Below are 57,671 nucleotides of genomic sequence, written 5' to 3' on the forward strand. Positions count from 1 at the left end.
GAAATGGGAATATGTGCCATTAGGACCCTTCTTGGCTAAAAACTTCGCTTCATCGATGTCGCCTTGGATTGTGACATTAGATGCTCTTGAACCTTTCAAGGTTGAAAGTCCAAAACCTATAAAACCACTTTTACCATATTTACAGTCTAAAGGCAAAAAAGGCTATGATATTAATCTGGAAGTAGCTATTCGTCCAAAAAACGCTAAAGAAACAATTGTCAGCAAATCCAATTTCAAACATATGTATTGGAATATGGCGCAACAATTGGCACATCACACCGTTAACGGATGTCCTGTAAACGCTGGAGACATGATGGGAAGTGGCACCATTTCAGGGCCAACACCAGATTCTTATGGATCCATGTTAGAATTGACTTGGAGAGGAGAAAAACCTATCACTATGAAAGATGGTACGGAGCGTAAATTTATCAATGATTACGATACCGTGATTATGAGAGGCCATTGTGAAAAAGACGGTACCAGAATTGGTTTTGGTGAGGTTTCAACACAATTATTACCAATTTATAATCCGAAGAAAAAATAATTCACTCGTAATATAAAATGTGAAGCACGAAGCATAGGATCCATCTATCTTCGTGCTTTTTATTTGGAATAATATCAAAGCATTCTAAAAAACTTGATGGTTGAATTTGGCATGTGTTTTGAATCCCGTTAACTTTAACCTCATAACGACCAGAAATATGAAAACAAAATTACTCTTTATAGCCTTCATAGTACTATTAGCGTCATGCAGTAGTAAAAAGCAATTGGAAAAGGCGCTTTATTCTGGGAATTATAACCAAGTGATTCAAGATGCCTTACGAAAACTTGAAAACAACAAGGATAATGAACGTAAGCAAGATTTTGTTGTAATGTTACAAACAGCTTATGAAAAGGCTAATGAGCGCGATCTGAAAAGCATTAAACATCTTAAGAAAGATGGTAATCCTGAACATTACAATTCCATTTATAATCTTTATCTCAACCTGGATGCGCGTCAAGAAGCCATTAAACCTGTACTGCCTTTAAAAGTAAATGGCAAAACCATACAATTGGATTTTACAGATTATACCAATGACATTGTTGACGCTCGCCTAGCCCTTTCTGATTATTCATATAACCAAGGATTAGCGTTACTTAATTCACATTATAAAAACGATATTAAGGAAGCCTATAAAATCTTTAAATACATAGATCAGATCAATCCGAAATTTAGAGATGTCCGCAAATTAATGCAAGAGGCGCACCACCGAGGCACCGATTACGTTATTGTAACCATCGAAAACCAAACCAGGCAAATTATTCCGAGGCAACTGGAAGATGATTTGTTGAATTTTGATACTTATGGTTTAAACCAATTCTGGACGGTTTATCATGCCAATCCTGCTTCTGATATTGATTATGACTATGCAATGGCATTGCAACTAAAACAGATTAATATTTCTCCGGAGCGATTTCATGAAAAAGAATTTCTAAGAGAAAAAGAATTCGTGGATGGGTGGACTTACAAATTAGATCGGGCTGGCAATGTGATGAAGGACAGCTTAGGTAAGGATATTAAAATTGATAAAATTGTGAAAGCGAGAGCGAGATACATTGAATACCGACAATTAAAATCGACTCAAGTGCTCGCGGATGTGGTGTATGCCGATTTGAAAAACAACCGAACCTTGGATGTGTTTCCAATTAAAAGTGAATTTGTTTTTGAAAACCATTATGCCATTTATAGAGGTGATAAACGAGCATTAAATCAAGCAGATTTTGATTTACTTCGTTTTAAACAACTCCCATTCCCATCCGATGCCGATATGGTTTATGATACAGGAGAAGACTTGAAACTGCAGTTAAAGCAAATTATTAATTCCTATAAAATTCGGAACTAGCAATTGTCTAACAGCACATTACAATATCTATCTCAATTAAAAAATCTTCAGCCCGAAAACGACTGAAGATTTTTTTATAGTTCATAAATTGGATGTAATAACTATTTTCTTCCATTATAGCTGTCGCAAATCCAATGACTTCTTAAAATTGTTGCGCAGCCGATTCTTAAAAAACATTCCTAACAGATAAAATAAAACACCGACTGCAACACTAATGATTCCAAAAATTAAGGTACTCTTATTTTGGTGAGTGGATTGTGCGACTATGATGGTAATTACTCCAAGCAAAACAGTTAAAATAGGAAAAACGGATATCACAGGATTTGGTTTAAGATCTAACGTTACCAAGGTGCCTTTTTCTGACGTTCTAAGTTCGCCTTTCAAATAAGCCGTTTTCCTTTTAAAATTAGGGACGTTCCAGGTGATATAGGTCCATTTATCATAGGCTGCAAACTCATTTTCAGCTGTGAATTTTCCAACAAAGCTTAAGCCACTTTGCCCAAAGACCGCTTCAATATTTTGTCTTAAATGATCACCATTCAAGTTTGAAGCGTACTTTGTTTTGTCAATATTAAATAGTTTTTCAAACATTTTATATCATTCTGTTTTTCAATATACTATTTATTATCAACGTAGTTAAGCTTGCAAACCGACTAATTTTGGAAATGCAGTGAAACTTTAATTAATGTGTATCAAATATAAGTTTCAAGCTTCAAATTATTAATCGCACCATGACTATCATGTTTTACCACTACTCCATTTTTAACGACGAGTAATTGAGGCGATTCATGCATCACGTTAAATTGTTCCGCAATAGCATTTGAAATATTACGGTGATTCAACAAGTCCAAATAATACAAATCTGCTGCAGTTTCTTCTAGCTGATAGTCCTTTTTAAATTGGCTCATCACCATTCTACTAATTCCACAACGTGTGGAATGTTTAAAAATGAATTGTGGTTTTGTTTTGGAGCGTTCTTTTATTTCCTCCAGTTGTTCCATCGTATTCAAGTCAATCCAAGACAACTCGCCTGAGCTTTTAGCGGCATCTCCACCTTTATTCGCACTTGACGATGCATTAAATAATTTATCAAATAATCCCATTTTAATTTATTTTGTTTAATTCCGAAGGATCGGAATACATTAATTTCAAAGTTATATTTTATCACTAAATCAACGGAAGAACTTTCCAATTTTAGCTACCTTTATAATAATCAGTCGCAACTCATTATAAATCTTACAAACTGACTAAATGTCTTGCTATTACTGAGTTTAACTGACTTTTTGTCCCCCATTTCCAATTGGTAAGGTAATTGACTTATCCAGTATAATCACATACTAAATTAATCAAAAGTTGTGGTTAAACAGAGAAAAACAAGATACAACATAGTTATTAACCTATAAAAAAATTACCCGCTATTGGGGATACAATTATGAATTTTAACGATTATACCATAAAATCACAAGAGGCCATTCAGCAAGCGCAACAACTAGCGCAGAGTTTTGGCCACCAACAAATAGAAAATGAGCATATTTTTAAGGCTATTTTTGAAGTTGACGAAAACGTATTGCCATTCCTTCTTAAAAAATTGAATGTCAATATCAACCTATTACAACAAACCTTAGACAAGCAATTAGAAAGCTATCCTAAAGTTTCTGGAGGCGATATTATGCTGTCCAGAGAAGCCAACAAAGCACTTAATGAAGCTTCCATCATCGCAAAAAAAATGAAGGATGATTATGTGTCTATTGAACATTTGATATTAGCTGTTTTTAAATCGAACAGTAAAATTGCACAAATGCTCAAAGATCAAGGCGTCACTGAGAAAGCACTTACTGCAGGCATTGATGAATTGCGTCAAGGCGACCGTGTAACATCACAAAGCCAGGAAGACACTTATAATTCATTGAACAAATACGCCAAAAATCTTAATGAAATGGCGAAAAGCGGCAAGTTGGACCCTATTATTGGTCGTGACGAAGAGATCCGAAGAATTCTTCAGATTTTATCGCGCCGTACAAAAAACAACCCAATTCTTGTAGGAGAACCAGGAACCGGTAAAACTGCTATTGCTGAAGGATTGGCACACCGTATTATTGATGGCGACGTCCCTGAAAACTTGAAAGACAAACAGGTTTTTGCTTTAGATATGGGAGCCTTAATTGCCGGTGCTAAATATAAAGGCGAATTTGAGGAGCGTCTAAAAGCAGTCATCAAAGAAGTGACGTCTAGCGAAGGCGATATTGTTTTATTTATTGATGAAATCCACACTCTTGTTGGTGCTGGTGGTGGTCAAGGCGCAATGGACGCGGCGAACATCTTAAAACCTGCTTTAGCAAGAGGAGAACTTCGTGCTATAGGAGCGACCACGCTTGATGAGTATCAAAAATATTTTGAAAAGGACAAAGCTTTGGAGCGTCGTTTCCAAAAGGTAATGGTCGATGAGCCTGATACCGAAAGCGCCATTTCTATTCTGCGAGGAATTAAGGAAAAATATGAAACCCATCATAAAGTTCGCATTAAAGACGAAGCTATTATTGGTGCTGTAGAGTTATCGCAACGTTATATTACCAACAGATTCTTACCAGACAAGGCCATTGACCTCATGGACGAGGCAGCGTCTAAATTACGTATGGAAATCAATTCCAAACCAGAAGAATTGGATGTTTTGGATAGAAAGGTCATGCAGCTGGAAATTGAAATTGAGGCCATAAAGCGTGAGAAAGACGAAAACAAACTCAAAATATTACGTTCAGAATTAGCGAATCTTAAAGAAGAACGCAATGAGATCAATGCAAAATGGAAAAGCGAAAAAGAAGTTGTAGATAATATTCAAATCGCGAAATCCAGCATTGAAGAATTTAAAATGGAAGCTGAACGTGCGGAACGTGACGGCGACTATGGTAAAGTAGCTGAGATACGCTATGGAAAAATCAAGGAAGCCCAAGAGCAGCTTGAAAAACTTCAAAAAGAATTACAAGCTAATCAATCTGGAAGCTCCTTAATTAAAGAGGAAGTTACCTATGAAGATATTGCAGAAGTTGTAGCTAAATGGACCGGAATTCCAGTCACAAAAATGCTACAAAGTGATAGAGAAAAACTTCTAAAATTAGAAGAGCAATTGCACAAGCGTGTGGTTGGCCAGGAAGAAGCTATTACAGCGGTTAGTGATGCTGTTAGAAGAAGTCGCGCAGGACTGCAAAATCCGCAGAAACCGATTGGTACATTCTTATTTTTAGGAACTACCGGTGTTGGTAAAACGGAGTTGGCAAAAGCTTTGGCGGAATATCTTTTTGACGATGAAAACTCGATGACGCGTATTGACATGAGTGAATATCAGGAACGTCATAGTGTGAGCCGTTTGGTTGGTGCGCCTCCAGGATATGTAGGCTATGATGAAGGCGGACAGTTAACTGAAGCCGTTAGAAGAAAACCGTATTCTGTGGTATTGCTGGACGAAATTGAGAAAGCGCATCCTGATACCTTCAACATTTTATTGCAAGTATTAGATGAAGGTCGTTTGACAGATAATAAGGGTCGCGTTGCCGATTTTAAAAACACGATTATCATTATGACTTCCAATATGGGAAGTTCGATAATTCAAGAGCGTTTTGAAGCCATTAAAGATATCGAAACTGCTATAGAATCGGCCAAAGTTGATGTTTTAGGATTACTGAAACAAAGTGTACGTCCGGAGTTTTTAAACAGGATTGACGACATTATTATGTTTACGCCCTTATCCAAAGAAAATATTGTGGAGATTGTCGGCCTTCAATTAAAAGGATTGACTCGCATGCTTGCGCAACAAGGCATTACTTTTGACGCTACCAATGAGGCAACGGCCTATTTAGCAGAAAAAGGTTACAACCCTGAATATGGCGCTCGACCAGTAAAACGAGTTATTCAAAAAGAGGTACTGAACGAACTCAGTAAGGAACTTCTTTCTGGGAATATTACTTCAGACAGCATTGTTCTGTTAGACTCCTTCAATGACAAACTGGTGTTTAGAAATCAGAGTCAATTGGTTGATGAAGTAGAGTAACGCATCATGTTGACAGATACCTGTCGGCATAAAAAAGACTAATTAGATTTTTATAATTAGTGATTGGTTGGTTAGGAACAGCACAAGTCTTGAAAAAGATGCGTGCTGTTTTTTTTTGCGATGAAATTAAAGAATTGAGCCTTCCATGGTAATTTTGTAATTGCTATAGCGACAAATATCCAAGCAACCAAATAATTAAGAAATCGACCCTAGCTTACCTGTTATTGATATTGCAAAATCACCCTGTTTAAGCATTTTTATAATGTTAAACATATTATAAATGTAGCTAAATTCTGAATTAATCTTGTTCTTTTTGTAGTGGTGACACGTTATTATTAAACATCTATCTATTCTTTTAAGAACACACAATTATCACTAGAAACCTCATTAAAAGATAATTAAAAAATTAAAGAAAATTATTTGTTACCGTTCATCTAAAAAATTGAAATAAACTTAGAAAAAATAACCGTTTATCGTACTTTTACGACACTTAACCTAATAAATTGTTATGGACATCAATAAACATATTGAACATACGCTGCTAAATCCGAGCACAACCGAAAGACAAATCATCGACCTTTGTAATGATGCTGAAAAATTTAAGTTTCACGCGGTTTGCGTTAGTAGTTGTTATGTTTCATTGGCCCAACAATTACTTGCGGAATCTGCAGTAAAAATTGTATCAGTCGTTGGATTTCCTTTAGGATCTATGTCGACAGAAGCCAAGGTTTTTGAGGCTAAAAATGCAATTAAAGATGGTGCCGATGAAATCGATATGGTTATTAATATCGGTCTATTGAGAAGCAAAAACTATGTGGCCGTATTTAAAGACCTTTCTGATGTTAAGTTGGCTATTGGTGATGTTCCGCTAAAAGTTATTCTTGAGATCAGTGATCTTTCTAAAAATGAAATCGTAAAAGCGTGTGAAATTTGTGTAGACGCAAAAGTAGATTTTATCAAGACCTCAACAGGTTTTTCTAAAAGCGGCGCCACACTTACTGCAGTTAAGATTATCAAAAAGATTGTTAAAGATAAAGCCCGAATCAAAGCTTCAGGTGGCATTAAAGATTTGGAAACCGCAATCAAATATATCGAAGCTGGCGCTGACAGAATCGGTACCTCTTCTGGCGTTGCAATGATGACAGGCAAAACTGTTAAAGCCTAAAATTAATTTATATCTTTAGGGTTTTAACACACCCCATGAGTATACATATTGCTGCTAAAAAAGGAGAAATTGCAGAAACAATTCTTCTCCCAGGAGATCCATTACGAGCAAAATGGATTGCCACTGAATATTTTGAATCACCTAAACTCTTTAATGATGTAAGGGGCATGTACGGTTATACCGGCACTTATAAAGGTAAACCCATCTCTACAATGGGCACAGGAATGGGCGTACCCAGCATTAGCCTTTATGCTCATGAACTGATTACTGAATATGGTGTCAAAAACTTAATACGAGTTGGCAGCGCAGGATCATACCAAAAAGACATCAAAATAAGGGATATCGTATTGGCCATGGCGGCTTCTTCTACCTCAGGCGTAAACAAATTACGATTTGGTGGTGCTGATTATGCGCCGACGGCCAATTTTGCACTCTTTAATAAAGCTATGGAGGTTGCAAAAACCAAGAACATCACCATAAAAGCTGGCAATGTCTTAACCAGTGATGAGTTTTATAATGATGATGAAGAAGCTTATAAAAAATGGTCTGAATTTGGAGTGCTATGTGTAGAAATGGAAACCTCCGGACTTTATACAGTGGCTGCCAAGCACAGAGTGAATGCTTTAAGCATTTTGACCATTTCCGATTCTTTGGTCACGGGTGAACACACAACTGCTGAGGAAAGAGAAAGTACTTTTAAAGAAATGATTGAAATTGCACTCGAATTAGCGTAAATTAACACTCTGATACCTTCTCTTATGTTTCGATCTTTTATAATTGTTTGCTTTACACTGTTCTCTTTAAATAGTTTTTCCCAATCGAAAAGCGCCACAGAAACCACGACCTACTATTTTATTCGTCATGCCGAAAAAGACCGCAGTGACACTTCTGAGAAAGATCCACACTTAACCGAAGTAGGTCATCAAAGAGCTCAAAATTGGAGTTCAATCTTTCAACACATTTCTTTTGACGCTGTCTATTCAACCAATTACCATCGCACCAAAGAAACAGGTCAACCCACTGCAGAAAAAAACAATCTTGAAATCACCATTTACAATACGAATACTTATTTTGATGAGGATTTCAAATCAGCTACAAAAGGCAAGACAGTCCTCGTGGTAGGCCATAGCAATACCATTCCGGAATTTGTTAACGCTGTGATTGGTTCAGAGAAATACGAACATATAGATGACGGCAACAATGGCAACCTCTATATTGTGACTTTAATTGGTGAGACAGTAAATGATATCGTGCTCACAATTAATTAAGCGGCTCTACAACTACATTTTGGAGCTCTATTTTTGAAAGAAGTTCAAGTTCATCCTTGTTAAACATCAAACCTATATCTTCAAAATTGAAATCCAACTGCGTTGATTTGTAATTGTTATAATCCACAAAACGCAAGCCATTCACTACCCTATCGTTATAAGCTTCTCTAAAACGATAGCCCATTCCCTCAAGTTCCTCATAAGAATAGGCCAGATAATCTACGTGATAAGAAGTCTTGTCAATCCAATATAAAAACTCATCCTCATAATCTTCACCCCCGCCGTCTTCAGAAAAAGTGACCTTTATTTTATGATAGTCTTTACCTTTTATGGCTTCCGTTCCCAAATATTCTTTATGCACAGCCTTCCCATCTAAACCATAAGGAAGTACTGAAAAATAATGTACAGAATTGACTGAAGCGCTATATAGTGACACCAGTGAATCCGATAGTTCTACTTTCACATCACGTTGATAGCGTTCAAATCCGTCGTTGTTCAGCACATCCTTAATCTGAGATACTGAATCTTTTAAATAACGTTCCAATTGAAATTTGCCGCCTTTTCGATGTGCCTTGTAATGGATGTCCCTAAAATCAAAACTAATATTGGAATACTTAAAAACATCGCCTCCAGCAACTTCTATGGATTTTGCAATGATCTCTTCAGCAGATTCAGTTGCAATGTTTTCCTTTTTCTCTTGCTTACAATTGAAAAGCGTTAACAGTAGGGTTAAAAAGAGAGCGTTTCGTAACATATTATTTTTTTTTATATGAATTAGCAAATTTAAAGATTACAGATGGGTCTTCTTTAAAAGTTATCGTAAATGTTTTACCTTTGGCTTCCTATGCAGAAAAACATTAACATACAAAATAGAAAAGCCCGGTTCCACTATGAACTGATGGATAAATATATAGCTGGCATCGTTTTAACGGGTACAGAAATAAAATCTATTAGAAGCGGTAAAGCTTCGATTGCTGAAAGTTTTTGTGAATTTAATGAAAAAGGTGAGCTTTTTGTCATCAACATGAACATTGAAGAGTATGCATTTGGAAATTACTACAACCACAGGCCAAAAGCTGAGCGCAAACTTCTGTTGAATAAAAGGGAGCTCAAATCCTTACATAAGGATGTTCAAACGAAAGGGTTTGCAATTATTCCACTACGCTTATTTATTAATGATAGAGGATTTGCTAAAGTAGAAATCGCTTTAGGAAAAGGTAAAAAACTCTACGATAAGCGAGATACCATTAGAGATCGTGAGAATAAAATCAACCTGGACAGGATTAAAAAAATCTACAAATAAGTAGTTTCCTTAAACAACAATGGGAATCAATAATTTAAGATTGTTATAACAAGCAAGCGTCCTTTTTATAGTTAAGTTTGAAAGACCTATGAATTGCGATTCCATAAGAATCAACGTAATGAGGCAATTAAAACTAACTAAATGACCAAAAATCTACTCACGCTTTTTTTTGTTTTTCTCAGTTTTCAAGCGTTTTCACAACTCAAAGGACGCATTACCGATCAAAATAACAGCCCACTACCTTTTGTGAATGTTTATATCGAAAACTCCTTTACAGGAACCACCAGTAATGATGAAGGCTATTATGAACTCAACCTCAGCAAACCTGACACTTACACCATTGTCTTCCAGTTTTTAGGCTATAAAACAGTTAAAAAAGAAGTCGAGATAACGCAATTTCCCTATCAATTAAATGCTACACTTAGTGAAGAGCAAATTTCACTAAATGAAGTGGTGATTAACGCTGATGAAAATCCGGCAGATATCATCATGAAAAAAGCCATCGCTTCTCGGAAAGCAAATCTGGAAAAGATAAATGCCTTTAAAGCAGATTTTTATTCCCGCGGATTGATTCGGATAAAAAATGCGCCTGAAAAGTTTTTTGGACAAGAAATGGACGATTTTCTAATAGGATTGGATTCGACAAGAAGTGGTATTTTATATTTATCTGAAACCATCTCAGAAATTGAATACCTACGCCCAAATAAACTCAAGGAAAAAATTATCGCTTCAAAAGTTAGTGGAGACAATAACGGTTTCAGTTTTAACACAGCGAGTGATGTCGATTTCAATTTTTATAACAACACTGTTGAATTGGGAAATCAAATCATTTCGCCAATTGCGGATTATGCTTTTAATTATTACAAGTATAAATTGGAAGGTGTTTTTTATGATGATAAAGGCAACCTCATCAACAAAATTAAGGTGATTCCGAGACGTGAAAACGATCGTATTTTTTCAGGAACCATCTATATTGTGGACAACCAATGGACTATTTATGCTTTGGAACTCGACATTACAGGGATTCAGGCACAAATTCCGCCAGCGGAAGTGATCACCATCACACAAAATTTCTCTTACTCTGATAAAGATCAACTTTGGGTCATCATTTCTCAGGGCATTGATTTTAGTTATTCCATGTTCGGTTTTAAAGGCGATGGACGCTACACAGCGGTTTATAGCAATTATAACTTCACTCCAGAACTCACAAAAAAATCATTCGGTAAGGAGATTTTATCATTTGCGAATGAAGCCAATAAAAAGGATTCCACCTATTGGAAAAGCATTCGGCCTGTGCCTTTAACTGACGAAGAAATCAGTGATTATTTAATAAAAGACAGTATTCAGACGGTTAGAGAATCAAAACCCTATCTCGATTCTATCGATGCCAAGAACAATCACTTTAAACTCCGAAACATAGTATTCGGTTATAGTCATCGCAATTCTTTTGAAGATTGGTCTATGGGCTATAGTTCACCGCTCTCCGATTTTCAGTTCAATACCGTTCAGGGTTATAATTCAAAATTAAATTTTTATTATCGAAAAAATGAAGACGAGTTCCGTCGGTACTTTTCTGCTAATGCAACCTTTCAATATGGCGTATCGGATGAGCGTTTAAGAGCTACAGCATCTTTCAGATACAAATTCAACAACATTAGTAAACCGTTTTTGACTCTTTCAGGCGGTGTACAAACACAACAATTTAATGAAGCGCAACCGATTTCACCACTGGTAAATTCAGTAAGTTCCTTGTTTTTTGAGAACAATTATCTGAAGCTCTATGACAAGAGTTTTGCAGAAGTGGGCTACTCTCAAGAAATATCGAATGGCATTAACTTGTACAGCAACTTGGCTTATGAGCGACGCAAAGCCTTGGTAAACACTACAGATCAAGTGTTTCTCAATGATCAGAACGACATTTACTCGAGTAACAATCCTCGAAACCCGAACGCTTTTGGTATTCCTGCTTTTGACACGCACCATATTCTAAAATTTAACCTCAATGCGCGTTTCAATTTTGGACAGGACTATTTGAGTTATCCGGACAGTAAGGTTAATATTCCAAATAGCAGTTACCCAACACTTTTTGTAGGGTATGAAAAGGGATTTTCTGCTTCAGAAAATCAGTATAATTTCGATCAGGTTAAAGTCCGATTGACGCAACGTTTTAATATAGGAAACAAAGGCGATTTTAAATACAACGTTAAGGCTGGGACATTTTTTAACGCAGATGACATCGGTTTCATGGATTATTACCATCCTAATGGAAATCAAACCCACATTGGAACATCAAGCACTTATTTAAACGTGTTCAACAATTTGCCGTATTACGCCCTGAGCACCAACAATTCTTATTTAGAAATGCACGCCGAACATGATTTCAAAGGTTTAATTTTAAGCAGGGTGCCATTGATCAACAAATTGAATTACAACCTAGTAATTGGCGCACATGCATTTTCAACAGAACATCAAAAACCGTATCAGGAGTTTTCTATTGGTATTGACAACATCGGTTTTAAGAAATTCAGATTTTTAAGAGTTGATTATGTGCGTTCTTATCAAAACGGGTATCAAGGTGACGCTGTGATATTTGGGTTGAAGTTTCTAAATATTATTGAATAATTTGGCAACCTCGAGTTTATTCCAAGAGTGTATCGATTGAAAAATGTCACCCACCTTGTCACTTCGAGTGTTTTTCAAGACCCTCAGGGATTGGAAAATGTATCGAGAAGCTAACAAAGAAATAATCAAAATCTACATGAACACGGTTCTCGATACATTTTAAACAGCTTTCATTCTGAAGCTATTTAAAACACTCGAACTGACCTCGATACACTTTAAACAGCTTTCATTCTGAAGCTATTCAAAACACTCGAACTGACATGATTTGATTTATTTTAAATGAAGGGCTTAATTTTTATCTTCCAATAGTGGCACAAATCGGAACTCACCAAATTCATGTTTCTCAAAATCTTTTGGTCCTTTTCTGATAAACAAAGTCATGGTTTGCACCTGATCTCCAACAGGAATTACCAATCGGCCACCAATTTTCAACTGACTCATCAAAGGTTTTGGAACAAATGGCGCTCCTGCCGTTACAATAATACTATCATATGGAGCCTCTTCCTTCAATCCTTTATAACCATCACCAAAAATGAGTTTTTTAGGACGATAGCCAAGTTTCGGCAAGAATTTACTCGTGATTTTAAACAACTCCAATTGACGTTCAATACTATAGACCTTCGCGCCCAACTCGCATAAAACTGCGGTTTGGTAGCCACTTCCTGTGCCTATTTCAAGAACATTATCTCCAGGTTTAATCTGCATTAGTTCCGTTTGAAAGGCTACAGTATAAGGTTGCGAGATAGTTTGATCAGCCGCAATAGGGAATGCTTTATCTTGATACGCATGATCCAAAAAGCTAGAATCCATAAATAGATGTCTTGGAATTTTACCGATTGCTTTAAGCACTTTTTCATCAGTAATTCCCTTATCCTTTACAATGCCAACAAGTTGCTGGCGCAAGCCTTTATGTTTAAATGTATCTTTCAAAGCGGTTGTGTTTGCTGGCTAAATTAACCCAAACAAAAGGAAGTTACAAGGATTTTTAGGAGATGTTTATCACCAAATCGTTCCGTTAATGGCGGAATACTTCCGTATATTATTTCTTTTTTCTGCCTTAAAAAAAGCTATTTTTGTATAAAACGTACAACCTATGTTAAAAGCAGGAGTTCTTGGTGCTGGTCATCTTGGAAAAATTCACTTACGCCTTCTAAATCAATCAGAAAAATATGATTTAGTTGGATTTTATGATGCTGATGAAACCAATGCCAAAAAGATTGAGGCAGAATTGGGATACAAATATTTTAATACCATTGAAGGCCTTATAGACGCTGTAGATGTTGTGGATATTGTGACCCCAACTTTATCTCATTATGACTGTGCTAAATTGGCCATTTCTAAAGGCAAGCACATTTTTATTGAAAAACCGATTACCAATACTGTTGAAGAAGCAGAAACCATCCGCACACTTGTGGCCGAAAACAATGTAAAAGGTCAAGTGGGACATGTGGAACGTTTCAATCCGGCCTTTACAGCAGTGAAACATCAAATTCACAATCCGATGTTTATCGAAACCCATCGATTGGCAGAATTTAATCCACGCGGAACCGATGTTCCTGTGGTGTTAGATTTAATGATCCATGATATCGATATTATATTGAGTGTCGTAAAATCGAAAGTCAAAAACATATCCGCAAGTGGTGTGTCTGTTATAAGTGACACGCCTGATATCGCCAACGCACGTATTGAATTTGAAAATGGCTGTGTTGCTAATTTAACGGCGAGTAGAATCTCTTTAAAAAACATGCGTAAGACACGTTTCTTCCAAAAGGACGCTTACATTTCTGTAGACTTTTTAGAGAAAAAGTGTGAAGTGGTTAAGATGAAAGATGCGCCAGCTAATCCTGGGGATTTCGATATGATCCTCCAAAATGCTGAAGGTGTGAAGAAACAAATCTATTTTGACAACCCTGATGTTGCTGATAATAATGCAATTTTGGACGAATTAGAAACCTTTGCAGACGCTATAAACAATAACACAAAACCAGTAGTTACTCTTCACGATGGCACCGAAGCGTTACGTGTAGCAACCATGATTATTGAACAATTTTAAGTTCAGAGCGTACTTGCTAAGCGCAATTCCGAATAATAAACTAACAAACAAGACTCCCTTTTTCAAGGGAATTAAAATAAAATTTTAATGAAAAATATAGCAGTAATTGGCGCAGGAACCATGGGCAATGGTATTGCGCACACCTTTGCACAAAGTGGATTTAACGTTCAACTGATTGACATCAGTGACGCGTCACTTAAAAGAGGAATTGACACCATCACGAACAATTTAGACCGTATGGTTGCCAAAGAAAAGATTAGTGAAACTCAAAAGAACGATACTTTAAGCAATATCACCACGTTTACTGATATGACTGAAGGTGTTAAAAACGCAGATTTAGTTGTAGAAGCAGCCACTGAAAATAGTGAGTTGAAACTTAAAATATTCAAACAATTGGACGAGGTTTGTTCAGCAGACACCATTTTGGCCACGAACACCTCCTCTATTTCAATTACGCAAATTGCGGCGGCAACTTCACGACCTAAACAGGTAATAGGAATGCACTTTATGAACCCTGTGCCAATTATGAAATTGGTAGAAATCATTCGTGGGTATAACACGAGCGATCAAGTGACCAAAACTATTATGGACCTTTCTAAAAAATTAGGAAAAGACCCTGTTGAAGTCAATGATTATCCAGGTTTCGTAGCTAACAGAATCCTTATGCCAATGCTTAATGAGTCTATTGAAACATTATATAATGGTGTTGCTGGTGTTACAGAAATTGATACCGTTATGAAATTAGGAATGGCGCATCCAATGGGTCCGTTACAATTGGCAGATTTTATCGGATTGGACGTTTGTCTTTCTATTTTGAATGTGATGTATGACGGCTTCAAAAACCCTAAATACGCACCTTGCCCACTATTGGTCAATATGGTTCGTGCAGGAAAATTAGGCGTAAAATCTGGTGAAGGTTTTTATGACTATTCTGAAAGTAGAAAAGCTGAAAACGTATCGAAACAATTTTTATAGTCGGAAATTTTCAGTGCTCTCCTTATGCGATTATTTTGCTGAGCACTAAATAACAACGACTAAAAACTATCTAATGGCAAATATCATCCCCTTTAAAGCAGTACGACCAACGCGAGACAAAGTGAGTTTAGTGGCGGCGCGTTCCTATCAAAGTTACACATTAGAGCAACGTGAGTCGCGCTTAAGGGATAATCCGTTTTCGTTTTTACACATTGTCAATCCAGGTTATAAATTTGACAAACAGATTTCTGGTGAAGCCCGATATAATTTGGTGAGAAATCGGTTTTTAGAATTTAAAGAAGATTCCATATTTATTCAAGACGAACAACCTTGTTATTATATTTATCAAATTACTGATAGAGATCAACAGGTATTTAATGGCATTGTGGCGGCGGCAAGTGCTCTCGATTATGAAAATGACGTGATTAGGAGACATGAAGACACTATTGAATTCCGTGAAGTTGTTTTTAAGGATTACCTTAAAACGGTCGGATTTAATGCTGAACCCGTGCTCCTCACCTATCCGGATAATGACGTTATAGCACAGATTATTGCAGAGGTTCAAAAGGAGCGTTCTGAATATGAATTTACAACAACATATAGAGACACGCACTTGCTTTGGAAGGTTGATGATGCATCTCAAATTCAAAAGATAGCACATGAATTTCAGCAAATGAAGACGGTTTATATTGCTGATGGGCATCATAGATCCTCGTCATCCTATTTGCTTTATAAAGATTTAAAGGATCAAAATCCACAGCATACCGGGAATGAACCCTATAACTATTTTATGAGTTATTTGATTCCTGAATCCGATTTGAAAATTCATGAATTCAACCGGGTAATCAAAGACCTGAACGGATTGACGAAAGAGGAATTCCTGATTCAATTGGATATGACGTATCGCATTGAAAACAGAGGTCAAACGCCTTATCATCCAACTAAAAAACACCATTTTAGCATGTATTTGGAAGGTGAATTCTATTCGCTATATTTGAGAAAAACGAGTTATAATTTTAAAACCTCGATAGATGCTTTGGATGCTCAAATTTTATATAAAACCATTCTAGATCCTATTTTAGAAATAAAAGATTTGAGAAACGACGATCGCATTGGTTATATCAACGGAAAGAAAGATATAGTATCCATGAAATCAGCTATCGATAATGGAAATTACAGGGTTGGTTTTGGTATGGTTCCTGTGTTCATTGAGGAAATGAAAACGATTGCTGATGACGGTTTTAAAATGCCACCTAAAAGCACGTTTATCGAACCAAAACTGAGATGTGGCGTCACGATTTATGAATTTTAAATTAAAACCTGTTTGTAGAGAAATACCAATTTCACTACAAACACAAATTTATTGAAATGAGTATACAAGAGAATCTTCAACATATAAAAGCATCACTACCGGAACATGTCACCTTAGTGGCGGTATCAAAAACTAAACCGGTTAATGAAATCATGGAAGCTTATGATGCTGGGCAACGCATTTTTGGAGAGAACAAAATCCAGGAAATGGTCGATAAAGAAGCCCAAATGCCAAAAGACATTCAATGGCATATGATTGGCCATGTACAGCGCAATAAAGTGAAATATATGGCGGAATTTGTCAGCCTCATCCATGGGGTTGATAATTTTAAACTTTTAAGGGAGATCAACAAACAAGCGAAAAAACACAATAGAACAATCAAGTGTTTGCTTCAGATTAAAATTGCAGATGAGGACACTAAATTTGGTATGACATCTCAAGAAGCGCAGCAGATTTTACAATCTGATGAATTTTCAGAATTGAAAAACATATCAATTGAAGGCGTTATGGGAATGGCAACATTTACGGATGATGAACAGCAAATTAAAAACGAATTTGATAGATTAAAATCCATTTTTGAAGCGCTTAAAAATCTGGATATTGAAGGCAGCAACTTCAACACTGTAAGTATGGGCATGAGTGGTGATTACCAAACTGCAATTGCGTGTGGCAGCACCATGGTTAGGGTCGGAAGTAGTATCTTTGGAGAACGCAATTATGATTAATCTGGTTGATTTATCAAAAAACAGACCACTCATTTAGCCACTGACAAGCATTATAAACATTAATAAAAGTATCATTCTTTTGTCATATTTCATTAGAAAAACAAAACGAAGATCACATAAAACATCACGCTCATTTACGCAATATTAGACATAGAAACCACTGGCGGTAAATTCAATGAAGAAGGAATCACTGAAATCGCTATATACAAATTTGACGGCCACACCGTGGTAGATCAATTTATCAGCTTGGTGAATCCGGAACGGGAAATCCAACCTTTTGTAGTTAATTTAACGGGGATTAACAGTAATATGCTTCGCACAGCTCCTAAGTTTTATGAAGTAGCGAAACGCATTGTTGAAATCACGGAAGACTGCATAATTGTTGCCCATAATTCCGAATTTGACTATCGCATTCTACGTACGGAGTTCAGCAGACTCGGATTTGATTTTGAGCGTAAAACGCTTTGTACAGTTGAGCTTTCAAAACAAATTATGCCGGAGCAGGAATCCTATAGTTTGGGTAAACTTACCAGGGCCTTAGGAATCCCAGTAAGTGATAGACACCGTGCTTCTGGAGATGCATTAGCGACTGTAAAACTATTTAAAATTTTACTGGCTAAAGATCTCAGCAAGCAAATTATTCAAGATGCCGTAAAAGCGGAACCTAAATACAAACTGTCCACCAATCATAAGCACATAATTGACGATATACCGTCCATAACTGGTGTGTATTACCTTCATGACACTTATGGTAAAATCATATTTATAGGTAAGAGCAAGAATATTAAAAACCGAGTAAATCAGCATTTTACGAGTTCAAGTCCGAAATCAAAAAAACTGCAGAAACAAGTGGCCGCCGTCACTTATGAAGCTACCGGGAGTGAATTAGTAGCATTACTTAAGGAAAGTGCTGAAATTAAAAGAAACAAACCTTCTTTTAATCGCTCCTTGAGAAAAAATTCGTTTACTCATGCCCTATATAGTTTTGTAGATGCTAATGGTTATATTAATTTGAAAGTTGAAGCCGCAGATGGCAGAAAGAAAGCCATTACTACATTTACCAATTATCAAAGTGGGAAGCAATTTTTACTGAACATGATTGAAAAATTTAACCTCTGCCCTAAGTTGGTGGGGTTAGATGCTACAAAAAAAGCGTGCTACAAATATGCAAATAACGAATGTGAAGGCGCTTGTATTGAAGAAGAATCGGCAGAAGCATATAACCTTAGAGTTCAGGAAGTCATAACCGCGAACAGTTTTGACAATCAAAATTTCATTCTAATTGATAAAGGTCGTGCGGTTGATGAACATAGTGTGCTTCTTATTGAAAATGGTATTTTTAAAGGTCTTGGTTATTACGACCTCAATTATCAAATTACCAATAGGAAAGTTCTGGAATCCATTATTACACCAATGGAAAACAATAGAGATACCTTGCACATTATTCAAAGTTTTCTCAGAAAAAATAAACAGATTAAACGCATCAACCTAACTGAATGAAACACCTCTGCCTTGCCTCGTTCCTCCTACTTACCTCATTTGCCTTTTCACAATCAACGTTTAATGCTGACACCTATTCTGTTAGTAGAAATGATATTGCTACCAACACCTATACAAATGATTCTACTGCCGCTGCATTAGTAATTTATGAATATGGCAATAGTTACATTGATCGGGATACTTACACTCTTAAAACGGAGATTAAGAAAAAAGTAAAAATTTTAAATAGAAATGGCTTTGACAGGGCCACAGAAACTATATATCTCTACAATAACTCTAAGGGCAAAGAAAAGGTGTCTAAAATTTTTGCGACCACTTATAATTTAGAAAAAGGTGCGATTACAAAAACAGAACTCAAGCGTAATGAGATTTTTGAAGAACACTATAATGATCAATACACATTGGTGAAATTTACCCTGCCTAATATTAAAGAAGGATCAGTAGTGACTTATAGTTATCAGTTGGAAACTCCGTTTATTTACAAATATCATCCGTGGGAATTTCAGGACGATATTCCGAAACTATACAGTGAATACAACACTAGTATACCTGGTAATTATGACTACCATATTAAGTTAGTAGGCACTCAAAAATTAGACAAATCAGAATCTAAAATCGTTAAGAACTGTCTTAGCGCGTTCAATGGATCCACTGCAGATTGTGCGAATACAATTTATGTAATGACCAATATTCCTGCTTTTATAGAGGAAGATTACATGACTGCCAAAACAAATTATCTTTCAAGATTAGAGTATGAACTTAAAGTGCTTAGAGGTTTTGATGGCCATGTAGATAACATCACAAAATCGTGGAAAGATGCCGATAACGAGCTCAGATCAGATCCAAACATAGGAAGGCAATTACGAAAGAGCACATCATTAAAAGAAGAGGTAGCTAACCTTTTAACAGACACTCAAAACAGCTTCACCGTTGCAAAAGAGCTCTATACATATGTGCAAAACAACTACACATGGAATGGCGATCATAAAATATTCTCGGATGTTTCGATCAAAAATTTAATAAAAATGAAATCCGGAAACGTATCAGACATTAATATTCTACTCCACAACCTGCTCGACGAATATGGCATTGATGTCAAACCTGTCTTGTTGTCAACAAGGGAGAACGGGCTGCCTACGCAGCTGTTTCCTATAATTTCTGAGTTTAATTATCTTATCGTTCAAGCCAATATTAATGGCGAAACCTATTTATTGGACGCTACTGACCCCTATTTAGGATTTGGAGAATTGCCTTTTAAATGTTTGAACCATTATGGGCGTCTCTTAGATTTTGACCATGGCAGTTCATGGGTTCCTATTGAAGCCAGCATCCCGTCTAGCACCCATTATCAAGTAGACCTTAAAGTATTAGGCGAAACGGTAAAAGGAGACGTAAAAGCGCGGTATATAGGCTATGATGCACTGAGCAGAAAGAAAGCATTCTTTGCAAATAAGAATGACTATATCAATCATAACGCTGATCGTCAATCTGAAATTACGGTAACAAACCATGACGTACAAGTCTCAGATAAAAATTCAGAAAAGTTTCACGAAACCTTTGATATCACCTTGAATGATAGCAATATCACTCAAGATATGGTCTATCTAAATCCATTTATTTTTAAATTTTTTACAGAAAATCCGTTTAAACTGCAACAACGCACATATCCAATAGATTTTGGTCATAAAAAATCATACCTATACAGTGTTCAAATAGATTTTGGAGACACCTACGACATTGTTGAAGTACCAAAACCAATCCAAGCCAAACTGCCAAATGATGGTGGAGATATCATCTTAAACACTACGGTAAACGCACAAAAATTAATGTTGTTCTTTAAGTTTAGTCTAAAAAACAGCTTATATGATCCTGAGCATTATGAATTGTTTAAACAATACCTAAACAAGGTATTGGAGGTGCAGCAAAATTCATTAGTCGTATTAAGGAAGAAATAGGCATTCTTTTAGTATTTTTGAAGCTATGCGTGATAAAAATCAAAAACGAGATTGGAGGTTTAGACTTCATGAAATTATCTATGAAGCTGATACGCCAACGGGTAAGCTATTTGATGTCGTTTTACTTATAACGATCATCGCAAGTATTCTATTTGTAATGTTAGAAAGCGTCAAGGAGTTTGATGCCCAGTACCACTCTTTTTTGAACATTGCAGAATGGATTGTTACCATCATTTTTACAATAGAATACATTCTTAGAATAATATCCGTAAAAAAGCCATGGAGCTATATTTTCAGCTTATATGGAATTATAGATTTTCTATCCACAATTCCAAAGTACCTATCCTTAATTTTTATGGGTACGCAAGTATTGATAGCGCTTCGTGCACTGCGACTTCTTAGAGTCTTCCGGATTTTAAAATTGGCAAGATATGTTGGCGCATCCAACTTATTGGCCAATTCCTTAAAAGCGAGTCGCGCAAAAATTCTAGTGTTTCTATTTACGGTTTTAATTGTGAGCGTCATATTTGGTACGATCATGTATTTTGTTGAAGGCGATCAAAGTGGCTTTACCAGCATCCCAGTGAGTGTGTATTGGAGTATTGTTACCTTAACAACGGTAGGTTTTGGAGATATAGCACCTGTAACACCTATCGGGCAATTTATAGCCTCCATGATTATGATTTTAGGTTATGGTATTATTGCTGTTCCTACAGGCATTGTATCGGCAGAATATGCCGCGCAACACAGAGGCCAACTACCTCACATTCCTCAATCAGATCCACAAGTTGATATGAACACTGAGGCCTGCCCTAATTGCTCTGCTGAAAGACATAAGGATAAGGCTAAGTACTGTTACAATTGCGGCCATATCTTAAATGACCGTGTTTAAAATCTAATGAAAAGTAAATTTCTGTGAATCAAAAATATCTCATCAGTATTATTGGGCCTACGGCTATTGGTAAAACCAGTTTAAGTATTGCCGTTGCAAACCACTTTAAAACTGAAATTATCTCTGTCGATTCACGACAATTTTATAAGGAGATGCAGATTGGTACTGCAGCACCAAGCATTGCGGAACTAAATGCAGCGCCGCATCATTTTATTCACCATAAATCTATTTTGGAAGATTATAATGTTGGAGCCTTCGAAAAAGATGCACTCAAGAAATTGGAGGAACTTTTCGAGAACCATACTTATGTAGTTATGGTTGGTGGCTCCGGACTTTATATTGATGCCGTTACGAAAGGACTGGATGAATTCCCTCAAGTAGATCCTGCAATCCGTGAAGAATTAAACGCAGAACTTGACTCACTGGGTTTGGAACATCTACAAAACATGCTCAAAACTTTAGATCCAAAATCGTTCGAAACTATTGCCATAGATAATCCGCATCGGGTTATTAGGGCACTAGAAATTTCTATAGGCAGTGGTCAACCCTATTCTTCATTTTTGAATAAAGACAAGGCGAAACGCAGTTTTAAGACGATTACCATTGGCCTGACAGCAGAACGACCGATCATTTATGACCGGATTAATAGACGTGTTGACATTATGATGGAAGAAGGATTGTTGGAAGAAGTAAAAAATCTTCATCACCTACAACATCTAAACGCACTTAATACGGTTGGCTATAGTGAATTGTTTAAATATCTGGATGGCGAATGGACTTTAGAGTTTGCAGTGTCTGAAATCAAAAAAAACTCCAGAAGGTTCGCGAAACGGCAATTGACTTGGTTCAAAAAGAAAGAAAATACACACTGGTTTGATTACCAAACTTCGTTAGATAAAGTCCTAGAAACCATTGCAGTTGAAACAAATTAGCGCTTCCATTTTGTAGAGCAGAAAAATTAATAATTCAAATTAAATTTGAAAACTCCTGTTTTTCAATTAATTAATCCTATCTTTGTCGCTTAATTAACATTAATATTTATTATGAATAAAGGTACCGTAAAATTCTTCAATGACGCTAAAGGTTTTGGTTTTATTACTGAAGAAGGAAACAACAACGAACATTTTGTACACATTTCTGGTTTAATCGACGAAGTTCGTGAAGGTGATGCTGTGGAATTTGATTTGACAGAAGGAAAAAAAGGTTTGAACGCAGTAAACGTAAGAGTTATATAATCGCTTCAATTTTTTAAAACAAAAAAAGCCTATCTCAACGATAGGCTTTTTTGCTTGCTCTTATTTTTCTTAATCATTTCGATTGACAACCAATCGGAATCCCTCACCATGAATGTTCAGTATTTCAACAGTCTCATCTGGTTTCAAATACTTTCTTAGTTTGGCAATATAAACGTCCATACTTCTAGATGTAAAATAGTTATCATCTCTCCATATTTTTGTCAATGCCAATTCACGCGGCATCAAATCATTTTCATGTAATGCCAATAGACGCAACAGTTCGTTCTCTTTTGGAGATAACTTAACTGGTGTCTCATCTTTATATTTAAGGAAACGTAACTTAGAGTTCAAATCGAAATTACCAATCTTGAACTCAAATTGTTTACTGTCTGCAACCGTATCTGTAGCTTTACGCTGCATAATGGCCTTAATTTTCATAAGGAGCACTTCACTATCAAAAGGTTTATTAAGATAATCATCCGCACCTACCTTATATCCTTTCAGGACATCCTCCTTCATTGCTTTTGCTGTTAAGAAGATGATGGGAACATCACTATTTTTCTCCCTAATTTCTTTAGCTAAGGTAAATCCATCTTTATACGGCATCATCACATCCAGGATGCAAAGGTCATAATCATCCTTCTTGAATTTCTCAAATCCTTCCATTCCATTCTTAGCATGAACCACATCATAATCGTTCATATTAAGGTAATCTTTTAGGACGGTTCCAAAATTTGGATCATCTTCTACTAATAAAATCTTTTTGTTTTGTTCTTCCATAATTTATGATATTAATGGTAGTTTAATTATAAAAGTGCTACCTTTTCCTTTTTCACTTTCAACGCTAATATGTCCTTGGTGGTCTTCAACCATACGCTTTACATAGGCTAATCCTAATCCATGACCTTTTACGTTGTGTACGTTTCCGGTATGTTCTCTATAAAACTTTTCAAAAACTCGTTTCTGAACTTGTTTTGACATTCCGTTGCCTTGATCGGCTATTCTTACTATTATATTATTTCCTACATTTTCTGTAGTGACATCAATTTTTGGTGGTTCGTCTGAATACTTTATTGCATTGTCTAAAATATTGACCAACACGTTGGTAAAATGAGTCTCATTTGCTAATACTGACGATTTTTCAGCTTTCAAATCTGACTTCACATACCCTTGTCTGTCCTCAACAATCAATTCCACATGACTTATTGCATCTTCAATTAAGTCGTGAAGCTTCACTCTATCTTTACTAATGTTGAGTTCGTTTCGTTCCAGTTTAGATATTCGCAATACATTTTCAACTTGAGCATGCATGCGTTTATTTTCATCCTTTATCATTTGCAAATAACGCGCTGTCTTTTCCTTGTCATCAATCATTTTAGGATTTTTCATAGCATCCAACGCCAAATTGATGGTGGCAATTGGTGTTTTGAACTCATGCGTCATGTTGTTTATAAAATCCGTCTTAATTTGGGATATCTGACGCTGTTTTATAATTTGATAAATGGCATTTGTATAAGCTAAAATGATAATGAGCGTAAATATGATAGACAAAACGGTCATTGTTAAAATGGACGACCATAAAAATTTTCTGCGTTCAGGGAAATTAACATACAACCTAAAATTACTTTCGTTGTCGTTATTCAAGAACATCGGCACACCATACGTTGTAGCCGGATCCAAGTCAAAATTACTTGATTGCACCTTTGTGGCTAAGTCCTTATCATATATTGCAAACTCAAAATCGATCTCAATCCCATTCTCATTTAATTGTCTGGAGAGATATAGACCGATATCTTCTGTAGAAACTCTTTTGTAAATAGGATAATTGTTGAATAAATCGCGATAGCTGACCTCAAACATCTTCTTATCGAGCTCATCCATCCTCTTGTATTCAGTTATAGTTTTTTCAGGAGCTATGCTGATATTATTCTCAAAAGTGTTCTTTTTAAACACTTTAATCTCCTTCTGGTTGGTAATACGGCTGATATTTAAACTATCTAAACCTCCAATGTCAAAGAACAGTGATGGGACCTTAAAACTCTCTTCCAGAATACCGTTTTGATAGATGGTTGTTTCATTGGAAACATCATCATAACTGTATAAAAGAATGCCTCTAATATTAGAGGTATCGGGGCTTTTGCCACTATTAAGCATTTCTTGATACTTATCACTATACAACTTAAATTCCCTGTCTTCAATAAGTTTAGAAACATTACTTAAAGAGCGTTTAACGTTTAATGTAAACTGCTTTTCTTCGTTTTTTAGGGTGTTGTCAATAAAATAAATCTGTACGAAAATGATGCCTATGAGTGACAAACTCATCAGAACAACCAACAAAATGAATAGCTTTTTGCCCATCATTCAAATTTAACATTTTAACATTTAGGAGTAACTTGGTTTAACCTTACCTTAACACATTAAGAAGATTTAATTTTCGGCAATGGTTTTATTAAGATATTGATGAATTATATGCACTTGATCTTTTGTCTGATCTATATCATGATTGGTGATCACAAAATCTGAGTTATTTACTTTCACTTCATCAGACAGCTGATTGTTAACAATCGCCATGATTTTATCCTCAGTTGTGTTGTCTCTTTCCCTTACACGGGCGATTCTTTTGTCTAAATCAGCAACCACTGTAATGATAAAATCATAATGTGAAGCCATGTCATTTTCAAAAATAATAGCCGCTTCTTTCATCACATAAGGCGAATCCTGTTCTGAGGCCCATTGTGTAAAATCTTCCCCTACTTTAGGGTGAACAATAGCGTTCATCTGCTTTAAAAGATCAGCATCTTCAAATATTTTAGAAGCTAAAAACGTCCTATTAAGTTTATTATTAACATATGCTTCTTCCCCGAACAAAGCAATGAGTTCATTTTTGATGGCTTCAGAGGTATTCATCAGCTGCTTCGCCCTTTCATCAGCAATGTATAAGGGAACACCTAAATCCTGAAACATCTTGGCAACTGTTGTTTTACCACTTCCAATTCCGCCTGTTAGTCCAATTATTTTCATAAGTTATTGCATTAAAATAAATTCAACTTTATGCTGTTTTAACCGGGCACTTTTAACAATGCCTGGCACTTTTACTAATTTGGGAATTAAAAATGATTTCTCAGTATTGTCAATATCTTTAAAATTACATTCAATCCTAAAATCGGAAGGTTTGACCGTTTTATAATTGTTAAGACTCACATTATAAGCCACCGGAATGGTTTTAGGGAAATAATTAATATTAGTATCTGCCGGCAGATTGATAATTGTAACAGGGACATTAAAAGTGCCTTCCGTAAATTTCTCAACATCACCTTTAATGCTGATATTTTTATGAGATATTTTGAGCTGTTTTAAAGGCTCGGTCATTTCAATTTGTACTGATTTCTCAATATTTGAATTGATGTTTTTTAATTCCAACCGTTTAGTCGTGACTTCATCAATTTTAGCGATTAATTTTTTTGAACCGATAATTCTAACGGAATCCGGCACCATCTGAATCTTAGATGACATATCATATCCTGAAGCGTAACCAATAGACACATTAGGTTTTACAGGCACCTTTTTAACCGCTAAGGATTGATAAGGAAACCGCAACGTATCAGGCTGAATGGAAATAACATCAACCGAATTTTTAAACCTTGCATTTATTTTGGCCGCATTTTGCCTTGCGCTCCATAAGTAGGTTTTATTTTTTAATGATACGTCCGATTTGAAATCGATCTCAAATTTCGGTTTGTAAAAAGAATATTTAAGCAAGTTAAATCCGTAAGCTTCAACCCCAACTTTCACCTTCTTAGTACTATCAATTTCTACATGATGTTGCTCCGGTACATTTTTGTAAACTATTTCAAACACAATGGTTTCTGTATAGCTTTTAGATAGTTTTGTTAAGGCCCAAAAACAAAATGAAAGCACAAAAAACATCCCGAAAAGGTTTAATTTTCGACTCTTTAATGATTGGGAAAGCTTTGCTTTTAGTTTATTGAACATTTTTAAAAAACAATTTAGGGAATCTTTCTTCTGGGTTTTCTTTTAAAAGTTTGATGGCAACTGTCGATTTCAAAAACCCATATCCATAACCGAAAAACTGAACAATAATTGCGATAACGGATAACACGGCTATAACTACATTTTTTGAACTGATAAGCGCTAGAATAAAAGCGACCATAAAATACAGTATATAAATGTACAACAACCATTCCACATCAAACGCTAACAGCAACAGACTCACTATTAATCCCAATGAGAACATCGTAGGCAACCAGAATATGAAGCGCTCAGATTTTCGGTGCCACAGATTCAATATCGGTCTTACCAAGCCGAATTTATGGACTTGCTGATAAAACTTTGACCATGAAATACGTCTTTTATGGTATACATAAGCGCCCTTAATGAGTTGGGTTTTAAAACCCATATTGGTAAGCCGCAGTGAAAGGTCAGGATCTTCTCCCGGATGAATTGTTCCAAAACCTCCTGATGCTTCAAATGCTTTTTTTGAAATTCCCATATTAAAACTCCTCGGCTGAAACTTCTCCGAGTCCTTTCCTCCACGTATTCCTCCAGTAGTAATAAAAGAGGTCATTGCAAAATTGATGGCCTTCTGTAGCTTCGAAAACGATTCATGTGCCGCATCTGGACCACCAAAACAATCTGTAAAGTTCTCTCTCAATTTTTTATGGACAACCTCAAGGTAATCTTCAGGCAGCAACACATCAGAATCTAGAATAATAAAGTAATTACCTTCCGCACGGGACATTCCGTAATTTCTAGAATCTCCTGGACCAGAATTTTCCTTAACATAATAGCTTATATTCAACTGATCAAATTGGGCAATGACCGATTCTGACGGAATTGTTGAACCGTCCTCAACAATACAGATATGATAATTAAAATCACCTTTGAGTTTCGTAAAGCTTTCTAAAAGCTCACGAATCTCATCAGGTCTGTTGTAAACGGGGATGATAAATGAAAAATGCAATGTTTCCATAAAATACAAAGGTAACGAATCGAAAAATAAATGCGACCTCCCAAAGGCCATTCAAATTTAAAATTATAGCAGCCTATATTGGCAAAAAAAGACCCTTTCAAGCTATTGAAAGGGTCTTTATATAGGTAATTAAACCACTTTTTAAATTATTCTCTAACAAATGCTTCCATAACCTCATTACTAACGCCCATATTGCTAAATCCTCCATCATTGTAAAGGTTTTGCAAGGTTACACGTTTTGTAAGGTCACTAAATAAAGTCACTGTATAATTCGCACAATCTAATGCTGTTGCATTTCCTAAAGGTGACATTTTCTCAGCATATGCAATGAAACCATCAAACCCTTTAACCCCTTGACCTGCTGTTGTAGGTGTTGGCGATTGGGAAATGGTGTTAACTCTTACTTTTTTATCTTTCCCGAAGAAATAACCGAAGCTACGCGCAATACTTTCTAAGTATGCTTTGTTATCAGCCATATCATTATAGTCAGGGAATACACGTTGTGCCGCCATATATGACAATGCAACAATACTACCCCACTCATTCATTGCATCAGCTTTATAAAGCGTTTGCATAACCTTATGAAAAGACATTGCAGAAACATCTGTTCCTTTTTGTGTCCAGTCATAATTTTGGTCAGTATAGTGCTTACCTTTTCTAACGTTAACAGACATCCCGATAGAATGCAATACGAAATCCAATTTTCCGCCCAAAATCTCGGTAGCCTTGGCAACTAAATTTTCTAAATCTTCTATAGACGTGGCATCTGCAGGAATGATTTGTGAACCAGTCTTTTTTGCCAATTCATCAATTTGCCCCATTCTCATTGCAATAGGTGCGTTTGTTAAGACAAAAGTTCCGCCTTCTTCGTGAACGCGTTCTGCAGTTTTCCAAGCAATTGAATTCTCATCTAAAGCTCCAAAAATAATTCCTCGTTTTCCTTTTAATAAGTTGTATGCCATGTTTATAATTGTTTTTTATTTAATGCTAAGCAATTGATAAGTCAAAGTTAATAAAACTTTGAACTTATTGCTCCCTTTTGAATTGTAATTCTTCAATAAAATGATGTGTTCCGCGCCTTAAGTCGCCCTAAAAACAAGACTTCCGATCATATTTTTAATTCAATAATTGTTTTGCATGCTCAATAGCAGAGCTGGACATGTTAAGACCACCTAACATTTGAGCAATCTCTACAACACGTTCATCTGGCGTTAAGCGTTTTAACTGAGTTTGAGTCACGTCATCGACATCTTCCTTAAAGACTTTAAAATGCGTATCCCCTTTAGCTGCAATTTGAGGTAAATGCGTAATGGTGAATACCTGCATAGTAGTGCTCATTTGCTGCATGATAGACGCCATTTTATTCGAAATTTCACCAGAAACACCAGTGTCTATCTCATCAAACATAATTGTTGGTAGTTGGGTGTAATTGGTTAAAATAGATTTTATCGCCAACATAATTCGAGATAACTCCCCTCCTGATGCTGCTTTTTTAAGTTCATTAAATTGTCCGCCTTTATTAGCAGAAAACAAGAACTGCAATTCATCTTTACCATTACTTAAAAAAGTTTCCGACAACTTCAAATCAACATTAAAACGTGCATTAGGCATTCCTAAAGTATCTAAAAGCACTTCTAATTGTTTGATCAAACCAGGAATGGCCTTTTCTCTATTTTTATGAATTTGAGAAGCGTAAGTATTCAGTTGTTTTTCAACCGCCAATAATTCACGCTCTTTTTCTTCAATTACAGCATCTAAGTTTTCCGTAACCGATACCTTTTCTTTAAGTTCATTTTTAATTGTAATCAATTCCGAAACCCCAGCTACAGCATGTTTTTGCAACAGATTGTTGATGACTTGCAATTTGGCATTGACTGTATGTAATCGGTTGGGATCAGCTTCTAAGGCTTCTTGAAGTGTCTCTATTTCAGCAAAAATATCATCCAACTCTATTAAACTGCTGCCAATTCGCTCAGCAACCTGCTTGTAATCTGCAGCATAAGGTGCCAATTTGGACAATTGATTTTTAATTTCCGTTAGTTGTGTCACCACGCCGATTTCAGGATTGCCCAGCAACTCATGACTTGCGGTAAGACGCTCTCCTATTTCCTCAATATTGTTAAGCGTTTCATATTCTTCTTCCAAAGCTTCCAATTCGCCTTCCACCAAATTGGCTTCTTCCAATTCTTTAAGAAGGAACAAATTGTAATCCAACTCCTTCGCGGCTTCAATTTTTTGATTTTGAAACTTCTTTAATTCTGATTTTACTTTTTTGAAGGTCTGTAATTCAACAGCATAATCGTGAAGCAAACCCGAATTATCAGCTAAGGCATCAATGACTTGAAATTGAAAATCATCATTAGTTAATTGTAAGGTTTGGTGTTGTGAATGAATATCCAACAACTGTGCCCCCAACACTTGTAGACTATCGAGGTTTACTGGTGTATCATTAACAAAAGCTCTTGACTTTCCTGAAGGTAAAATTTCTCTTCGGATGATGGTTTGCGGCTCATAATCTAAATCTTCTGTTTTAAAAAGCGATTTCAGATTGTAATTTGCAATATCAAAAGTGGCTTCAATAACACACTTTTCTGAGGGATTTTTAACACTACTCAAATCGGCACGTTTTCCCAATATCAGAGATAAACCGCCTAAAAGAATAGATTTACCGGCACCCGTTTCTCCCGTTATAATAGTTAAACCGTTATTGAAATTGACCTGAAGGCTATCAATTAACGCATAATTTTTTATAGAAAGTGCTGTAAGCATTGTTAGGGTTTTGAAGTTTGAGGTTTAAGATTTTCGCTAATAGAAAATAAATGTTCAACGATAACCTAGGCGAATTAAAATCTAATATTAGAATTTAATTTCACGCCATTTTGAAGCATGTGTAGGTGCTACTTTATTGAGGACATCTTTAATATCTGTAATATTTACTTTTGGTCCGTCGCTGAAAATATCGAGGATTTCATTGGCCTTGGCGTCAAAAAACACACGCATCAAAAATGAATTTGGTCGCCTGCTGTTCATCACTGATAAATCATCAAAAACATCGGCAATAGTTTCTTTGGCTTTTTTATTATTGTCCGCCATTACATCCAAACCGTTACGGTGGTAATTGTACATAACCGTTCTGAATTCCTTAAATGTAGGAGACAACACGTTATCGATTAGCGCAAACCGAGATTGCTGTCCGTCCTCCAATTTCCAACCTTTAAAATTCCCTTGTTGGGAATAATTGGTAATGGTTTGTGCTTGTTTAAAATATGGATCGCCACCATTCAATTCAAAAGTATCTGCATCCAATCCTAAAATCATAAAGACATGGTATGCCAAAACAGACACTAAATTCGATTCAAATTGTGTAGGATTGTACACTAAATTTTGGAACTCTAAATACTGAAATGTAAAATTCCTATCATTAAAATTATAGACTGGAGTGTTATAAGTAGAGTTAAAAACAGGTCTTGAAGATTGCACCTGAATGGTTGCCTGAAAAGAATCGCTGTTGTAATCCAGCACATTAATTACCATACTACAATCAATACGCTCTTGAGGACCAAACGTTTTATTAGTCCATTGCGTGTTATTGATGAACTCCGTTAATTGACGCTCTAATGTTTTAAAAACCTGCACATTTTCATTACCGGTTTGTTGTGCATTGACGACCAAATTACAATTCAACTCTTGCGAAAACATGAGAGAAGTGCAGCCCAAAAAGAATAAAAAGATGAATTTACGCATGGATTTGCTTTATAATTTGATTCATTAAATCTGCAGCGACGTCCTCTTTAGATTTTAAGTCGTGCTCAATGATGTCTTGTGCGTCAGTTATAAAAGTAACTTTGTTAGTAGCTCCTCCAAAACCGGCGCCGTCATCATTTAACGAATTTAATACAATTAAATTTAAATTCTTGGCTTTTAATTTTCCTTTTGCATTCTCCAATTCATTATTAGTTTCTAAGGCAAAACCAACTAAAAATTGATGCGATTTAACTTCACCTAATGATTTGAGAATATCTTGTGTTTTTTCTAATTCAATACTGAAGGATGGATCTTTCTTCTTAATTTTTATATCAGAAACATGTTTTGGTCTATAGTCTGCCACTGCTGCCGAAAGAATAGCAATGTCTACTGATTCAAAATGATCATGAACGGCAGCATACATTTGTGCAGCGCTCACCACTTTAATGACTTTTATAAGACTGTGAGAAACGGTCTCGTGTGATGGTCCCGAAACTAAAATCACCTCAGCACCACAATTGGCGGCCGCTTTAGCAATTTCAAATCCCATTTTCCCGCTCGAATGATTCCCAATAAACCGAACAGGATCAATAGCTTCATAAGTTGGTCCGGCGGTAATAAGAACCTTTTTACCTCTAAGAGGCAACTGACCTAAAATATCCTGTTCAATAAATGAAACAATATCTTCAGGTTCCGCCATTCTACCCTCACCTACTAACCCACTGGCCAATTCGCCACTGGTTGCTGGAATCATAATGTTACCAAAACTTTTTAAAGTTTCGAAGGATGACAATGTGCTTTGATGCTTATACATGTCCAAGTCCATTGCAGGCGCAAAATAAACTGGACATTTAGCTGAGAGATAGGTTGCCATCAACATATTATCACACACACCGTTGGCCATTTTTGCCATCGTATTTGCGGTTGCTGGAGCGATTATAAAAAGATCGGCCCATAACCCCAATTCGACGTGGTTATTCCATGTGGCGTTTTCATCATCGTCATTGACAAATGATGAATACACAGGGTTTTTAGATAAAGTTGAAAGCGTTAAAGGTGTAATGAAGTCTTTAGAAGCAGGCGTCATCACGACCTTTACGTGTGCGCCTGCTTTTATGAATAACCTGACTAGGCTTGCTGTCTTATAAGCAGCAATACCGGCAGTAACGCCTAGGAGTATATGTTTGCCGCTTAAAATTGACATCTTAATTATGCTTCTGTAATATCGTCGTCAGTGTTTCTGAAATAAATTTTATCATCTAACCATTCCTGAACTGCAAGAGCGTGAGGTTTTGGTAATTTCTCATAAAATTTAGACACTTCAATTTGCTCTTTGTTCTCAAAGATTTCTTCAAGACTATCGTTATAAGTCGCAAATTCTTCAAGCTTATCAACAAGTTCTCTACGGATGTCCGTATTGATTTGTTCCGCTCTTCTTGAGATGACAGAGATGGCCTCATAGATATTTCCTGTTGGCGCATCAATTTCATTACGGTTGTAAGTAATAGAACTTACTGGAGCATTGGTCTTTTTTAAATCCATCGTGTATATAAAATTAACTTTTTGTACTATAGGTTTCGATTGCTGCTTGCAATTCTTTATTCATTCTTTCAACCTCCGCAGTATACTGAGATTGTGGGTATGCCTTATTAAAAGCATTATAATATTTTACTGCCGTATTTAAACGGTCTTGTCTTTTACGCTCAATACTATTGATTCCTAGTTTGAACGCAGAATCAAATCTGTAATACATAGCATCTTCTCTAAAGCTTGTCCCAGGATATTCTATTAGAAAATTATCGAACGCTTTTATAGAAGCTTCATAGTCTGCAGACTCAAAATTGGCGATTTTATTGTAAAGCTTTGCAATTTCAAAAGCCTTTTTCTCCAATTTATAATCCAACTCTTTAATTAAGGCATTTGCTTCAGGCAAATACTGAGAATCAGGATAATTATTTATAAACATCTGCAACTTCTCAATAGCTACTTTTGTTTCTTTTTGCTCTTTACTATAAACAGGTGAGAGTTTATAAAAACTCTTAGCCCCTAAAAACGACGCCTCTTCAGCCTTTTCACTTTTAGGATATTGATCTGCAAAACGTTCAAATTGATAGCCCGCCAAGTAGTAATCCTTCATATTATAAAATGAATTGGAGTACATGTACATCAATTTTTCTGCTTGAGGCTTACCTCTATATTGTGGTACAATTTGAGCGAACAATCTATTGGCTTTACCATATTTCTCCGCCTCATATAGGTCTGTACCCATTTTAAATTTTGTAGCAATATCCTCAGATTTCAAAGCCTTTTGATATTCACTACAAGAGGAGAGTACTACTGCGATCAATAAAGTATAACAAATGTTTTTCATCCAATAAATGTTCTTCTTTGTGTTTTTAAAATGTAATACCTGATTAAATATGGTCATAAATTAAAGATATGTTTAATGGTACTCCTACATTTTAAACAGAATGCAAAAGTACACATTTATAACGTATTATAAAACAAAAAATTTTAAGCTAAAATAAGTGTTGAATTCAAGCGAGATGGACGTTTAAGTAATATTTAACGTTTCTTCTCCTAATTAAGAAGCGCAACACTTTTTTTGATTTTCGATTTCAAACCTTCTGTAGCTTCAACCAATGGTAATCTTACAGTAGCTTTTGCTAATCCAAGCGCCTCAAAAACAGCTTTTATACCAGCAGGATTGTTTTCTTCAAATATTTGAGCCGTAACATCCATTAACTTAAAATGAATTGGGTACGCTTCTTTTGCTTTTCCTTCCAATCCAAGACGAATCATGTGTGAGAATTCTTTTGGTAATGCTTGACCAATCACAGAAATCACTCCTGCTCCACCAGCTAGCACAACACCCAAAGCCAAATCATCATCTCCAGAGATAATCAAAAAGTCATCGGGTTTGTTTTTGAGAAGTTGTAAATATTGCCCCACATTATTGCCAGCTTCTTTTATCCCTATAATGTTCTTAAAGTCCTTAGCCAGTCGCAATGTGGTTTCAGGTAACATATTTGACGCGGTTCGTCCTGGAACATTGTAAAGAATAATTGGAATTGGTGAAATTTCAGAAATTGCCTTAAAATGTTGGTAAACCCCTTCTTGTGTAGGCTTCGTATAATATGGCGATACTGATAAAAGCGCATCAATCCCCTCTAAATCCGTAGTCTTTATTTCTTCAATAATTTCCGCGGTATTGTTACCTCCAATCCCTAGAACCAACGGCAACCTTCCATTATTTGCCTTCTTTATAGTAGCTGTGACATCCTTCTTTTCCTGTTTAGAGAGTGTAACACTTTCTGCAGTAGTTCCACAAATGACCAAATACTCAGTGCCGTTGTCAACATTGTAATTTACAATGCCTGCAAGAGCTTCATGGTCAATACTCAAATCAGATTTGAACGGTGTAATCAATGCCACACCTGTTCCAAGGAATTTTGTCATTATATTTTATTTAATATGGTTAAGTACTTTTGAAGTTCGGTTTTAAATACAGCAAACTGATCTGTCTGAACATCCAATATGAAATCGTACAAACGATCATCTACATCCGAAAGTCCAATTTTGAAATTTGCTTTTGAAAGTGCTGATGCCATTTTCAATTCTAAGGCATCATTTTTATAAAAACTTACAAGGGCATCAAATTCTGTATCCAAAAAGGCTTGAAGTTCTACATGCTTGACTGTGCCATTCCAACCAAAATCTTTTTTGCTGAAATAATTACCCCACAATTTATCGGCCTTCTTTTCGTCTTCAACAAAAATTATAATGGTGATTTTTGGAAGTTTCACTCCCAATTCATTGAAGAATTTTTTAAATCCTTCAGCATCAGAAAATTCACGAGCATCGAGGATTACACCAACAGATTCTAATTTTTTATTACTAATTGCAACATTTTTAGAGCTTAATAGTCTGTTTGTGATTTTTTGAATGGATTTTTCCCTAAATGCCTTTAAAATCATTTACTTTTGTTTTGACAAAGGTACTAAACACGCCACATTTATCAATTAACATTTTACAAGTTATTCAATGAAATTTAAATTTATTTTTTTGGTTTTGGGACTGCTTTTAGGCATCTCTTGTAAAACACCTTCATCTGTTTACAAAATTGAAGGCAAAAACTTGATCATCACTGATAGCTTACAGAATAACGCCAGCATTGAAAGTTTCATTAAGCCTTACAGAGAACATATAAATAACGATTTGGATAGCATTTTAGGTTATTCAGTGGACACCTACTCTAAAGCTGACGGGCACTTAAACACCGCTATTGGTAATTTAATGGCAGATGTTGTCTACCAACAAGCAGATCCTGTGTTATTTGCAAGAACTGGTGCACATATTGATTTTGTACTACTGAACCATGGCGGCATCCGTTCTATCATATCAAAAGGACCAATTACTAAAAGAACAGCCTTTGAAGTGATGCCTTTTGAAAACTCCATCGTAGTTTCAAAATTACCAGGGGCACATGTTCAAGAACTTTTAGAATATCTATCGAAAGCCAAACGAGCGCATCCAATATCAAAATTAAAAATACTATTGAACAAAGATGGTAAAGTGGTTGAAAGCTCTATAAATGGAACTCCAATCGACTTCAATAAAACGTACTATATTGCCACTAATGATTACTTAATAAATGGCGGCGACGGCATGGACTTTTTTAAAGGCAGCGAAGAGGTTATTGTTTTAGACTATAAAATAAGAAATGCATTAATTGATTATTTTATGAAAACTGACACGATAAATCCTGTCGCAGATGACCGATTTATTCAATTAAAAGATTAACTCCCCATTCTATAATTATATTTTTTATTAAAGTTATGAAAAGAAGAACATTCATTCAGCAAACAACAGCAGCAACAGCATTGGTAGGACTGGGAGGATTGGGTCTACAATCATTTGCAAGCAGCCCTAAGAAAATTACAATTTTGCACACCAATGATGTCCATAGCCATATTGACGCTTTTGGACCTGAAAATGGCCGAAATCCTAATCAAGGTGGCGTTGCACGAAGAGCTACTTTAATTGAAAGCATTAGAAGGGAGAATCCTAATACCTTGCTATTGGATGCAGGTGATATTTTTCAAGGCACGCCCTATTTCAACTATTATGGTGGCGAACTTGAATTTAAGTTGATGAGCATGCTAAAGTATGATGCTGCGACCATCGGAAATCACGATTTTGATAATGGCTTGGAAGGTTTATTTGCGCAGTTGCCGCACGCAAAATTCGATTTTGTAAGTGCCAATTATGATTTTTCAAACACCATAATGGACACCCATTCAAAACCGTACAAAATATTTGTAAAGGATGGGATTAAAATTGGTGTTTTTGGTTTGGGCATAGAGCTTGCAGGTTTAGTTGACAAGCAAATGTATAAGGAAACTGTTTACCTCGATCCAATTGAAATTGCCCAAGACATGTCGCGCATATTAAAGGAAAACGAAAAATGTGATTTAGTAATTTGCCTATCGCATTTAGGATATAATTACAGAAACAACGTTCAAAAACCTAGTGATCTTTCTGTTGCAGCAAAAACGAAAGATATTGATTTATTCATAGGCGGACATACACACACTTTCCTTAAAAAACCTACCATTGTAAAAAACAGTGTGGGTAAAGATGTGTTGGTAAATCAAGCGGGCTGTTTTGGTCTTAACCTCGGTAAAATAGACTTCTATTTTGATAGTGACAAAAACAAATCGGCAGATGGTGTTTCAATTTTAGTCTAACCTTACGCTGTAAGTTGCTTTGACTTTCGAATAGATTCTGTTCTATCATTTGTAAGAACTCCCTTCGTATACTCTTGATGATTGTAGGTGTAAATACATAAGAGAAAGAGACCAAGACCTTGAAGTACTTTCTGAAAGCCTTCAAATACCCAGAATTGCACATACATTGTTGTTGTAAAATCCAAGACATCAGCAAATGCAAAACAACACACTACAGTCAAAAATATAATGGCCTGGGAGGTTTCCTTGCTTAGGTAAATTGCAAATGCGAGAAACGCCATTATCAACAACATGATTCCTTTACTTACGGCTAAGGTCATGACGACACTGTCATTAAAATAATCCTTTACGTTTGCAAACATTGCATACATCAAATAAGTATTGATAATCGCAACTACTACAAGATACCACGTTACAACACCTTCAAATTTAACATGTTTTAATCTTCCCAGCATTATGAAGATCATCAACGCATAGGCACCTAAAAATGAAGATTCAGACAACTTTTCTGACAAGCTAAAATCAGGAAATAAATTAAATGCAATTCCACAAAAATAAAGCATGAATATAGCAAAGAAGACGGTCTCCATAAATTTTAATTTATAGAAATAGGAGGTCAACAAAACTGGAATTAACGCCAACGTTATTGCATTTGATATGGAATAAAACTGAAAATAGGATGAAATCAGGTTGAGGACAACAATTAGAGTCAACACAGTGAATATTGCCCAATTGGGCAATAAGGCATGCCATCTGTTCATGATAAAGTGGGTTAAGTAGGTTTAACAAATATAACAAAATTTCCGGATTTCAACGTAATTTTATTGCGTTTCATCGATTTTATTGTTAAAATATTAGTTAAAATCTATTTCGTAAACTTCAAATAACCACTGTGACTCTATAAGGATCAACCTGTTACCTGTCCTCGCGACAAACTAATTTGCATACTCTAAAGTGAGGACCGAATATCTCTAGTGACTTTTTAAAGACAATTAATTATTCCATCTGACTTCTCCTTTAAAAACAGGACAAGTCGAAATTAATCAACTTAGGAAATTGACTGAATGACATAAAAAGAGATTGTAATAGAATACAGACTTAAAAGAGATATAATTCCTTTATAAAAGACTTTAATAAAGCAAATCCTGATATAACCTCTTGTCTTCTGGAGTCTGATAGTTAAGTCTAGATTGTAAAAAGAAAAACAGGAAGCCCAACAAAATAAATAGAGAGTAGATTACATTAAGCACATTAATGTTGGTTATATAAAAATACGCCAACTGTATAACTTCAGCAAACACGATAAATACAGACCCTATCAATAAGTTAATGGATTTTTTGTCATCCTTATCAATATAATTGATCAATGCGACAGTCATTAATATCATGATGACGGAATTATAAACAAACTCCATGAAATATTGGGTATACGAAAGTCGGTCAAGCGTTGTATCGGTAACAATAAACACGAAAAACACGTCCAACACGGCCATTATAAGAATATGAAATGGGAACTTTTTAATGATGTGCATGAGATTCATTGAACGTAATATCTGTATCGTAAGGAATACGTAAGACAGAATGTATAATGAATTGGCACTGTAATAAATATAATCAATGCCAGTCCGAAGAAAGCCTGGAGCCACACAACTTATAAAATTTATAATTTCGGCAATTCCAAAAGTGGTTAAAAATGCTAAAAAGTAGAATCGCCTATTCTTAACCTCATAACAATATAGAGTAGTTAAAAATATGATCAATAAAACTCTCATTCCGGCAGCTTCCACTTCAAATTGAAAGATTTGAAATGCAAGAAACAATACAGATATCATAATGAGAACACCTGTTAAAATTTTTCTTATAACCATAAAAAATCATTCATTTCTCTGATAATTAAACACAAACATAAACAATTTTCACATATAAACCGAAAAAATAAACACTTTATCGATAAAATATCATAAATTGTAAGAAACTTAGCCTATCATCTCCAAAAACTGATATTCTGAAATCAGCGGAATATTTAACTGTTCTGCCTTGGTTTTCTTACTTGGCCCCATATTATCTCCCGCAATGATATAACTGGTTTTTGAGGAAATTGATCCTGATACCTTCCCGCCATTATTTTCAATAAGTTTTTTTAATTCGTCTCGAGAAACAGATTCAAAAACACCTGAAACCACAAATATTTTGTGTTCTAACTTATTGGTCTGATTTGCCAATTGTTCCGAAGAAATCTCCAATTGCACCCCGAAATTCCTTAAACGCTCAACAATAATGACATTCTTTTCCGTAGCGAAGAAATCAACCACACTTTCTGCAATTCGAATTCCGATTTCATCAACCGTTACCAAATCCAGTACCGTTGCTTGCCTCAAATTATCGATGGTTTTATAATGTTTCGCTAGTTTTTTAGCGACCGTTTCTCCTACATATCTAATTCCTAATGCATACAACACGCGTTCAAAAGGAATATCCTTAGAAGCCGCAATACCTTTAATTAAATTATCTGCACTTTTTTCGGCCATGCGTTCTAGCGGAATCACCTGTTCCTTGGTCAGCGTATATAAATCAGAATAGTTATTAATAAGATTCTCCTTTACCAATAAGGCTACGGTTTCTCCGCCAAGTCCCTCAATGTCCATCGCCTTTCTAGAAATAAAATGCTGAATGCGCCCCACAATTTGAGGTTGGCAACCATTATAATTCGGACAATAATGCTGTGCTTCACCCTCGTTCCTCACCAATTCCGTACCGCATTCAGGGCAATTTGAAATGTATTGTGTAGGTTGTGAAGTATCCGGCCGCATCGACAAGTCGACTGCAATGATCTTTGGAATGATCTCACCTCCTTTTTCCACAAAAACAATATCCCCTACTCTGATATCTAATTTTTCTATTTGATCGGCGTTATGAAGTGATGCTCGTTTTACCGTAGTTCCCGCCAATTCCACAGGCTCCAAGTTCGCCACAGGAGTAATTGCTCCCGTACGTCCAACCTGATAGGTAATTTCATTTAGTCGCGTGGACACCTGTTCAGCCTTAAACTTGTAAGCAATGGCCCAACGTGGTGCTTTTGCAGTATACCCTAATTCGTCCTGCTGATGCAAGTCATTCACCTTTACCACAACACCGTCGGTTTCATATGGAAGCTCATGCCTGTGATCATTCCAATACTCAATAAACTCTAAAACCTCTTCAATTGAATTTGCCAAAACAGCAGCACCGGGCACTTTAAATCCCCAAGCTCGCGCCTTTTCCAAGCCTTCAAACTGCGTGCTAATATTTAAATTATTGCCTGTAATGTTATAAAGTAAACATTCCAAAGGTCGTTTAGCCACCTCAGCACTATCCTGCAGTTTCAAACTTCCAGAAGCTGTATTTCTCGGATTTCTGTAAGGTTCCTCGCCGATTTCAATGCGCTCTTCGTTCATTTTATGAAACCCTTCAAACGGCAATACAATTTCCCCTCTAATGTCAAATTTTGGTGGATAATCGCCTTTTAAACGCAATGGCACCGAACGAATGGTCTTAATATTTGCCGTAACATCATCACCTTGCACACCATCACCTCGCGTAACCGCTTTTAGCAACGTCCCGTTTTCATAGGTCAGACTAATTGAAGCACCATCATATTTTAATTCGCACACAAACTGTACGTTCCCGTCAATTACCTTTTTAACACGTGTTTCCCAATCCAACAAATCCTCCTTTGAATAGGAATTATCTAAAGAATACATGCGATGTTCATGAACAACAGTATTAAAATTTTTAGTGATTTCTCCACCTACGCGTTTGGTTGGCGAGTTTTCATCAGCAAACTCAGGGTGCGCCTCCTCCAACGCTTGCAATTCTTTTAATTTTAAATCAAAATCATAATCGCTGATTGTAGGCTGATCTAAAACATAGTAATTGTAATTATGTTGATTAAGTTCGTCTCTAAGCTGTAAAATTTGCTGTTGAATATCCATTAAGTGACTTGTAAAATAGTTGACTTTTGTGTGAAATTTTAAGGCCTCTAAGATACTAAAATGCTGTACAAGGCAATGATGGGCAATGAAGTTTTATCAGAATTCTAGAAAGGCCTCATTCATCGACGATTTACACCACTACCCATAAATTTTCAACTTTTAACTTGCGCCTTTTGATAAAACGATCCAATCATTCAAACTTCAATTACATATTAATTAATCACACCTTAACTGTATCTATTTAAAAATTGCGAACTTTGGATGGTCATCTGAATTAAAATGGCTTATCATCCTAAAAATCACAAGAACACTATGCAACTCGAAATCTGCGCCTCCAATTATCAATCTGCCATTACAGCTCAAAAATCTGGTGCACATCGCATCGAATTATGCTCAGAACTAGCCGTTGGAGGTGTTACTCCTTCTTATGGATTGATCAAACACGTCATGCAAGAACTTTCGATTCCCGTTTTTGTACTGATTAGACCTCGAAGCGGTAATTTCACCTATTCTGATGCAGAATTTGAAATTATGAAACAGGATATTCAAATGTGCAAAGAATTAGGTTGTCAAGGCATAGTTTCAGGGATTTTAAATCTGGACAACTCCATTGATACTGCACGCACACAAGAACTTGTAGAACTTGCACAGCCGATGGCATTCACTTTTCATCGTGCATTTGACTGGACACCAAACCCTTTTGAAGCTTTAAACACATTAATCGATCTAAAAGTTGACCGGATTTTAACTTCAGGCCAATGCAATTCTGCTGAAAACGGCATTTTAATATTGAATCAATTGCATAAGATGGCAGAGGGTAAATTGATCATTCTTCCGGGATCTGGAATTAATAGGAATAATATTTTAATTTTTAAAGGCGCCGGATTTACAGAAGTGCATTGTTCCGCCGTACTTTTGCCTGAAGCACAAACTGCCGCACCTGTCCCAATGAACACACCAAAATTTTTGAGTGACGGACAAGAAATGGCTTCCAACCCTGAAATGATTGCAGCAATGCTCAAACTCATCAATGATTAATCGCCTACTTTTAGTCTTCTTTCTCTCGCTATGCTTCGGTTGTCAGAACGAAGATATACCTAAAACTGTTAACCTTCCGAGCAATTGGCAGTTTAAAAATCATACAGATTCTTTATGGTCTAAAGCCGTCGTACCTGGAAATGTCCATTCTGATCTGTTAAGAAACAACTTTATAAAAGATCCTTTTATTGGTAGCAATGCCTTGGAGTTGCAATGGATTTCAAACACTGATTGGGAATACCGAACAGAATTCCAACTTGACAGATCCATTCTCAACAAAAAACATATTGAACTTAATTTTGAAGGTCTAGACACTTATGCTACGGTTTATTTGAATGACAGCATTATTTTAAAATCTAATAATGCCTTTCGAACATTTCAGGTTGACGTCTCCAAACTTTTGAAAAAGGATAATTACCTCCATATCATTTTTGAGAAAACGTCTACTTATGAAACCATAGCAAAAGCCAAAATACCGTATGAATTACCGGAAGGCAACCGCATATTTACAAGAAAAGCGCAGTTTCAATATGGTTGGGATTGGGGGCCAGTACTTAATACTTCAGGAATTTGGAGGCCAATTACCATCTCCGCTTGGAACGATTTTAAAATCCGTGACGCCTACATTGAGCAAATAGAACTTTCAGAAAAACACGCTAAATTTAAAGTCGATTTAGAGGTTTCCTCTTCTCTTACAGATAGTATTACTTATGAAATTCATGTGAATGACACCTTAAATTCGGTGGTTACGACAGCCAATCCTTCTGAACTGAAATTCCAAATTGACAACCCCAAGTTATGGTGGCCTCATAATTTAGGCACACCTTATTTATACGACATTAAAATCATCGCTAAACAAAACAGAACAACATTAGACACTATTTCCATAAAAAAGGGCATTCGAACCATTGAACTTGTTTCAGAAAAGGACAGCATTGGTCAGTCTTTTTATTTTAAAGTGAATGGTGTTGACGTGTTTATGAAAGGCTCTAATTACATTCCACAACACAGTTTACAGGATCAAGTGACACCTGCCCATTACGAAAAACTAATTCAGAATGTGGTTGATGCCAATATGAACATGCTCCGGGTTTGGGGCGGCGGCATTTATGAAGATGATTTATTTTACGAGCTATGCGATGAAAAGGGTATTTTGGTTTGGCAAGACTTTATGTTTGCCTGTGCGATGTATCCTGGTGATGCGGAGTTTTTAGAGAATGTAAAACAAGAAGCTATTGACAACGTCAAGCGTTTACGAAACCATGCATCAATCGCGCTTTGGTGTGGTAATAATGAAAATAATGAAGCTTGGCATAATTGGGGCTGGCAAAGAGGACGATCAGCCGCTGAAAAAACAGAAATTTGGAATAATTACCTCAAGGTTTTCGATACGATGTTACCAAATATTGTAAAATCGCACACCAAGACTGACTATTGGGAGAGTTCTCCAAAATACGGACGCCTCAATCCATTATACAAGACTGAAGGAGACGCCCACGATTGGTGGCTTTGGCATAGCGGATACCCATTTGAATATTTGGAAGAGAATGTGCCTCGATTTATGAGCGAATTCGGGTTTCAAGGTTTTCCGAGTTATGAAGCGATGCGCTTTGTCAATCAATCGGATGCCATTAGCATGTCTTCTATTGGATTTTTATCGCATCAAAAACATGATCGTGGTTTTGATTTGATTAAGGACTATATGCAGCGCGATTTTCCAGTACCAACTCAACCTGAGGATTACGTGTATATGAGTCAATTACTACAGGCTTACGGAATGAATAAAGGTTTTGAAGCTCACCGACGTGCCAGACCATACACAATGGGCACCCTATATTGGCAACTTAACGATGTGTGGCCTTCAGTATCTTGGGCAGGACTTGATTACTTGGGCAATTGGAAAGCTCTTCATTATTTCACTAAGAAAGCCTTTAAAAATGTGCTGATATCGTCGTATGTTAAAAACGATACTTTAAAAACTTACCTCATCAATGACAAGTTACAACCTCAAAAAGGGAATCTTAAAATTCAAATAATTGATTTTAGCGGTAACGAACTGTGGTCATTTAATAAAAATATTGAGGTTGCTAAAAACAGCAGTGAAGTAAAGCATGTTTTAGATTTGAACAGCTTTACATTTGATAAAACGAGTGTCGTGATTGTTTCCACATTCAATGATGAAACAGCATACCACTATTTGGCAAGACCAAAACACCTAAAACTTCAGAAAGAAGAAATTAAAAAAAGAATTGTTAAGACCGACAAAGGATTTTCTATTGAACTGTTTTCTAAGACACTTCATAAAGGAGTCTTTCTTCACACAATAGAAAAGGGACATTTTAGCGATAATTTTTTCGATTTACTCCCGAATCAAACACTAAAGATTGATTTTATAACTGAAGCAACTTCAATAAACGATTTAAAAACCAAAACGCTAAATGATTTTATTGAAAGCGTAGAAAATTTATAGTGTAGCCTTCTTCACTCCTGACACCATTCGGTCATTTCCGAACATGTCTTTTTTAAGCTCCACAGATTCAAATCCTGAGGTTTTAAGCAACTGAATCATTTCTTCTCCTAAATACTGGTTGATTTCAAAAAACAACCGTCCATTTGCATTGAGGTGCTTCTGTGCGAATTTAGTTATCGCAGTATAAAAAATAAGCGGATCATCATCCTCAACATAAAGCGCCAAAGCGGGCTCATGCTTCAATACGTTGGCACTCATTTCAGCTTTTTCCAATTCCCTAACATAGGGCGGATTTGAAACTATAACGTCAAATTTCTTAGTATCTATTCCCACATCAGCGGAATTATGCTCCCAATTTAAAATGTCCAGTTCAATAAATTCTGTGGAAACAGTATTCAGTTTCGCATTCGATTTAGCAACCGCCAATGCTTTTTTACTTACATCAATGGCAAATACAGAAGCATCAGGCTTGCTTTTTGCCAAGGAAATGGCAATACAACCCGTTCCCGTACCAATATCAAGTATAGAAAGAGCTTCCTTTTCAGAAGTGGAATTTGTAATCCAATCCACCAATTCTTCTGTTTCTGGTCTTGGTATCAACGTGCTTTCATTTACATTAAACAGAAGTCCGTAAAATTCAGTAGTACCAATGATATATTGAATTGGCTCGTGTTTTTTGAGTCGTTTAATAGCGTTATCAAACTTTTCAACCTTTTTACCCGAAATGGATGCATACAAATTTAAAGGGATTTCAAAACCTTTCAGTTTCAAAATTGATTCTGATAGCAGATTAAAAAATGATTGAATCTCCGTTTCCGGATAGTCCTGTTCTAAAGACGTATAAAAGTGTTCTCGTAGTGTTTTTAATAGCATTATAAAGTTTTTAACATCCAAACATTACAAGAATAATGTCCCGTATTTCCTAAGGGTCCATCCAAATTTTCGAAACCGAATTTAGCGTAAAGCTTTGTAGCATCCGTCATATAAGGCAAGGTTTCCAGATAGCATTTTTCAAATCCGTGAGACTTGGCATTCTGTAGGCATACTTCCATCATTTTAGCCCCAATACCTTTTCCCCTTGCCTCTGGTAAAAAATACATTTTTTGCAGTTCACAAATGTTACCATCAAAATTCTCAAGTGGCGCTATTCCTGCACCTCCAATAATCTTTCCTTCAGCTTCTATTACAAAATATGCACTCTTACTCTTAGCATAGGTGGCGGTCATCATATCAAGAGCTTTGTCCTCATAAGCAGTTCCAACTTTTGGAACACCCATTTCTTCTAACACGGAACGGATAACTTGCGCCACTTGCGCATCATCTTCAGTTTTAATTTCTCTAATCATGAAAGGGGGTTTGCTCACGATATTATGTTATTTTTGTCCCTATAATTATCGGGAGTGAATATACATGAAAAATACATAAGACGCTGCATAGACATTGCGAAAAATGGATTGGGCACCACAGCTCCCAACCCGATGGTGGGATGCGTAATTGTTCATGATCACAAAATTATTGGCGAAGGCTTTACAAGTCCGTATGGAGGTGCTCACGCCGAAGTAAATGCTATTAACAGTGTAAAGGACCAATCCTTGCTTTCTCACGCCACACTTTATGTCACGTTGGAACCTTGTTCGCATTTTGGAAAAACACCTCCTTGCGCTGACGCCATCATTACACACAAAATCCCAAAAGTAGTTATCGGCACCGTTGACACCCATAGTAAAGTGGCTGGTAGAGGTATCGAAAAGTTAATAGCTTCAGGATGTGACGTTATTGTAGGCGTTTTGGAAGATGAAGTCAAGACACATCACAAACGCTTTTTCACATTTCACAACAAGCAACGTCCTTACGTTATTTTAAAATGGGCTGAAACAGCCGATGGCTTTATTGCGCCATTAACCAAAAACGAGAAAAAACCGGTTTGGATTACCAATCAAATATCCAGGCAATTGGTGCACAAATGGCGCACTGAAGAACAAGCCATTTTAGTGGGCACCAATACTGTTCTGGAAGACAACCCGAGTTTAACGGCCAGAGATTGGTCTGGCAAGAATCCCATTCGGATTGTTTTAGATAAAAATTCAAGGCTACCAAAAGATGCTGCTGTGTTTGATGAAAAGGCAAAAACAATCATCATATCTGAGCAAAATAGCACTGAAATTTTAGAAGATATAAAATGGGATTCGAAAGAAACCATTGCCCAGCAAATTTGTACAATTCTCTTTCAGAATGATATTAATTCTGTCATTATTGAAGGTGGACGCCAAACTCTGCAAACCTTTATAGATGAAAATGTTTGGGATGAAGTACGAATTTTCACAGGACCTGTAAACTTTGGTTCCGGAACACCGGCTCCAAAATGCTCAGGCACATTGATATCAAAAGAAAAAATAATAGACGATACTTTAAAAATAGTTATAAATGATTAAGAATTTAATTTTTGATTTCGGTGATGTGTTTATCAACCTTGACAAAAAAGGCGCCATGGAAAGAGCGCTCAATTTATTTGAAATGGACTCATTGTCAGAGGAAATTCATGCCATAAATACACTTTATGAACAAGGCTTAATGTCCACCGAAGAATTCGTAGAATTCTATATGGACAATTTCCCTAATTTGGATGAAGATGAAATTATAGGCACTTGGAATTATATTTTGAGAGATTTTCCAAATCACAGATTAGAATATGTGCAACAACTTGCTGCCGAAAAGAAGTACAAACTTATTTTATTGAGCAATACCAATGAGTTGCACATCAATTGGATTAAAGAAAATGTTGGATTTTATGAAGAATTCAAAAATAGTTTTGATGCCTTTTACCTGTCTCATGAAATTCAATTACGCAAACCAAACCCGAACATTTACGAATTTGTTTTAAAGGAAAACAACATCAACGCAGCGGAATCTTTGTTTATTGATGACACGGAAGAAAACATCATTTCAGCGAGCAAATTAGGCATCCACACGTGGCATATCAATCCTGAAACTGACGATATCACAACATTGTTTTCTGCTAAAAGCGAATTATTTTGATCTACTTGGTTCTCAGCGTTGCAGCATCCTTACTGATTTTTGTGATTTTTAAATTGCTGCAAAAGTTTGATGTGAACACCTTTCAGGCCATTGTTATCAACTATATTGTAGCCTTTGGATTTGGAATTGCGACCAGTCAGAACTCGTTAGAGACTAATTTCATTGTTAATGCAGATTGGTTTTGGGGAAGCGTTATTGTAGGCGCCATGTTTATAGGACTTTTCACCCTGATGGCTACAACCGCTCAAAAAAACGGACTTTCCGTAGTTTCTGTGGCCTCAAAAATGAGCGTGATTATTCCCATTATTGCTGGAATTCTATTGTATCAAGAAAGTGTCGGACTTCAAAAAATTATCGGAATTGTTTTGGCCTTGATTTCAGTATACCTTGTTTCTATCAAATCAAAAACCAATATCAATTTCAAAAAGAACCTGATGTTGCCGTTGTTACTTTTCTTCGGATCGGGAATTAGTGACACCTATATCAATTACCTACAAAAAACCGCAATTTCAGAAAATCACATTTCGCTGTTTTCAGCCTTCGTCTTCGGTTTTGCTGGTGCAATTGGAGTTATCATCTTAGCGATTAAATTGTTAAGAAAACAAACACAATTTGACGTTAAGAGCATATTAGGTGGGATTGTTTTAGGATTGGCCAACTATGCATCTTTATATTATATCATAAAAACACTCCAATCGCCAAACATGGAGAGCTCTACCTTTTTCACCATAAATAATGTTGCCATTGTCATGGCATCAACATTAATAGGTCTTTGGGTTTTTAAGGAGCACTTAATCAAAAAAAATTGGATCGGAATTGGAATGGCGCTAATTGCCATATATTTAGTAACTTTTGCCTGAAATGACAGAAAAAGACACGTATAAAACGATAACCAAAGCGTCAGAAGAAATCTTATTCAAAGAAAAAAACAGCAAGTTTTTTGGATACGCATTTCCAGTAACCACTGAAGATGCTGTAAAAATCCATTTAGACGATTTAAGAAAACAACACCACTCTGCAAGGCATTGGTGCTATGCTTACCAATTAGGTAAAAAGGAAAGCAACTATCAATTTCGAGCAAATGATGATGGCGAACCTAACAATAGCGCTGGCATGCCTATTTATGGACAAATTCAATCTTTTGAGGTCACCAACGTGCTCATTGTAGTTGTTAGATATTTTGGCGGTGTAAAATTAGGTGTTGGCGGACTTATATCTGCTTATAAAACTGCGGCGCAAATGGCTTTAGAGAATTCTAAAATCGTTACCCGAACTATCAATCAGGAAATCGAGCTTAAATTTGAATACAAAGACATGAATAAAGTCATGCGTGTCATCAAAGAAAAAAATCTGAAAATAAAATCTCAGACTTTAGAATTAGATTGTACGATCATTATTTCTGTGCGACTTAAAAATTCAAAAGCAGTTTTGGACACCTTCGAATCTATTTTTGGAGTTCAGGTAAAAGTTTTGGAGGATTAACTCTGAAGTTTGTCTAAAAGAAATTTCGGACAACGTGTTGGTCTATTTTTTTCCACATCCATAAACACCAAAATAGTATTTCCCAAGGTTAAAATTTCACCTGCTTGATTAGTAATTACATAGTTGAATTCTATACTTGCAGAAGGCAATTTTACCAATTGGGTTTTTACTTTAATTAGGTCATCATAAAGCGCTGGCTTTTTGAACTCTACAGTTAATTTGGTCACCGGAAGCATGATCCCATCCTCTTCCATTTGTTTGTAAGAAACCCCTAATTTTCTTAACCATTCAACACGTCCGACCTCAAAATATTGTGCATAATTCCCATAATAGACAATGCCCATTTGGTCGGTTTCACCATAACGAACTCTAAGTTCAATTTCATCGTTAAATAAAGGATTTGACATGTTTCTTTGATTTATTTTTCGTACATTCAGCGGGAGTTAAACATGGGGAAAAAATACTGTAAATTCAATAGCATTTGATTTTTTTTTTCAGATTTTTGTTCACATATTTGTCTCAGAAAATATTCTAGAGAAAACACGAATTTCTCTTCATTTTGCTAATCTGAATTAACAAACAAAAAATTAACTTTTATAATGGAGGTAACTGCGCAATCGGTTTGGAATAATTGTCTGTCTTTTATAAAGGACAATATACAACCCCAAGCATACAAAACTTGGTTTGAACCTATTACAGCAGTCAAGCTTACTGACCATGCTTTGAGTATTCAGGTGCCTAGTAAATTCTTTTACGAATGGCTTGAAGAGCATTATGTTAAAATACTTAAAGTTGCACTTAACAAAGAACTTGGAGAGAGAGCAAAGTTGGTTTATGTCATCAAGATGGAAAACACGTATGGCAATAAACAACCTTTTACAGAGAGAATACCAAGTTCAAGCAGAGGCGCAGTTAAATCGCAAAATGTTGATATCCCATTAAACAATAAGAATCCTGAGTTAAAGAATCCATTTGTAATTCCTGGAATTAGAAATGTAAAGATTGAATCGCAATTAAATCCTAATTACAGTTTTGACAACTTCTTAGAAGGAGATTCTAACAGATTGGCGCGAAATGCAGGATTGGCAGTTGCCAACAAGCCAGGTGGCACGTCTTTTAATCCATTATTGATCTTTGGTGGTGTTGGTCTTGGTAAAACCCATTTAGCGCATGCTATTGGTATTGATATCAAGGATAAATATCCGGAAAAGACAGTTCTTTATATTTCTGCTGAAAAATTCACGCAACAGTATATCGATTCTGTAAAGAAAAATAATAGAAATGATTTCATCCATTTTTATCAGATTATTGACGTTCTAATTATTGATGACGTTCAATTCCTATCTGGAAAATCAGGCACACAAGACGTATTCTTCCACATATTCAATCATTTGCATCAAAACGGAAAACAAGTTATTTTAACGAGTGACAAAGCGCCTGTAGACATGCAAGACATTGAACAACGCTTGTTATCAAGATTCAAATGGGGATTATCGGCAGAATTACAGAGTCCGGATTTCGAAACCCGTGTTTCTATTTTAAAGAACAAATTATATCGTGACGGTGTTGAAATGCCTGATGATATTATAGAATATGTTGCAAAACACATTAAAACAAACGTTAGAGAATTGGAAGGTGCAATTATCTCATTAATCGCACAATCCTCTTTCAACAAAAAAGAGATTACCATTAATCTTGCTAAAGAAATTGTTGAAAAGTTTGTTAAGAATACCAAAAGAGAAGTTTCTATTGATTATATCCAAAAAGTAGTTTCTGATTACTTCCAAATGGATGTAAGTACGTTACAATCTAAAACCCGTAAAAGACATATTGTACAAGCGAGACAGCTGGCAATGTTTTTTGCTAAGAAGTTTACAAAAGCATCTTTGGCAAGTATTGGGTCTCAAATTGGAAAACGTGATCACGCCACCGTATTACATGCTTGTAAAACGGTTGACAACCTCTCCTCTACTGATAAACAATTCAGAAAGTATGTTGAGGATATTTCTAAAAAATTAGCACTTTAATTCTAAAGTTATAAAAGGAGCTTCATGTTCCTTTTTTATTACTTTTAGAACGCTAATTTCTCATAGATTTCATTCGTTCATAAAAACAACACAGTATCATGACAAAAATACTAATGGTTTGCTTAGGTAACATTTGCCGATCGCCATTAGCGAACGGTATTCTAGAATCTAAGCTTCCTGCTGAAAAATTCGAAATTGATTCCGCTGGAACTGGCGATTATCATATAGGAAAAGCACCAGACCATCGTTCTATTGCAACTGCAAAGGCACATGGCATCGATATTTCCAATCAGAAATGTCGCCAATTTGATCTATCTGATTTTGACACCTATGACATTATTTATGTGATGGACCAATCCAATTATAATAATGTTGTCAAATTGGCAAGAGACGAAAAAGACATTGCTAAAGTGAAACTGATTTTGGAAGATGCTGCTACATCCAAAAATCTGGAAGTTCCAGATCCTTATTGGGGAGATACTAAAGATTTTGAAGATGTTTATACGCTTTTAGATGCTGCCTGTGATACAATAGCGTCGCGATTAACGAAATCATAACGCATTGATTTTCCTTACGAAAATATCTTTAAAAGCTTAAAACCTCAACCTCACACATAATCGAAATAACACATGGAAAACCAACTTGGCAAGCTTTACTTAATACCTACAGGTTTAGGTGATAATCCAGTGTGGGATGTTTTGCCACTATCGATACAAAGAATCCTAGAGTTTACTGACGATTATATTGTTGAAAACGAAAAGACAGCACGTCGTTTCATAAAGGAGACGCTTCCAGAGAAACTTCAACCTTCACTAAACTTAAAGGTTTTAAACAAGTATACTGAAGATGCTGAAAAAGCAACGTTTTTGGATGCCTGTAAACAAGGAAAACCTATGGGATTATTGTCTGAAGCAGGATGTCCAGCGGTTGCTGATCCAGGTTCAGATATAGTGAAATTGGCTCACGAAAATAACATACAAGTAGTACCTTTAGTGGGGCCATCATCCATTATTATGGCGCTGATGGGTTCTGGAATGAATGGTCAGAGCTTCGCCTTTAACGGTTATTTACCTATTGATAAGCAGGAACGAAAAGCGGAATTAAAGCGCTTAGAGAAGCTCTCTCACGACCAAAACCAAAGTCAGCTGTTTATTGAAACGCCTTATCGCAACACTAAAATGCTAGAGGATTTATCAAGCATCTTGCAACCACAAACAAGAGTTTGCGTGGCGTGCGACTTGACATTGCCTACAGAATATATCAAAACATTCCCTGCGAAAGACTGGAAGCATGTGAAAGTTGACCTACACAAGCGCCCGGCTATTTTCATCATTCACAAGGACTGATTATAAAATAGCTTTTGCTTTTCGGTTTGGCTTGATAAACGAGGTATCATAACCTGAAAAACGTTCCATGTAATAAGAAATGGACGACCCGTAAGCATCAGAGAAATCATAATTTCCCAGACTTCTTAAAAATTTCTTTACACTTCCTGGCCCAGCCAAATGTGCCGCAGCAAGAATTCCTGATTCGGTAATCGTAATCCCTTGAATTTTTTTACCTGCAAAACGAGCAATGTCCTTTCTAAGAATCCATTTGTTACGCTCAGAATTGGCTAAAAATGCCTTTTCCTGTAATTCTGGAGTATATAAAAAGAATTGGGGATTATAAACACCCAATAATTTTAAAGTTTCAGCACCAAATTGGTACTTCCCTAAATATCCAAAATCGTTTACAGTAAAATAATTACCTCTAGATTCTTTAAAAGCAAGTGCTTCTTTAAATCCTAAATAGGATTTCCCTAAATATGGGAAATACTTATCATGTGTGGTAATTGTAGAAGTTCCTTCAGTTGGGGACAACATTGCGATGTCCTCAGAAACTGTGTAATTTAGATCTAATCCTTCAGTTGAAAAATTAGTCATATCCACAGTCGTTTTTGGAAAAAGTGCCGTCATTAATATGACACAAATTGCAAAAGGAATAACAAAATAATTAGTGATCTTTTTTAACATTTTTCCTAATATTCGTAAAGCCTTTTATATTTTAAGCAGACTTAAATTTCAGCGTGCAAAGATACGACTTTTTATTAAAGCCTCAAACTTAACCGATTAAGCTCTCTAAAAATAGACACCGTGTAGCTTTACGCGATTTTCATCGGTAAACTCCAGGGTTGGAAAAGGCACTTTAATTACGTTCAAAACGTCAAATATGGATCTCAATACATGTGATTTTGTTTCAATCCGCGACAAGTCTACATCCAAACTCAAATAAAACTGTCTTGTTGCGTTTTTACTAATAATATCGTTAGTAACAACCCCACTATTACCAAACATCATGCCATCACAGCCATAACCAACTGCGACGTTCAACCATTTGGGAATATTTTCACTATTAAAAAAGGAATGTATATTAAAACTAAGCCAGTAGGTTTGGCCATTATAATCTTTCAAAAGTTCCTCCAACAGACCATCTCCCAATTTATCAGGTTGCAATTTTGCATATTTGGTTTGATGGAAGGAATATTTTAGAGTAATGCGCTGTTCGTCCCACAATAAATCTTGCCCAATATAGAGTCCGGTCCCAGAAGCATTGGCGAGCACATCGCCCCAAGAAAAACCCCATTCTTTGCTAAAGCCATCTAAAACCTCAACGGCGGTCAGAAAGGTAAATCCGAGTGTGGCTCCATAAAGTAATTGTTGTTTTTTATCTGCGCCACTCCAATTTAGGGCGTTGGCACCAACTTTTCCCAGTTGATAAGATGAAAACACATGACCCATCTTATCCATCTGAAGCCATTCATTATTGTCATTTATCGTATGGAATTTGGACTGCTCATAATCGGCATACCACAATTGGTGCAGACCCAACAAAGTGAGACCACCAACAGCGGCTTCAGAAATATAGACTGCTGTTCTCCGTGAAGAATTTAACGTATCACTCGGCCGGAGAAAACGTTCAATTTTTGATTGAGAAAAAGACTGTGCGGCACCTATTAGGATAAAAATTACACTAATTACAAACCGCACCATTCCTTACCTATTTACACCTTGCTGATTGATCCAGCGCACATATTCCTGTCTGTTGGCATTATGCTGCGCCAATGTTTTTGCGAATTTATGATACCCGAAGTTTGTAACATCCGCCACAAAATATATGTAATCGTGTTTTTCATAATTTAAGACCGCATCAATTGACGAAATATCTGGCATCGTAATCAATCCTGGTGGCAATCCTGCATATTTGTAAGTGTTATAAGGCGAATCTATCACCAAATCTTTATAAAGAACACGCTTAATAACCTGGTCGAAATCACCAGTAGTATGTTTAATGGCATAAATAACGGTAGGATCAGCCTGTAGCGGCATCCCAATATTTAATCGGTTCATATAAACACCAGCTACTCTCCTACGCTCATCCACCTTTGCGGTTTCCTTTTGCACTATGGACGCCATGGCCATCACCTTTTCCGGCGTCAATCCAATCGTTTTCGCTTTGTTCAAACGTTCATCAGTCCAAAAACGATGGTATTCCTTCAGCATACGCTCTCTAAATTGTTCTGCGGAAGTGTTCCAGAAAAACTCATAACTATTCGGGATATACATTCCCAAAGCAGTTTTCGATGAAAAGTCATTCGCTTTTAAAAACTCCGGTGAAGACATCACCGTGAACAATTCTAAACTATCGGCTTCAATTTGCGTAGAAATTCGTCCCGCCAATCGCTCTAACGATTCTTGGTTATTAAATGAAAGTTTGACAGGGATATTATTACTTCTAATGGAATTAATAATGTCATTATTATTCATCCCATTTTTAATGACATATTTTCCAGCTTTTATATTCGCTGGATATTTTTTACGCTCTGCAAGGGCATCAAACTTGTTGATATCTTTTAAAAGAGGTTCCAATTGCCCTTTCACATCTTGATAAGTAGCATTGGTAGGAATATACACATAAGCCTCATCATTATTGAAAGCTGTGTTTGATACAAACATGGTTTGGTAGATGGTGTAAGCCATAATGGCAGCCACAACCAGTCCGATAAGGGCAATGGCGACAAAGATTTTTTTAAAGTACATTAGTTATTGATAAGTTGTAAAAGATATTCGTTTTTATATGATTTATTGGTAAAAATCCAATCTTTCTTCACACCCACTATTTCAAAACCATGTTTGGTGAATAAGTTGATGCTGGCCTGATTGTCTTCCGTAATATTGCAATAAAGTTGATGTAAATTGAGATGATTGAAACTATAGTCTATCAACAATTGAAGCGCTTCCCTTCCATAGCCTTGTTGCCGGTCTTCAGGATGTTGAATTAAAATCCCCACGCCTGCATGACTGTTTTTAAAATCAAAATCAAACAAATCAATTAAGCCGATTGCTTTGTGTTGATAGTCAGAAATAACCAATCGCAATTGTTTTACTTCATAGATGTCTCTATGAGAGTTTTCAAGATATTGTTCAAGAATATATCGAGAATAAGGTGTTTGCGTATTGCTCAACTCCCACAGATGTTCGTCGTTTTCTATGGTATAAAGGAAACTTAAATCCTCTTTCTCCAAAGCGCGTAAATAAATATGTTCTCCTTTTAATACCTCCATTATATTTCGCCTTTAAAAACCTGAGATGCTGGACCTATCAACCAAATATCAGAATACCCTTCACCCTCTTTTTTAAAAGCCACCTCAAGTTTACCGCCTTCAGTATTTAAAGTGATACGATTTTTATCTGTTTCTCCGATATAGTTCATGGCAAGTGCCACAGCTGTAACGCCAGTGCCACACGATAACGTTTCATCCTCAACGCCACGCTCATAAGTTCTGACAGAAAATACTTCATCTGACACTTTTGAAACAAAATTCACATTTGTCCCACTTTGATTGTAGGGAGCACCATATCGAATTTTACTGCCAATTTCTTTAATTTGAAGTTGTGGTAAATCCGTTTCGATTTGCACATGGTGAGGCGATCCGGTATTTAAAAACACATGGGAATCAAACTTCTCTAAAGCTGATACATCTTGCATTTGTAATTGCACGGAATCCCCTTCAATGGTTGCGTGATGTATTCCATCAATAGCCTGAAAAGTTGTAGCGTGATCAATAATTCCTAGAAATTTAGCGAAAGCCACAATACATCTTCCACCATTTCCACACATTGAGCTTTCGTTCCCGTCAGCATTAAAATAAACCATTTTAAAATCGAGGTCCTCGTGATTTTCGAGTAGGATGAGTCCGTCTGCACCAATGCCAAAACGTCTGTTACAGAGGTATGCAACGTGTTTGGTATCATTTTTGTCAAATGTTAAGAGACGATTATCAATCATCACAAAATCATTTCCCGTTCCTTGATATTTGTAAAAAGTCTGTTTCATAGGTTTGGCAAATATAGGAAATATCGATGGTTTTTTAGCCTGTTAAACACGCGTTAAAAATGGCGTTAAAAATGGTTAAAAGTGAATTTGAGAATCAATAAAAAATTAATTTTAAACGTTAAACACGTATCTAAATATTGTATTAAATTTATTAATCATTACTAAACTATAATTAAATGAAGAAGATTTTAACCCTAATTTTAGTATCTGCATTAGGTGGGATAATGACACTTTCTGCCTATAAATTATTTCTAGAAGAAGATCAAAACGATAACAAAGTAGCGACTTCAAAATCCAGTTTATCTTATTTTCCAACAAGCAACACGGCAGTAGCGTCTTACGGTACAATGTATGCGCCTGACTTTACCGAGGCTGCGGAAAACGCTGTGCACGCTGTTGTGCACGTTAAAAACACGACCATAAGTAGAGCCCCAATGACGCTCCAGGATTTGTTTATGGGCAGAAGTACGGAGCGCGCTCAAGTAGGTACTGGGAGTGGTGTCATTATTTCACCTGACGGTTATATCATTACCAACAATCACGTGATTAATGGGTCGCAACAACTTTCTATTACATTAAATGACAATCAAATTTACGAGGCTGAATTGATTGGTAGTGACGAAAAAACCGACATTGCCTTATTAAAGATTGACGCTAAAGAAGATTTACCATTTGCAACCTTCGGAAATTCTGACCAGACAAAAGTTGGTGAGTGGGTATTGGCAGTTGGTAACCCGTTTAATTTGACATCTACAGTAACTGCGGGTATTATTAGTGCAAAATCTAGAGACTTATCAGGTATAAACGCCCAGTCATTTTTACAAACGGATGCGGCAGTTAACCCTGGAAACTCAGGT

At 36.1% G+C, this 57,671-nt stretch carries 57 protein-coding genes (2 of these 57 only partly in view); 29 read left to right on the top strand and 28 right to left on the bottom strand.

All coding sequences use genetic code 11. The features are described from left to right. Positions 1-544: the 3' end of a fumarylacetoacetase gene (gene fahA / locus Q0947_RS04870; protein ID WP_299392419.1), read on the top strand. It extends 746 nt beyond the left edge of the window; the window shows 544 of its 1,290 coding nt (coding positions 747-1,290); its start codon lies off the left edge, out of view; the stop codon is at positions 542-544. Positions 545-701: 157 nt separating this feature from the next. After that, on the top strand, positions 702-1,883 hold the full coding sequence (locus Q0947_RS04875; protein ID WP_299392422.1) for a hypothetical protein: 1,182 nt from the start codon (positions 702-704) through the stop codon (positions 1,881-1,883). Positions 1,884-1,997: 114 nt separating this feature from the next. On the opposite strand, the gene Q0947_RS04880 is transcribed toward Q0947_RS04875, so the two are convergent. Further along, entirely contained in the window at positions 1,998-2,474 is a 477-nt protein-coding gene (locus Q0947_RS04880; protein ID WP_299392425.1) for a hypothetical protein, read from the bottom strand. Positions 2,475-2,575: 101 nt separating this feature from the next. Further along, the gene (gene ytxJ / locus Q0947_RS04885; protein ID WP_299392428.1) at positions 2,576-2,986 is read right to left on the bottom strand and encodes a bacillithiol system redox-active protein YtxJ; all 411 of its coding nucleotides are present in this window, start codon (positions 2,984-2,986) and stop codon (positions 2,576-2,578) included. A 329-nt stretch (positions 2,987-3,315) separates the two neighbouring features. Here ytxJ and clpB point away from each other — a divergent pair, with 329 nt between their 5' ends. From clpB to Q0947_RS04905, 4 genes are all read left to right on the top strand, one after another. Beyond that, positions 3,316-5,925 carry an ATP-dependent chaperone ClpB gene (gene clpB / locus Q0947_RS04890; RefSeq protein ID WP_299392431.1) on the top strand — a complete coding sequence of 870 codons (2,610 nt, stop codon included), beginning with the start codon at positions 3,316-3,318 and terminating at the stop codon, positions 5,923-5,925. A gap of 508 nt (positions 5,926-6,433) precedes the next feature. Further along, a complete protein-coding gene (deoC, locus tag Q0947_RS04895; RefSeq protein ID WP_299392436.1) occupies positions 6,434-7,090 on the top strand; it encodes a deoxyribose-phosphate aldolase in 657 nt (218 codons plus the stop codon). A 35-nt stretch (positions 7,091-7,125) separates the two neighbouring features. Next, entirely contained in the window at positions 7,126-7,824 is a 699-nt protein-coding gene (gene deoD / locus Q0947_RS04900) for a purine-nucleoside phosphorylase (RefSeq protein WP_299392440.1), read from the top strand. Positions 7,825-7,848: 24 nt separating this feature from the next. Next, positions 7,849-8,358, top strand: a complete 510-nt coding sequence (locus Q0947_RS04905) for a phosphoglycerate mutase family protein (protein WP_299392445.1) — start codon at positions 7,849-7,851, stop codon at positions 8,356-8,358. Here Q0947_RS04905 and Q0947_RS04910 read toward each other — a convergent pair. Then, on the bottom strand, positions 8,351-9,112 hold the full coding sequence (locus Q0947_RS04910) for a DUF6503 family protein (protein ID WP_299392448.1): 762 nt from the start codon (positions 9,110-9,112) through the stop codon (positions 8,351-8,353). The two genes, Q0947_RS04905 and Q0947_RS04910, sit on opposite strands and share 8 nt — an antisense overlap. 90 nt (positions 9,113-9,202) lie before the next feature. On the opposite strand from Q0947_RS04910, the gene smpB reads away from it, so the two are divergent. After that, on the top strand, positions 9,203-9,661 hold the full coding sequence (gene smpB, locus Q0947_RS04915; protein WP_299392813.1) for an SsrA-binding protein SmpB: 459 nt from the start codon (positions 9,203-9,205) through the stop codon (positions 9,659-9,661). 141 nt (positions 9,662-9,802) lie between these two features. Further along, positions 9,803-12,283 (top strand): DUF5686 and carboxypeptidase regulatory-like domain-containing protein, encoded by a 2,481-nt coding sequence (locus tag Q0947_RS04920; RefSeq protein ID WP_299392453.1) that lies wholly within the window; start codon positions 9,803-9,805, stop codon positions 12,281-12,283. 288 nt (positions 12,284-12,571) lie between these two features. Here Q0947_RS04920 and Q0947_RS04925 read toward each other — a convergent pair whose 3' ends face one another. Continuing rightward, entirely contained in the window at positions 12,572-13,213 is a 642-nt protein-coding gene (locus tag Q0947_RS04925; RefSeq protein WP_199599991.1) for a protein-L-isoaspartate(D-aspartate) O-methyltransferase, read from the bottom strand. 163 nt (positions 13,214-13,376) lie between these two features. On the opposite strand from Q0947_RS04925, the gene Q0947_RS04930 reads away from it, so the two are divergent. The 9 genes from Q0947_RS04930 (at position 13,377) to Q0947_RS04970 (ending at position 22,930) form a co-directional block, all read left to right on the top strand. Next, the gene (locus Q0947_RS04930) at positions 13,377-14,336 is read left to right on the top strand and encodes a Gfo/Idh/MocA family oxidoreductase (RefSeq protein WP_299392462.1); all 960 of its coding nucleotides are present in this window, start codon (positions 13,377-13,379) and stop codon (positions 14,334-14,336) included. Between the two features lie 87 nt (positions 14,337-14,423). Next, the gene (locus Q0947_RS04935) at positions 14,424-15,311 is read left to right on the top strand and encodes a 3-hydroxybutyryl-CoA dehydrogenase (protein ID WP_299392467.1); all 888 of its coding nucleotides are present in this window, start codon (positions 14,424-14,426) and stop codon (positions 15,309-15,311) included. A gap of 73 nt (positions 15,312-15,384) precedes the next feature. Beyond that, entirely contained in the window at positions 15,385-16,623 is a 1,239-nt protein-coding gene (locus Q0947_RS04940; RefSeq protein ID WP_299392471.1) for a DUF1015 domain-containing protein, read from the top strand. Positions 16,624-16,679: 56 nt separating this feature from the next. Continuing rightward, positions 16,680-17,348: a YggS family pyridoxal phosphate-dependent enzyme gene (locus tag Q0947_RS04945; protein WP_299392475.1), complete on the top strand. Its 669-nt coding sequence runs from the start codon at positions 16,680-16,682 to the stop codon at positions 17,346-17,348. A 132-nt stretch (positions 17,349-17,480) separates the two neighbouring features. Beyond that, positions 17,481-18,848: an exonuclease domain-containing protein gene (locus Q0947_RS04950; protein ID WP_299392818.1), complete on the top strand. Its 1,368-nt coding sequence runs from the start codon at positions 17,481-17,483 to the stop codon at positions 18,846-18,848. Next, positions 18,845-20,803 (top strand): DUF3857 domain-containing protein, encoded by a 1,959-nt coding sequence (locus Q0947_RS04955; RefSeq protein ID WP_299392480.1) that lies wholly within the window; start codon positions 18,845-18,847, stop codon positions 20,801-20,803. The genes Q0947_RS04950 and Q0947_RS04955 overlap by 4 nt, the downstream gene beginning before the upstream one ends. A gap of 25 nt (positions 20,804-20,828) precedes the next feature. After that, positions 20,829-21,695, top strand: a complete 867-nt coding sequence (locus tag Q0947_RS04960) for an ion transporter (RefSeq protein WP_299392483.1) — start codon at positions 20,829-20,831, stop codon at positions 21,693-21,695. Positions 21,696-21,718: 23 nt separating this feature from the next. Beyond that, the gene (miaA, locus tag Q0947_RS04965; RefSeq protein ID WP_299392485.1) at positions 21,719-22,627 is read left to right on the top strand and encodes a tRNA (adenosine(37)-N6)-dimethylallyltransferase MiaA; all 909 of its coding nucleotides are present in this window, start codon (positions 21,719-21,721) and stop codon (positions 22,625-22,627) included. 111 nt (positions 22,628-22,738) lie between these two features. After that, positions 22,739-22,930, top strand: a complete 192-nt coding sequence (locus Q0947_RS04970; RefSeq protein ID WP_133758549.1) for a cold-shock protein — start codon at positions 22,739-22,741, stop codon at positions 22,928-22,930. 69 nt (positions 22,931-22,999) lie between these two features. Here Q0947_RS04970 and Q0947_RS04975 read toward each other — a convergent pair whose 3' ends face one another. The 13 genes from Q0947_RS04975 to Q0947_RS05035 all read right to left on the bottom strand — a co-directional run bounded on the left by Q0947_RS04975 (position 23,000) and on the right by Q0947_RS05035 (position 35,641). Continuing rightward, positions 23,000-23,710 carry a response regulator transcription factor gene (locus Q0947_RS04975; protein ID WP_299392494.1) on the bottom strand — a complete coding sequence of 237 codons (711 nt, stop codon included), beginning with the start codon at positions 23,708-23,710 and terminating at the stop codon, positions 23,000-23,002. Between the two features lie 3 nt (positions 23,711-23,713). Continuing rightward, positions 23,714-25,291, bottom strand: coding sequence for a HAMP domain-containing sensor histidine kinase (locus Q0947_RS04980; RefSeq protein ID WP_366915490.1), 1,578 nt, complete (start codon positions 25,289-25,291; stop codon positions 23,714-23,716). A 66-nt stretch (positions 25,292-25,357) separates the two neighbouring features. After that, a complete protein-coding gene (gene coaE, locus Q0947_RS04985) occupies positions 25,358-25,951 on the bottom strand; it encodes a dephospho-CoA kinase (RefSeq protein WP_299392498.1) in 594 nt (197 codons plus the stop codon). A gap of 3 nt (positions 25,952-25,954) precedes the next feature. Beyond that, on the bottom strand, positions 25,955-26,923 hold the full coding sequence (locus Q0947_RS04990) for a YbbR-like domain-containing protein (RefSeq protein WP_299392525.1): 969 nt from the start codon (positions 26,921-26,923) through the stop codon (positions 25,955-25,957). Further along, positions 26,913-27,920, bottom strand: coding sequence for a glycosyltransferase (locus Q0947_RS04995; protein WP_299392530.1), 1,008 nt, complete (start codon positions 27,918-27,920; stop codon positions 26,913-26,915). Before Q0947_RS04995 ends, Q0947_RS04990 begins: the two co-directional genes overlap by 11 nt. Before the next feature lie 146 nt (positions 27,921-28,066). Continuing rightward, positions 28,067-28,882: an SDR family oxidoreductase gene (locus Q0947_RS05000; protein WP_299392534.1), complete on the bottom strand. Its 816-nt coding sequence runs from the start codon at positions 28,880-28,882 to the stop codon at positions 28,067-28,069. A 154-nt stretch (positions 28,883-29,036) separates the two neighbouring features. Continuing rightward, positions 29,037-30,689: a DNA repair protein RecN gene (gene recN / locus Q0947_RS05005; protein ID WP_299392540.1), complete on the bottom strand. Its 1,653-nt coding sequence runs from the start codon at positions 30,687-30,689 to the stop codon at positions 29,037-29,039. A gap of 87 nt (positions 30,690-30,776) precedes the next feature. Continuing rightward, complete coding sequence (locus Q0947_RS05010) at positions 30,777-31,664, bottom strand: DUF4835 family protein (RefSeq protein ID WP_299392545.1); 888 nt, start codon at positions 31,662-31,664, stop codon at positions 30,777-30,779. Further along, complete coding sequence (gene coaBC / locus Q0947_RS05015) at positions 31,657-32,868, bottom strand: bifunctional phosphopantothenoylcysteine decarboxylase/phosphopantothenate--cysteine ligase CoaBC (protein ID WP_299392548.1); 1,212 nt, start codon at positions 32,866-32,868, stop codon at positions 31,657-31,659. The genes Q0947_RS05010 and coaBC overlap by 8 nt, the downstream gene beginning before the upstream one ends. A gap of 5 nt (positions 32,869-32,873) precedes the next feature. Continuing rightward, positions 32,874-33,206, bottom strand: coding sequence for a DNA-directed RNA polymerase subunit omega (locus tag Q0947_RS05020; RefSeq protein WP_299392552.1), 333 nt, complete (start codon positions 33,204-33,206; stop codon positions 32,874-32,876). Between the two features lie 13 nt (positions 33,207-33,219). Continuing rightward, positions 33,220-34,035 (bottom strand): outer membrane protein assembly factor BamD, encoded by an 816-nt coding sequence (gene bamD / locus Q0947_RS05025; RefSeq protein ID WP_299392557.1) that lies wholly within the window; start codon positions 34,033-34,035, stop codon positions 33,220-33,222. 209 nt (positions 34,036-34,244) lie between these two features. After that, positions 34,245-35,123 carry a 4-hydroxy-tetrahydrodipicolinate synthase gene (gene dapA, locus Q0947_RS05030; RefSeq protein ID WP_299392560.1) on the bottom strand — a complete coding sequence of 293 codons (879 nt, stop codon included), beginning with the start codon at positions 35,121-35,123 and terminating at the stop codon, positions 34,245-34,247. After that, positions 35,123-35,641 carry a hypothetical protein gene (locus tag Q0947_RS05035; protein WP_299392563.1) on the bottom strand — a complete coding sequence of 173 codons (519 nt, stop codon included), beginning with the start codon at positions 35,639-35,641 and terminating at the stop codon, positions 35,123-35,125. The genes dapA and Q0947_RS05035 overlap by 1 nt, the downstream gene beginning before the upstream one ends. Positions 35,642-35,708: 67 nt before the next feature. On the opposite strand from Q0947_RS05035, the gene Q0947_RS05040 reads away from it, so the two are divergent. Together Q0947_RS05040 and Q0947_RS05045 are read left to right on the top strand one after the other, a co-directional pair. Then, positions 35,709-36,467, top strand: a complete 759-nt coding sequence (locus Q0947_RS05040; protein WP_299392567.1) for a 5'-nucleotidase — start codon at positions 35,709-35,711, stop codon at positions 36,465-36,467. A 35-nt stretch (positions 36,468-36,502) separates the two neighbouring features. Beyond that, positions 36,503-37,414: a bifunctional UDP-sugar hydrolase/5'-nucleotidase gene (locus Q0947_RS05045; protein ID WP_299392572.1), complete on the top strand. Its 912-nt coding sequence runs from the start codon at positions 36,503-36,505 to the stop codon at positions 37,412-37,414. A gap of 2 nt (positions 37,415-37,416) precedes the next feature. On the opposite strand, the gene Q0947_RS05050 is transcribed toward Q0947_RS05045, so the two are convergent. The 3 genes from Q0947_RS05050 to ligA all read right to left on the bottom strand — a co-directional run bounded on the left by Q0947_RS05050 (position 37,417) and on the right by ligA (position 41,385). Beyond that, the gene (locus Q0947_RS05050; protein WP_299392576.1) at positions 37,417-38,175 is read right to left on the bottom strand and encodes a hypothetical protein; all 759 of its coding nucleotides are present in this window, start codon (positions 38,173-38,175) and stop codon (positions 37,417-37,419) included. Positions 38,176-38,544: 369 nt separating this feature from the next. Then, complete coding sequence (locus tag Q0947_RS05055) at positions 38,545-39,282, bottom strand: hypothetical protein (protein ID WP_299392581.1); 738 nt, start codon at positions 39,280-39,282, stop codon at positions 38,545-38,547. Between the two features lie 108 nt (positions 39,283-39,390). Continuing rightward, complete coding sequence (ligA, locus tag Q0947_RS05060; RefSeq protein WP_299392585.1) at positions 39,391-41,385, bottom strand: NAD-dependent DNA ligase LigA; 1,995 nt, start codon at positions 41,383-41,385, stop codon at positions 39,391-39,393. 312 nt (positions 41,386-41,697) lie between these two features. On the opposite strand from ligA, the gene Q0947_RS05065 reads away from it, so the two are divergent. Next, positions 41,698-42,423, top strand: coding sequence for a copper homeostasis protein CutC (locus Q0947_RS05065; protein WP_299392590.1), 726 nt, complete (start codon positions 41,698-41,700; stop codon positions 42,421-42,423). After that, positions 42,416-44,893, top strand: coding sequence for a glycoside hydrolase family 2 protein (locus Q0947_RS05070; RefSeq protein ID WP_299392594.1), 2,478 nt, complete (start codon positions 42,416-42,418; stop codon positions 44,891-44,893). Before Q0947_RS05065 ends, Q0947_RS05070 begins: the two co-directional genes overlap by 8 nt. On the opposite strand, the gene prmC is transcribed toward Q0947_RS05070, so the two are convergent. Then, positions 44,888-45,766 (bottom strand): peptide chain release factor N(5)-glutamine methyltransferase, encoded by an 879-nt coding sequence (prmC, locus tag Q0947_RS05075; RefSeq protein WP_299392597.1) that lies wholly within the window; start codon positions 45,764-45,766, stop codon positions 44,888-44,890. The genes Q0947_RS05070 and prmC overlap by 6 nt on opposite strands. After that, complete coding sequence (locus tag Q0947_RS05080; protein WP_299392602.1) at positions 45,766-46,239, bottom strand: GNAT family N-acetyltransferase; 474 nt, start codon at positions 46,237-46,239, stop codon at positions 45,766-45,768. Before Q0947_RS05080 ends, prmC begins: the two co-directional genes overlap by 1 nt. 54 nt (positions 46,240-46,293) lie before the next feature. Between Q0947_RS05080 and ribD the strand changes: the two genes are divergently transcribed. The 4 genes from ribD to Q0947_RS05100 are packed head-to-tail and all read left to right on the top strand — an operon-like array spanning position 46,294 to position 49,411. Next, on the top strand, positions 46,294-47,325 hold the full coding sequence (ribD, locus tag Q0947_RS05085) for a bifunctional diaminohydroxyphosphoribosylaminopyrimidine deaminase/5-amino-6-(5-phosphoribosylamino)uracil reductase RibD (RefSeq protein ID WP_299392607.1): 1,032 nt from the start codon (positions 46,294-46,296) through the stop codon (positions 47,323-47,325). After that, positions 47,318-47,929, top strand: a complete 612-nt coding sequence (locus Q0947_RS05090) for an HAD family phosphatase (RefSeq protein ID WP_299392611.1) — start codon at positions 47,318-47,320, stop codon at positions 47,927-47,929. Before ribD ends, Q0947_RS05090 begins: the two co-directional genes overlap by 8 nt. Further along, complete coding sequence (locus Q0947_RS05095) at positions 47,926-48,789, top strand: DMT family transporter (RefSeq protein ID WP_299392616.1); 864 nt, start codon at positions 47,926-47,928, stop codon at positions 48,787-48,789. Before Q0947_RS05090 ends, Q0947_RS05095 begins: the two co-directional genes overlap by 4 nt. A 1-nt stretch (position 48,790) precedes the next feature. Beyond that, positions 48,791-49,411, top strand: coding sequence for a YigZ family protein (locus Q0947_RS05100; RefSeq protein WP_299392619.1), 621 nt, complete (start codon positions 48,791-48,793; stop codon positions 49,409-49,411). On the opposite strand, the gene Q0947_RS05105 is transcribed toward Q0947_RS05100, so the two are convergent. Continuing rightward, positions 49,408-49,818 (bottom strand): thioesterase family protein, encoded by a 411-nt coding sequence (locus tag Q0947_RS05105; protein WP_299392623.1) that lies wholly within the window; start codon positions 49,816-49,818, stop codon positions 49,408-49,410. The two genes, Q0947_RS05100 and Q0947_RS05105, sit on opposite strands and share 4 nt — an antisense overlap. A gap of 192 nt (positions 49,819-50,010) precedes the next feature. Here Q0947_RS05105 and dnaA point away from each other — a divergent pair, with 192 nt between their 5' ends. From dnaA to Q0947_RS05120, 3 genes are all read left to right on the top strand, one after another. Then, positions 50,011-51,438: a chromosomal replication initiator protein DnaA gene (gene dnaA / locus Q0947_RS05110; RefSeq protein WP_299392628.1), complete on the top strand. Its 1,428-nt coding sequence runs from the start codon at positions 50,011-50,013 to the stop codon at positions 51,436-51,438. 98 nt (positions 51,439-51,536) lie between these two features. Beyond that, positions 51,537-51,995, top strand: a complete 459-nt coding sequence (locus tag Q0947_RS05115) for a low molecular weight protein-tyrosine-phosphatase (protein ID WP_299392634.1) — start codon at positions 51,537-51,539, stop codon at positions 51,993-51,995. Positions 51,996-52,067: 72 nt separating this feature from the next. Continuing rightward, positions 52,068-52,784, top strand: coding sequence for an SAM-dependent methyltransferase (locus Q0947_RS05120; protein WP_299392638.1), 717 nt, complete (start codon positions 52,068-52,070; stop codon positions 52,782-52,784). On the opposite strand, the gene Q0947_RS05125 is transcribed toward Q0947_RS05120, so the two are convergent. The 5 genes from Q0947_RS05125 to dapF all read right to left on the bottom strand — a co-directional run bounded on the left by Q0947_RS05125 (position 52,785) and on the right by dapF (position 56,814). Continuing rightward, positions 52,785-53,396 (bottom strand): peptidoglycan-binding protein LysM, encoded by a 612-nt coding sequence (locus Q0947_RS05125; RefSeq protein WP_299392823.1) that lies wholly within the window; start codon positions 53,394-53,396, stop codon positions 52,785-52,787. A gap of 162 nt (positions 53,397-53,558) precedes the next feature. After that, the gene (locus Q0947_RS05130; protein ID WP_299392643.1) at positions 53,559-54,470 is read right to left on the bottom strand and encodes a DUF2279 domain-containing protein; all 912 of its coding nucleotides are present in this window, start codon (positions 54,468-54,470) and stop codon (positions 53,559-53,561) included. A gap of 3 nt (positions 54,471-54,473) precedes the next feature. Then, a complete protein-coding gene (mltG, locus tag Q0947_RS05135) occupies positions 54,474-55,517 on the bottom strand; it encodes an endolytic transglycosylase MltG (protein ID WP_299392647.1) in 1,044 nt (347 codons plus the stop codon). Beyond that, positions 55,517-56,041 carry a GNAT family protein gene (locus Q0947_RS05140; protein ID WP_299392651.1) on the bottom strand — a complete coding sequence of 175 codons (525 nt, stop codon included), beginning with the start codon at positions 56,039-56,041 and terminating at the stop codon, positions 55,517-55,519. Before Q0947_RS05140 ends, mltG begins: the two co-directional genes overlap by 1 nt. Further along, positions 56,041-56,814: a diaminopimelate epimerase gene (dapF, locus tag Q0947_RS05145; protein WP_299392656.1), complete on the bottom strand. Its 774-nt coding sequence runs from the start codon at positions 56,812-56,814 to the stop codon at positions 56,041-56,043. Before dapF ends, Q0947_RS05140 begins: the two co-directional genes overlap by 1 nt. 176 nt (positions 56,815-56,990) lie before the next feature. Here dapF and Q0947_RS05150 point away from each other — a divergent pair, with 176 nt between their 5' ends. After that, positions 56,991-57,671: the start of a trypsin-like peptidase domain-containing protein gene (locus Q0947_RS05150; RefSeq protein WP_299392660.1), read on the top strand. Its footprint extends 735 nt past the window's final position; only the first 681 of its 1,416 coding nucleotides appear in the window; it begins with the start codon at positions 56,991-56,993; its stop codon lies beyond the right edge, outside the window.

The organism is uncultured Gelidibacter sp. (genome assembly GCF_947500795.1).
Taxonomy (GTDB): domain Bacteria; phylum Bacteroidota; class Bacteroidia; order Flavobacteriales; family Flavobacteriaceae; genus Gelidibacter.

Bases quoted from the DNA above. Each gene is read 5' to 3' on its own strand.
- Q0947_RS05045 (WP_299392572.1), top strand. From the start codon at position 36,503: ATGAAAAGAAGAACATTCATTCAGCAAACAACAGCAGCAACAGCATTG.
- Q0947_RS05035 (WP_299392563.1), bottom strand. From the start codon at position 35,641: ATGATTTTAAAGGCATTTAGGGAAAAATCCATTCAAAAAATCACAAAC.
- deoD (WP_299392440.1), top strand. From the start codon at position 7,126: ATGAGTATACATATTGCTGCTAAAAAAGGAGAAATTGCAGAAACAATT.
- clpB (WP_299392431.1), top strand. From the start codon at position 3,316: ATGAATTTTAACGATTATACCATAAAATCACAAGAGGCCATTCAGCAA.
- Q0947_RS04995 (WP_299392530.1), bottom strand. From the start codon at position 27,920: ATGGAAACATTGCATTTTTCATTTATCATCCCCGTTTACAACAGACCT.
- bamD (WP_299392557.1), bottom strand. From the start codon at position 34,035: ATGAAAAACATTTGTTATACTTTATTGATCGCAGTAGTACTCTCCTCT.
- Q0947_RS05070 (WP_299392594.1), top strand. From the start codon at position 42,416: ATGATTAATCGCCTACTTTTAGTCTTCTTTCTCTCGCTATGCTTCGGT.
- Q0947_RS05080 (WP_299392602.1), bottom strand. From the start codon at position 46,239: ATGATTAGAGAAATTAAAACTGAAGATGATGCGCAAGTGGCGCAAGTT.
- Q0947_RS05050 (WP_299392576.1), bottom strand. From the start codon at position 38,175: ATGAACAGATGGCATGCCTTATTGCCCAATTGGGCAATATTCACTGTG.
- Q0947_RS04910 (WP_299392448.1), bottom strand. From the start codon at position 9,112: ATGTTACGAAACGCTCTCTTTTTAACCCTACTGTTAACGCTTTTCAAT.
- ligA (WP_299392585.1), bottom strand. From the start codon at position 41,385: ATGGATATTCAACAGCAAATTTTACAGCTTAGAGACGAACTTAATCAA.
- deoC (WP_299392436.1), top strand. From the start codon at position 6,434: ATGGACATCAATAAACATATTGAACATACGCTGCTAAATCCGAGCACA.
- Q0947_RS05130 (WP_299392643.1), bottom strand. From the start codon at position 54,470: ATGGTGCGGTTTGTAATTAGTGTAATTTTTATCCTAATAGGTGCCGCA.
- Q0947_RS04970 (WP_133758549.1), top strand. From the start codon at position 22,739: ATGAATAAAGGTACCGTAAAATTCTTCAATGACGCTAAAGGTTTTGGT.
- Q0947_RS04905 (WP_299392445.1), top strand. From the start codon at position 7,849: ATGTTTCGATCTTTTATAATTGTTTGCTTTACACTGTTCTCTTTAAAT.
- Q0947_RS04945 (WP_299392475.1), top strand. From the start codon at position 16,680: ATGAGTATACAAGAGAATCTTCAACATATAAAAGCATCACTACCGGAA.
- recN (WP_299392540.1), bottom strand. From the start codon at position 30,689: ATGCTTACAGCACTTTCTATAAAAAATTATGCGTTAATTGATAGCCTT.
- Q0947_RS05040 (WP_299392567.1), top strand. From the start codon at position 35,709: ATGAAATTTAAATTTATTTTTTTGGTTTTGGGACTGCTTTTAGGCATC.
- mltG (WP_299392647.1), bottom strand. From the start codon at position 55,517: ATGTACTTTAAAAAAATCTTTGTCGCCATTGCCCTTATCGGACTGGTT.
- dnaA (WP_299392628.1), top strand. From the start codon at position 50,011: ATGGAGGTAACTGCGCAATCGGTTTGGAATAATTGTCTGTCTTTTATA.
- Q0947_RS04975 (WP_299392494.1), bottom strand. From the start codon at position 23,710: ATGGAAGAACAAAACAAAAAGATTTTATTAGTAGAAGATGATCCAAAT.
- Q0947_RS05120 (WP_299392638.1), top strand. From the start codon at position 52,068: ATGGAAAACCAACTTGGCAAGCTTTACTTAATACCTACAGGTTTAGGT.
- Q0947_RS04930 (WP_299392462.1), top strand. From the start codon at position 13,377: ATGTTAAAAGCAGGAGTTCTTGGTGCTGGTCATCTTGGAAAAATTCAC.
- Q0947_RS05000 (WP_299392534.1), bottom strand. From the start codon at position 28,882: ATGGCATACAACTTATTAAAAGGAAAACGAGGAATTATTTTTGGAGCT.
- Q0947_RS05010 (WP_299392545.1), bottom strand. From the start codon at position 31,664: ATGCGTAAATTCATCTTTTTATTCTTTTTGGGCTGCACTTCTCTCATG.
- Q0947_RS04935 (WP_299392467.1), top strand. From the start codon at position 14,424: ATGAAAAATATAGCAGTAATTGGCGCAGGAACCATGGGCAATGGTATT.
- Q0947_RS04920 (WP_299392453.1), top strand. From the start codon at position 9,803: ATGACCAAAAATCTACTCACGCTTTTTTTTGTTTTTCTCAGTTTTCAA.
- smpB (WP_299392813.1), top strand. From the start codon at position 9,203: ATGCAGAAAAACATTAACATACAAAATAGAAAAGCCCGGTTCCACTAT.
- Q0947_RS05020 (WP_299392552.1), bottom strand. From the start codon at position 33,206: ATGGATTTAAAAAAGACCAATGCTCCAGTAAGTTCTATTACTTACAAC.
- Q0947_RS04960 (WP_299392483.1), top strand. From the start codon at position 20,829: ATGCGTGATAAAAATCAAAAACGAGATTGGAGGTTTAGACTTCATGAA.
- Q0947_RS05105 (WP_299392623.1), bottom strand. From the start codon at position 49,818: ATGTCAAATCCTTTATTTAACGATGAAATTGAACTTAGAGTTCGTTAT.
- prmC (WP_299392597.1), bottom strand. From the start codon at position 45,766: ATGCTATTAAAAACACTACGAGAACACTTTTATACGTCTTTAGAACAG.
- Q0947_RS05115 (WP_299392634.1), top strand. From the start codon at position 51,537: ATGACAAAAATACTAATGGTTTGCTTAGGTAACATTTGCCGATCGCCA.
- coaBC (WP_299392548.1), bottom strand. From the start codon at position 32,868: ATGTCAATTTTAAGCGGCAAACATATACTCCTAGGCGTTACTGCCGGT.
- ytxJ (WP_299392428.1), bottom strand. From the start codon at position 2,986: ATGGGATTATTTGATAAATTATTTAATGCATCGTCAAGTGCGAATAAA.
- Q0947_RS04990 (WP_299392525.1), bottom strand. From the start codon at position 26,923: ATGTTCAATAAACTAAAAGCAAAGCTTTCCCAATCATTAAAGAGTCGA.
- Q0947_RS05065 (WP_299392590.1), top strand. From the start codon at position 41,698: ATGCAACTCGAAATCTGCGCCTCCAATTATCAATCTGCCATTACAGCT.
- dapF (WP_299392656.1), bottom strand. From the start codon at position 56,814: ATGAAACAGACTTTTTACAAATATCAAGGAACGGGAAATGATTTTGTG.
- Q0947_RS05055 (WP_299392581.1), bottom strand. From the start codon at position 39,282: ATGGTTATAAGAAAAATTTTAACAGGTGTTCTCATTATGATATCTGTA.
- dapA (WP_299392560.1), bottom strand. From the start codon at position 35,123: ATGACAAAATTCCTTGGAACAGGTGTGGCATTGATTACACCGTTCAAA.
- Q0947_RS04955 (WP_299392480.1), top strand. From the start codon at position 18,845: ATGAAACACCTCTGCCTTGCCTCGTTCCTCCTACTTACCTCATTTGCC.
- Q0947_RS04940 (WP_299392471.1), top strand. From the start codon at position 15,385: ATGGCAAATATCATCCCCTTTAAAGCAGTACGACCAACGCGAGACAAA.
- Q0947_RS05125 (WP_299392823.1), bottom strand. From the start codon at position 53,396: ATGACGGCACTTTTTCCAAAAACGACTGTGGATATGACTAATTTTTCA.
- Q0947_RS05090 (WP_299392611.1), top strand. From the start codon at position 47,318: ATGATTAAGAATTTAATTTTTGATTTCGGTGATGTGTTTATCAACCTT.
- Q0947_RS05100 (WP_299392619.1), top strand. From the start codon at position 48,791: ATGACAGAAAAAGACACGTATAAAACGATAACCAAAGCGTCAGAAGAA.
- Q0947_RS04875 (WP_299392422.1), top strand. From the start codon at position 702: ATGAAAACAAAATTACTCTTTATAGCCTTCATAGTACTATTAGCGTCA.
- Q0947_RS04980 (WP_366915490.1), bottom strand. From the start codon at position 25,291: ATGATGGGCAAAAAGCTATTCATTTTGTTGGTTGTTCTGATGAGTTTG.
- Q0947_RS04880 (WP_299392425.1), bottom strand. From the start codon at position 2,474: ATGTTTGAAAAACTATTTAATATTGACAAAACAAAGTACGCTTCAAAC.
- Q0947_RS05140 (WP_299392651.1), bottom strand. From the start codon at position 56,041: ATGGAGGTATTAAAAGGAGAACATATTTATTTACGCGCTTTGGAGAAA.
- coaE (WP_299392498.1), bottom strand. From the start codon at position 25,951: ATGAAAATAATTGGACTAACAGGCGGAATTGGAAGTGGTAAAACAACA.